This window comes from Telluria sp. AIW5 (assembly GCF_056680575.1).
This window is the reverse complement of the sequence record NZ_CM155289.1, coordinates 1,031,357-1,087,391: the sequence shown is the minus strand read 5'-3', so window position 1 is coordinate 1,087,391 and position 56,035 is coordinate 1,031,357. Positions and strand designations below refer to the sequence as shown.

Below are 56,035 nucleotides of genomic sequence, written 5' to 3'. Positions count from 1 at the left end.
CCCCGCGCCGTCCCAAGACATTACCGAAAGCCCTCGCGGTCGATGCCGCCGTCCAGCTGCTGGAAGCAAACCGCCACGGCCACCCGGAGCCTGCGGAACTGTGCAACCGCGCCATGTTCGAGCTGCTGTATTCGAGCGGACTGCGGGTGTCGGAACTCACCGGGCTCGACCTGGCCTACACGCATGGCGATGGCGCCACCTCGCTCGGCTGGTTCGATGCGGCGGCCGGCGAAGTCGTGGTCACCGGCAAGGGTAACAAGATGCGCCGGGTGCCGGTCGGCGCTCCCGCGCGCGAAGCCCTGGCGGCCTGGCTGGCGGTGCGCCCGCCCGCTGCGGACGGGGGCGCCGCCCTGTTTCTCTCAAGCCGCGGCACACGCATCACCCCGCGCGTGGTCCAGCAGCGCTTGAAAACCCACGCGCTCCAGGCCGGTTCGCCGGTACACGTGCACCCGCACGTGCTGCGCCACTCCTTCGCCTCGCACCTGCTGCAATCCTCGGGCGACCTGCGCGCCGTGCAGGAGCTGCTCGGCCACGCCAGCATTACCTCGACCCAAGTGTATACCGCGCTCGACTTCCAGCATCTTGCCGCCGTATATGACCGAGCTCATCCGCGAGCGAAAGCGAAGTAGACAAGGGTTCGCCTGAGCTGGCGCAAACGCCGGTGCGGTTGATGGTGGCAGATTGCAAATTACGGCATAATCTTCGGCTTCTTCACGCCGCCGGAACTGCGAACAACCATGTCACCCATCCCGACCACCATCCTCACCGGCTTCCTCGGCGCCGGCAAGACCACCCTCCTCAATCGCATCCTGCGCGAGGAGCATGGCTTGCGCATCGCCGTCATCGAGAACGAATTCGGCGAAGAAAACATCGACAACGAAATCCTGGTGCAGGACAGCGGCGAGCAAATCGTCGAGATGAACAACGGCTGCATCTGCTGCACCATCCGCGGCGACCTGGTCGTCGCCCTCACTAGCCTGGCGCAAAAACGCGCCGCCGGCGAGATCAACTTTGACCGCGTCGTCATCGAAACGACCGGCCTGGCCAATCCCGGTCCGGTGGCCCAGACCTTCTTTGTCGACGAGGAAGTCGGCGCCTACTACATGCTCGACGCCGTCGTGACCGTGGTCGATGCGCGCCACGCGATGGACCAGCTCGACCGCCACGAGGAAGCCCAGCGGCAAGTCGGGTTTGCCGACAAGATTTTGCTGTCGAAGCTGGACCTGGTCGATGCCGACGCCCTCGAAACGCTCAAGATGCGTTTGAAGCGCATCAACCCGCGCGCCCCGATCTCGACCTCCGACTTCGGCCGTGCGCCGATCACCGAGGTGCTCGACCTGCGCGGTTTCAATTTGAACGACAAGCTCGAACTCGACCCGGACTTCCTGCGCGCCGAGGAGCATGAGCACGGGCACCACGACCACGTGCACACCGAGGCCTGCAGCCACGACCACCACCATGCACATCACAGCGACGACATCGCCGCCTTCGTGTTCAAGAGCGAGCGGCCGTTCGACCCGGAACGGCTCGACCAGTTCCTCGGCAGCATGGTGCAAGTTTTCGGCCCGAGCATGCTGCGCTATAAGGGCGTACTCTCCATGCAGGGCGCCGAGCGCAAGGTCGTTTTCCAGGGCGTCCATCAAATCATGGGCAGCGACCTGGGAGCGAAGTGGGAAGCGGATGAGCCCCGTGGCAGCAAAATGGTCTTTATTGGTAAAAATTTACCAAAAGACGTATTTATCCGCGGATTGGAACAATGTTTGGTATAAACTATCCCGGTTTAGCGGTACCCATCGCGCCCATGCAATGGATCCTCGAGAAACCGTAGCGAGCGGAAGGAGTTTTGGTTGAGAAGCGCAGCTGTACAAGAGTACAGCGAGCATCGCAGATCAAAAATCCGACGCGCAGTAGGTTTATCGAGGGTCCTGGGGGGTATCGTCGAGTGACCGCTGTCCTGCCGGGCAGCGAAGACGGCGGATCGTACGGGCCGTCATGGCAGCAGCGAGGGCGCGCACCCTTGAGTTCAGGGTGCTACGGCTGAGCTAGCTGATAAAATGAAAACCTCTGTCGTATCGAAGGTAAGTGAAGTCATGACTAAAACAACGAAACCGAATGCCGCTCAGGCCGAAGCCCGACTCTTGACGGAAGAAGAAATTCGGGCGATGGGCGAAGAGGACTACATGAACCCGGCCCAGCTCGCGTTCTTCAAGGACCGCCTGCAACAGCTCGAGAAGGAACTGCTGAAAAACGCGGGCGAGACCACCGAGCACCTGCGCGAAACGGTCCTGGTTCCCGATCCGGCCGACCGCGCGACCATCGAGGAAGAACATGCCCTCGAACTGCGTACCCGCGACCGCGAGCGCAAGCTGCTGAAAAAAGTGCAGCAGTCGCTGGCTTCCATCGACGGCGGCGACTATGGCTGGTGCGAAGAAACCGGCGAGCCGATCGGCATCCCGCGCCTGATCGCACGCCCGACCGCGACCCTGTCGCTGGAAGCACAGCAGCGACGCGAACTGAAGCAAAAGCTGTACGGCGACTGATTTTCCGGTCCACGTCTCCCCGAAAAAGCATGCGCCCGTCGCATGCTTTTCTCTTTTTTACGTCCTGGTCGCTCCTTTTCGTGCGATCAAAAACTTTCTCATAAGATACACTAGCGCACGCCCGCACAGGCTTTGCGCGGGCGCATGTGTGCGCGGGACGGCGTGACCACCTCCATGCTACCGTCATGGATGAGCGCTGCAAACGACGCTGCGCCGGATGATGAACAGGATGACGTGGGTATATTTTCCTTCTTGAAGAAAAAACCCGAGCCGGCCGCACCGCCGGCAGCGCCGCCACGCCCCGAGGAGTCGCGCCTGTCCGTTGACGCCGACCGCGAGCGCCAGCGCGAAATCGCGCGCGCCACCGCCGCCAAGATCGACGCCATCGAACTGGCCATGACGACCGACTTCTTCGACGATGCCGAAGCCCGCTGGGGTAGCACGCGGCGCGCCCCGGCCGCTGCCGCCGCCGTGCAGGGCGCCCCTGGCGAGACCGAACTCGTCACCCAGTCCGACCAGCCCGACGCCGCCGCCGCTCCCGCCGCCGCGCCCGTGGTCGAGGAAAGCGCCATCCTGTATGCGAATGGCCAGGGTGCGCTCGCCGAGCAGATGCTGCGCGACAGCCTGCCCCACCTGGGGCGCAGCGAGCGCCAGCCCTGGTGGATGCTGTTCGACCTGTACCAGGCCGAAGGGCGCGAACAGGCGTTCGACAGCATCGCGATCGACTACGCCAGCCATTTCGAAACCTCGCCGCCCGCCTACAGCAACCGGTTGCCGGCGGCCACTCCGCAGCACAGCTTCGCCGGGGTGGCGCCGGCCGCGCGTTTTACGGGCACCCTCGGGAACGAGGCGGGTGTGCGCCTGCAGGGCCTGCTGTCCAGTAGCGGTTCCCCGGTGCGCATCGATTTCGCCGGCGTCACGCATGCCACGCCCGAAGGCTGTGCCGGCGTACTGGCCGCCTTGCAGGGCTTGCGCGGGGCGCGGCGCGAGCTCGTGCTGGCCGGCGCCGACGCTTTGCTGGCGGTGCTGCGGCCGATGCTGGCGATCGGCGAGCGCGGCAGCGGGGAAGCGCCCTGGCTGTTATTGCTCGAATTGTTGCAGCTGTTAGAGCGCGAAAAAGATTTCGAAGAAACCGCGATGGATTATTGCGTCACCTTCGAAGTCTCCCCGCCCTCGTTCGAAGCCCTGCCTGCACCGCACGGCGGCGCGCCGCCGGCCGCAAGCGCCCATATCGCGGCGGAGCAGCGCTTCGTGCTGCCGGCTGTCGTCGACGGCGACATCGGCAATCTGCTGGCGGCAATAGAGTCGTATGCGGCCATGGAAACGGCCGGGCCGGTCGTGCTCGACTGCACGAGGCTGGTGCGGATCGGTTTCGGCGCCGCGGCGAATCTGCACGCCACCTTGCGCCGGCTGGCGCAGGGGGAACGCCGCATCGAGCTGCGCGAGCTGAACCACCTGGTGGCGGCATTGCTGCGCCTGTTGAACTACGGCGACTGTGCGCGCCTGTACGCACACCCATACTGAGACCGCGAAGCACGCATCTCATCCTGTCTTGCAATTTTGTGCAACACCCCCAACTGCGGAGGGCTAGTTAATCATGAGGCAGATATGGAACAATTTCACGGCACCACCATTGTGAGCGTACGTCGCGGCGAGAAAGTCGCATTGGGCGGCGACGGCCAGGTCACGCTGGGCAACGTCGTCATGAAGGGCTCGGCACGCAAGGTGCGGAAACTCTACCAGGGCAAGGTCCTGTGCGGCTTTGCCGGCGCCACCGCCGATGCGTTTACGCTGCTCGACCGCTTCGAGGCGAAACTCGAGAAACACCAGGGCAACCTGCTGCGCTCCTCGGTCGAACTGGCCAAGGACTGGCGCACCGACCGCATGCTGCGCAAGCTCGAGGCAATGCTGCTGGTGGCCGACAAGGAAACGACCCTGATCATCACGGGTAATGGCGACGTGCTCGAGCCCGAAGACGGCATCGGGGCGATCGGTTCCGGCGGCATCTACGCCCAGTCCGCAGCGAAAGCGCTGCAGGAAAATACCGATTTGCCGCCGGGCGAAGTAGTAAAAAAGGCACTGACCATCGCCGGCGAGCTGTGCATCTACACTAATCTGTCCCACATCATCGAAACGCTGGACTGACCGGCGCGCATACCATGAACATGACTCCCCTTGAAATCGTCTCGGAACTGGACAAGCACGTCGTCGGCCAGGGCAAGGCCAAGCGCGCCGTTGCCATCGCCCTGCGCAACCGCTGGCGCCGCCAGCAGGTGCAGGAACCGCTGCGCCACGAGATCACCCCGAAAAACATCCTCATGATCGGCCCGACCGGCGTCGGCAAGACCGAAATCGCGCGCCGCCTGGCCAAGCTCGCGGACGCGCCCTTCATCAAGATCGAAGCGACCAAGTTCACCGAAGTCGGCTATGTCGGGCGCGACGTCGACACCATCATCCGCGACCTGATCGACATCGGCGTGAAACAGACCCGCGCGACCGAAATGAAAAAGGTGCGCCAGCACGCCGAGGACGCGGCCGAAGACCGCATCATCGATATCCTGGTGCCGCCGGCGCGCGACTTCGGCTTCAATGTCAGCGCCGCGGCCGAGGCCAAGGAAGGCGACAGCACGCGCCAGACCTTCCGGAAACGCCTGCGTGAGGGTTCGCTGGACGACCGCGAAGTCGAGATCGAAGTGGCCGACGCCGCCCCGCAGATGGAAATCATGGCCCCGCCCGGCATGGAAGAAATGACGGAGCAGATCAAGACCATGTTCGCCGGCGTCGGCGGCACGCGCAAGAAGGCGCGCAAGATGAAGATCAAGGACGCGATGAAGGTGCTGGCCGAGGAAGAAGCGGCGCGCCTGATCAACGAAGACGAGATGAAGCAGAAGGCGATCCACAACGTCGAGAACAACGGCATCGTCTTCCTCGATGAGATCGACAAGATCGCGACGCGCTCCGAGCACGGCGGCGCTGACGTTTCACGCGCGGGCGTGCAGCGCGACCTGCTGCCGCTGGTCGAAGGCACGACGGTCAATACCAAGTACGGCATGATCAAGACCGACCACATCCTGTTCATCGCCTCGGGTGCGTTTCACCTGGCTAAACCGTCGGACCTGATTCCCGAGCTGCAGGGCCGCTTCCCGATCCGCGTCGAGCTGGAATCGCTCTCGATCGACGATTTCAAACGCATTCTGACCAGCACCGATGCCTGCCTGACGACCCAGTACGAGGCGCTGCTGGGCACCGAAGGCGTGACGCTGACCTTCTCCGAGGATGGTATCCACCGCCTGGCCGAGATCGCGTTTGCCGTCAACGAGCGTACCGAAAACATCGGCGCGCGGCGCCTGTACACGGTGATGGAAAAGCTGCTCGAGGAAATCTCGTTCCACGCCAGCGACACGCAGGACAAGCAGATCACGATTGACGCCGCCTATGTCAACGAACGGCTCGACGTGCTGTCGGCCAACGAAGACCTGTCGCGCTACGTGCTCTAAGGTGGTTGAGGGAGGAGAAAACGATGGCGAACAAGGCACTGGCAACGCGGCAAAAAATGATGTTGCGTGTCGCACCGGTCCAGCAACCGAGTAAACCACGCAATCCGGTCGCAGCCCTGGCCAAGGTGCGCTCGGCCGGCGCACACGCCAAGCCGCTGTCGACCGAGCGCCAGGCGGCCAAGCGCCAGCTGAAAAAGGCGCCGCTGGTTCCCGAAGACGATTGAAAAGCCGGGGCATGCTCCCAACAAGAGCATGCCCCGCTTGTCCTCCATTTGGCACCTGTCCCGGCAGGCGGGGGCCGCTGCTGCCGTGCCTGCCGGGACAGGTTGCTGGCAGCGGCGCAGGGGTCTGTTACGGCTGTTTCCCTCCTTCACACTTCATGCTGTAGTACGCCATCTGGCCCTGGGCGCGGACCGTGCGGGACAGCGCGGCCGCCTCGCTTGCAGCGGCCTTGACCGCGGCAAAGGCGCCGGCGGCATTCACGAGGCCGGCCAGGGTTTGCTCCGCCTCCGGTGTGCCCGCCAGCGCCAGGCCGAAGGTCGCGGACACAGCCAGTTCGGCCGCCAGGTCCTCGAGGCTGGGCGCGGCAACGCCCGCTACCGCCGCCTCGGCCGCGGCAATGGTCGCGCGTGCCACGACCATGGTTTTCGCCATGTCCATGTCGGTCGCGATGCTGGTCAGGAAGTCCAGGGCAGGCTTGCTTCCGGACTTGTTGACCAGGTCGCCGAGGTGGATCAGGACCGCGTTCTTCGCATTGAACACCGCGCGGCTGGCGCGTGCGCTGTGGACGAAGTCGATCATTGGCTTGACGGCGATCTCGCTGCCGATGAAGCCGAGCGTGGTCACGATCTCCGGCAGGAACTCGTCATGCTTCTCGGGCTCGTTGACCAGCCATTCCAGCAGCCGCTTGGCGTCCTCCTCGGTGTATTGCGATGCAGCCAGGTAGGGAATCCCCGCGATCCAGTGCTGGGAAACGAAATCCCGCACATCCTTCGGTGGCTGGACCACTGCGCCCAGGGAGCAGCTGGATGCCATCACGGCGCCGCTGACGGCGACCGGGCCGGCCAGGTAACTCGCCGACTCGGCGCCGTTGACTACGTTGTGATCCACGCCGACGCTCGGGAACATGACGGCCCGGGGGTCGTCCGTACGGTGGCCGAGGCCCGTATTGTGGCCATACTCGTGTACCCAGATCGGCCCTTCCTGGTTGGCAGTGAAGCGCACGGCCGCCAGGTTGACCGTCGGGCTCCCGACCGGGGCGCAGCCGATGATCGACCCGCCGGGGCCACCGCACCACCGGATGGCCTGGACAATCTTGACCCCTGAACCGGCATTGAGCAGTGCGGTCAGGTCGGCCTCGGTCTGGATGACCCCGGGTATCGCCGCCGGCAACACCTGAACCCGCCCATTGCGTACAAACCGGACCGGGGTCGCGACGTCCGCAGGAGAGTCGTCGCCCTGGAGAATGGTTCCCATGTCGTTCAGGATGCGATCGGCATCCGCGTCGGTCAGGGCCACGGTACTGTGGCGCCACACGGTGACCTGCACCGTCCTGATCGTTACGGGCGGATTGACCACCAGGTAATCGACATACAGCGGGATATCCGTATTCCACTCGATGTTCACCCAGATATCGACGCCCCCGGCGCGCGGGGCGACATTGTGCAGGGTGTAGCGTGCGCTGCCGATGAACTTGCCGGCGTCCACGTCGGGCGCACTCCCCTCGCCGATCGCCACGAACACGCGCGAGCGCGGGTTGACGTCGCCCCAGTTGAGCAGGAGCTTCCACTGGCCACGCCTGGCGCCCCAGTTGTGGCGGTAGGTAAAGCCGGTCCCGCTCAGCACGGGCTGTTGCGCGGCCTCGCCGAACGGCTGCACTTCCCCTTGCACGGCCTCTTGCGAGAGCTCCGCAAAGGGGGCAAAGTAGGCCGGAGGGGCGACGGTCTCTCCCCCCTGCCTGGCTCCGGACGTGGGCATCGTTTCAGGTGTTTGAATCTGATTATTTGACACGACCATCTCCTTTTTTTACGCGCTGTACGCCAGTGGTTAACCAGCCCGAGATGCAACCAGCCCGAGATGCAACCAGCCCGCGATGCAATCAACCCGGGACAGATCAGTTCGCCAAGACCGAACCTGTACGAATCTAATTGAACTTTTTTGACCCTGAGCTCGTTTTAATCAAGTCAAGGTGGAAGGGGAAATTGACAGGATGTTGAAGTTGCTCATTACCTACAGAAAACAAAGGGGGTGGGAAATTTCCGATTCCGGCTTCGATGGGATTCCTACCTTTCATCCTCCGGCCTGCTTCCTCATCTATCCGATAGGCATCTTGCCGCCTTGTTCATTCGCCTGTACATTGATCGCCACCCACTGCCGAGTTACAGGAATCCCATGAGCTCACCCGAGCTGATCGTCGACGTGCTGCGCGCCGAACTGCGCGCGGCCAATCTCACCTATAAAACTTTGGCCGAACGCATCGACATGAGCGAGTCGAGCGTGAAGCGCATGTTCGGCCAGAAAGACATGCCGCTGTCGCGCCTGGCGCAGATCTGCCAGGCGACCGGCATCGCTTTCGAGGATGTGCTGCGCCGCGCGGCGGATAGCCGGCCCCAGCCCGATGCCCTGACCCTGCCCCAGGAAACCTCGCTCGTTGCCAAGCCGCGCCTGCTACTGGTGGCAATCTGCTGCCTCGGCTACTGGACCATGGAGCAGATCGTCGAGACCTACCGCCTGACGGATGCGGAGTGCATCGGCTGCCTGGCCGAACTCGACCGCCTGGGCCTGATCGAACTGCGACCGCTGAACCGCTACACGCTGCGCGTCTCGAACGCCTTCCACTGGCTGCCGGACGGACCGGTGCAGCATTATTTCCGCGAACAGATCGTGCCGGACTATTTTGCAGGGCGCTTCGACGGCCCCGGCGAGACGCTGATGTGTTTGCCGGCGCGGCTATCGCCTGCCAGCGCCGCCGAGCTGGCGCAGAAAATCCACCAGTTGGCCGGGGAATTGACGCGGCTGCACCGGCATGACCGGCGCTTGCCGGCGGAGGAGCGGGAGGGGATGACCTTGCTGGTCGGTTTCAGGTCGTGGGAGTTTGCGGCGTTTACGGCATTGCGGCGGTGAAGAGCTGGCGGCCTGGAACGTAAGTCCCCAGGCAGGTCAGTGCATACGCAAGTTGAACGCGTGGGCGGCGCATGCCTTGCGTCGATGCCGAGTGACCGGTGGAGCCGACCGCCCTAGCGCGCGACCGGTTGGTCGCCGCGGACCGGGCTGCCGACCGAGCGGGTCGGCGGCGGCATTTGCGGTTGATTCGGAGGCGGGGCGATGTCGGCGGGCGGGCCTTCCGGCGGCGGTTCCTGGCCTTGCGGTACGACCGGGTTGACTTCGCCCTGCGGTGGCGCGCCGGGCGCCGTCTCCGGCCCGGCCGGCGGCACGCCGCCGGGCGGGGCGATTGTCGGGCGCCCCATCTGCGGCGGCTCGGCCATGGGCGGCGCGGCGGCGCCGGACAGCGCGATGGCCGGCTTGGTGTCGGCAGCGAGGTCGACGCGTTTCATGACGCCCCCCTCGGACAGCATGATGTAACGCGCATGCACTTCGCTGATGCTGACACCCGGCGTCAGCTCGTGTCCGACCTTCAGGGCTTTCGGCGGCTGGCCCTCGGCGACGATGATCGCGACACTGTCGCGCCCGGCGGCGACGATGCCGGTCAGCTGGTAATTGGCGGCGACGTTCGCGACCGCCTGGCCGCCGAACAGCGTGGCGGCGGCGTCGGGCGACGGCTCGGGCAGGCTCGCCACCGGCGCCGCGGCGATCGGCCGCTGTTGCGGCTTGTACAGCTGCAAGCCCCAGTAGGTGGCCGAGACCGCCAGGAAGATCAGGGCAAGCAGGGTGAAAAGGACAGGCAGACGCTTCATCGGTTTCCTTGTTAGTGCACCAGCTGGTTGATCTCAATGATCGGCATCAAGACCGCCAGCACGATCAGGAGCACCACCAGGCCCATGGCCAGGATCAGCACCGGCTCGAGCAGGCCGGCAATGGTCAGCGTGCGGCGCTCGAGGTCGGCCTGCTGCGAATTGGCTGCCCGCTCCAGCATCGCCGGCAACTCGCCCGTGATCTCGCCGGCACGGATCATGTGCACCAGCATCGGCGGAAAGTGTTTTTGCACGGACAGCGCGCGCGCCAGGCTGATGCCTTCGCGCACGCTGGCGGTGGCCTGTTCGACCAGGTCGCGCATGGCCACGTTCGACAGCGTGTCGCGGCTGGTGTCGAGCGCGCGCAGGATCGGCACGCCCGAACCGGTGGTAATGGCCAGCGTGCTGGCAAAGCGCGCCGTGTTCAGGCTGCGCTCGAACTTACCGTACACGGGCGCGGTCAGGAGCCAGGTATGCCAGCGCAGTTTCAAGGCCGGATTTTGCAGCGCCCGGCGCCAGGCGAACCAGGCGGCGACCAGCGCCACCCCGAGCACGATGCCCCAGGCGCGCATGAAATTCGACACGCCCAGCATCATCACCGTGAGCAGCGGCAGCTTTTGCTTGGTGTTGGCAAACACCGACACGATCTGCGGCACCACATAGGTCAGCAGGAAAATGACGATGGCGAAGGCGACGACGGTGACGATGGCCGGGTACGTAAACGCCAGGCGCACCTTTTGCACCAGCGCGTTGCGGCGCTCGATATAGTCCGCTAAACGCGACAGCACGCGCGCCAGTTGGCCGATCTGTTCTCCCGACGACACCAGCCCGCGGAAAATCGGGTCGAAATCGCGCGGGTGGTGGGACAGCGCATCGGAAAACGCAATGCCGCCGATGACTTCCGAACGGATCGAGGCGATCAGGTCACGCAGGTAGGGTTTTTCGGCCTGCTCGAGCAGGGCAGTAAATGCCTGTTCGAGCGGCAGCCCCGCTTCCAGCAGGCTGGCGAGCTGACGCGTGAAGAGGGCGAGTTCCACCGTCGACAGGCGCTCGCCGAAGCCGCGCGACCGCGTGACGCCGCTGGCGTCGACCTGGGCCGTGATCGCTTCGACGCTCAGTGGCGTGAGGCCCTGCACGCGCAGGTCGGCGCGCGCCGCACGCGGACTGTCGGCATTGACCACGCCTTTTCTCGTGGCGCCGCCCGCATCGACGGCTTCGTAACGAAATGCCGGCACTTAGTTGATCCTCATTCGCTAGTCTTTCGTTACGCGGAGCAACTCGGCTTGCGTCGTGGTGCCGTCACGCAGCCAGCGCTCGCCGTCTTCGCGCATCGTGCGCATGCCGCTTTTCTGGGCCGCCACGCGGATCTCCGCTTCCGACGCCTGGTTGTGGATCTGGGCGCGGATTCCCTCGGTCGTTTCCAGCAATTCGTAGACGCCGACCCGGCCTTGGTAGCCGGTATGGCCGCAGCGCTCGCAGCCGACCGCATGCCAGTGCACGCCGTCGCTCTTCTTGCAGTGCGCGCAGAGCTTGCGCACCAGGCGCTGGGCCATGACGCCCAGCAAAGAAGACGATAACAGGAAGGGTTCGATCCCCATGTCGAGCAAACGCGTGACGGCCGCGGCGGCGTCGTTGGTGTGCAGCGTTGCCAGCACCAGGTGGCCGGTGAGCGAGGCCTGCACGGCGATCTGCGCCGTTTCCAGATCGCGGATCTCGCCGATCATGATCACGTCCGGATCCTGGCGCAGGATCGCGCGCAGGGCTTTCGCGAAGGTCATGTCGATGCGGGCATTGACCTGGGTCTGGCCGACGCCGTTCAGGTCGTACTCGATCGGGTCTTCCACCGTCATGATGTTGGTGGTCGAGGCGTTCAGGCGAGACAAGGCGGCGTACAGGGTCGTCGTTTTACCGGAACCGGTCGGGCCCGTAACCAACACGATGCCGTGCGGCTGGTTGATCAATTTGTCGAACTGCGGCAGCAGGTCCGGGCTCATGCCCAGGTGCGACAGGTCGAGCCGCCCGGCTTCCTTGTCAAGCAGACGCAGCACGGCGCGCTCGCCGTGGCCGGTCGGTAATGTAGAGACACGCACGTCGACCGGCTTGCCGCCCACGCGCAGCGTGATGCGGCCATCCTGCGGCAGGCGTTTTTCGGCGATGTCGAGCTGCGACATGATCTTGATACGCGAGATCAGCGAGGCGTGGATGCCCTTCCTTGGACGCACGATGTCGCGCAGGGCGCCATCGATGCGAAAACGTACGACCGATGTCTGCTCGAAAGGTTCGATGTGGATGTCGGAGGCGCCTTCGCGCAGCGATTGCGTAAGCAGCGCGTTGATCATGCGGATCACGGGTGCGTCGTCGGACGATTCAAGCAGGTCTTCGATCGCCGGCACGTCCTGCAGCAGGCGCGTGAGGTCGAGGTCGGCATCGAATTCGTCGGCGACCTGGTTGGCGTCGCCGCCGGCCGACGCATAGGCCGCTGCGATCGCATCGTCGAGCTCGCCACGCTCGAGGCGGCGCAGCAGGATGCGTCCGAAGCGGCGCGACACCTCGGCAATGGCGGCCGGCGGCGTATTGCTGGACACCAGCACTTCGACACTCTGGCCGGAATCGTCGCCGGTGCGCGCCAGGACCCCGTGGTCGCGGGCAAAGGCGTAAGGCAACAGGTTAGTCATGATCGGTTCACTTCTGATTCGGCGGCGTCACCGGGCGGAATTCGGGCACGGGCGCCTGATTCGGTGGGGTCGATGCCGGTGGGTTCGTGCCAGGGCCGGTGGCCGCGCCCGGACGGGCTGTCGGCGGAGCCGGCGGTGGCAGGGTTGCCATCGTACCGCCGGCCGGCGGCTGGCCATTGGTCAGCGGCGGCAATTCGTAGGCGCCCAGGTTGCGCATCAGGAGGGTATCGTCTTGCGGACGCGTGGTCGCGCCCAACGCACGCATGTATTCGTAGCGGTCGAGCGAGATGCTGTTGTTCTGCTCCTTGCTGCGCACCACGACCGGGCGCAGGAAGACCATCAGGTTGTTCTTGGTACGGGTGCGGCTGCGGTACTTGAACAGGTTGCCGAGGATCGGGATGTCGCCCAGGCCGCGCACTTTTTCTTCGCCATGGTCTTCGTTATCCGAAATCAGGCCGCCCAGCACGATGATCTGGCCGTCGTCGGCCAGCACATTGCTTTCGATCGCGCGCACCGTGGTCACGATGCCTTCCGGCCGGATCACCGAGGTGTCGATACCCGAATTCTCGTGGTAGATCGACAGCTTGATCACGCCGCCTTCCGAAATCTGCGGACGCACCTTCATCAACAGGCCGATGTCCTTGCGGTCCACCGTCTGGAAGGGGTTGTTCGCGCCGCTGCTGCCGGTCGTGAACGAACCCGTGATGATTGGAATGTTCTGTCCCACCTTGATCGTCGCCAGCTCGTTATCGAGCGTGATCATGTTCGGTGTCGACAAGATGTTGGCAGAACCCTCGTTTTCAAGTGCGCTGGCGACCGCCCCCAGGCCGAGCTGGCCGTTGATCTGCTTGAAGACGCCGAGCGTAAAGCCCGGCAGCGATGGCGCCGATGTCGCCGAACCGAGGCCGGCACTCGCTGCCGCCGCCAGGTTGATGATGTTGTTCGCCTTGCCGCTGTTGAAGGACTGGATGCCGCCGACGCGGTACTTGCTGGTGTCGCTGCCCGACAGGCCCAGCCACTGCACGCCGAATTCCGACGCCTTGTTCGAATTCATTTCCACCACCAGGGCTTCGATATACACCTGGGCGCGGCGCACGTCGAGCTGGTCGATGACGCCGCGCAGGTTGCGGTAGACCGCATCCGGCGCCGTGATGATCAGGCTGTTGGTGGAGGCATCGGCCTGGATGAAGCCGGAACCCTGGCCGCCGCCGGCGCCGCCGGTCGTGGCCTGGCTTTGCTGGCCGAAGGTGCCGCCGGTGCCGCCCGCGCCGATGCTGCCCTGCTGGCCCTGCTGGCCGCCGAGGCCGCCCGCGCCGCCCGCGCCCTGGGCGCCGGCCTGGATCGAGCCGCCCGACGTGCCCTGCTGCGTCACCGCCACCGCCGAGGCGTCCTGCGACACGACCGCGCGCAGGGTTTGCGCCACTTTGCTGGCGTCGGCGTTCTTCAGGTAGACGACGTGGATATTGCCCCTTTCGGTGGTCGCCTGGTCGAGCTTGGCGATCAGCGACTTGGCCAGGTTGGCGCGCGCCTGCGACGGCGCACGGACCACAACCGAGTTGGTGCGCGAATCGGCGAGGATGGTGACCCGGCCGGAGTCGCCGCCGGCGCTTGGCTCCATCAGGCGCGACACGAGCTGGGCGATATCGCTGGCGATGCCGTTGCGGATCGGCACCACGTCGAGGTCGGCCGCCACCGGCGCGTCGAGCGCGGCGATGATGCGCGACAGGCGGCGCAGGTTGTCGGCGTAGTCGGTAATGACCAGGCTGTTGTTGCCCGGGTTCGCCATGATCGAATTGTTCGGCGAGATCAGCGGCCGCAGCACGGCCGTGAGGTTGGCGGCCGATTCATACGACAGGTGGAAAATCTGGGTGGCGATCTGGTCGCCCTGCACGCGGCTGCCGCGCTTGCCCACCTGGGTTGGCGAAGATTGCAGCTTGGCTTCCGCTTCCGGCACCACCTTGGCGTAGCCTTCGCCGGTGGTGACCACGGCAAAGCCCTGCAGGCGCAGGGCGGACGTGAGCAAACCGAAAGCCTGGCTCTTGGTCAGGGACTTTTCCGACACCAGGGTCAGCGTGCCTTTCACGCGCGGGTCGATGATGAACGTCATTCCCGTGTAGTGGCCGACGGCCTTGATCACCGACTCGATATCGGCGTTCACGAAACTGAGGGCGGCGGAATTTTCCTGGCCCTGGCCTTGCGCAAAGGCCGGCGCCGGCGGCAAGGCGGCAGCGGCCGCGCAGCACAAGGCGACGCCTGCGGCAATGCGGCGCAGAATCGGGCGCACTGCAGGGAATTCGGGGGTGCTACGGAAGGATTTTTTCATTATCTGAACTCTAACGCGATTATGTTTTTACCGTTCACCATGCGGCGCTGGCCGAGGAGATTGAGCATATTGCCCAAGGTTTCCTCGTAGCCATCGGCGGCCGACGCCTGTCCCGAAAAGCGCAGGCGTCCATTCTGCAATGTTCCATTTCCCGACAACAGCAAGGCGCCACGCACCGTGCGCAACACCAGGTCGGCTTGCTGGCCGCGCCAGTCCATCACCATCTCGTAGCTGCCCAGCGGCTTGACTGGCGCCATGCGCGAACCCATGTCGCTCATCGACAGCGTCGTGCGTCCCGTCACCGCCACGCTGTTCGGCTGGCGCACCAGGTCGAGCCGGTTCCACGACAGCCGGATCACGCCCGAGGGCACCAGCGTGTTGAGCGGTGCACCGAGCCCGGCCAGCCCTTCCGCCGGCAACAGCAATTGTCCTTCGCTTACCTGCCACTGCGACCAGCTGCCCGCGACGTGCACCGGCCGGGCCAGCGCCTGCGGATTTTCCAGCTGCATGTCCACATGCCCGACCAGTACCAGCGGCGACATGCGCCAGGAAAAGCGCCCCGGCAACAGCGGTGTCACCGCCCCGCCTTCGCCCGGCGACCCGCCCACAAAAGCTGAACCGCTCCAGAGCGTACCCTGCGCATCCCCGAGAGTCAAACGACCGCCTGTCTGGCGTTCCACCATCGTGCCGAGCCAACTGGCCGGCAGGAAGGCGAACACGGTCAGCGCGGTCGCCAGGGCGACCACGACCAGCCAACCGAGCCCGCGCCTCATCGGGCGGCGGTCCCGGTATCCTGGCGCAGCGTCAGGTTGGCATCGACCTGTCCTGCCGGGTCCTGGGCGCTGAAGCTGCCTTCCTGGACGGCGATGCGGTTCTCGCGGCGCTGGGCGTCGAGCCAGGACACCAGGTTGGCGAACGAGACGCCGGTCACCTGCAAGCGCGCATATTCGCCCGTCAGCGTGAGCGAACCGGGCGTGATGCCGCGGGCGCTCAGGCTGGCCACCAGGCTCTCGCGCGTCATCGGCGTCACCGGCACCGGCGCCTGGCCGGCCAGCGCGCGCGCCTGGTCGGCCATGCTCGCGAGCTGGGCGGCCTGCTGGCGCAGCTCGGGCAGCGAACGCTGCAGCCGTGCGCGGCCCTCGACCGCCGGCGCGATCAGGCCCGTGTACACGAGCGCGAGCAGGACGACGCCGAAACCGGCGGCCAGATAGCGGCGTTCCTGCTCGCTGCGTGCGATCCAGTAGCCGGCAGCGCGTTCGCGCGCCCGGCCGTAGGTAGTGACCAGACTCATGGCTTGGCTCCCGTGCTGCGCACCAGCCAGTTATCCGGTGCGGCTGCTTCCAGTGAAAGACTGCGCGCGGACAAGGCCGTCTGCAGCTGGCGCAAGGAGGCGGGGTCGACCGTCTCCGGTTTGACCCGCACCCGCAGCGCGCGTTCCTTATATTCGATTGAGGTAATGCCGGGTGGGCGCGCCAATTCCCGGCTTGCGTCGCCGAGCGCGCCGGCCAGGTAGATGAATTCGTCGGCGCCGATCTGGCCGCTGCCGGCCTGGGCGCGGGCAATGCCCTGGCGCATCTGCGCGACCGGATCGACCATCGGCAGGTTCGGATACACCGAGCGGAAGGTTTGCGTCATCTGGGTGCGCACCGCTTGCGCCTCGCCGCGCAGGCGCAGCCATTCGATATTGATGCCGGCGAGATTCACGACCACGCCCAGTAAAGCCAGCGCGATCGCCACGCGCCAGCGGCGCCAGTCGGTCTGGCGCGCACCGGCGCTGCCCAGGCCCGGCACGAGGTCGAAGGCGGTGCTTTTTGCGCCTGCGATCCAGTGCGCCCAGTCGTCCGCTTCGAGCACCGTGCCGGGACCGGCTTCGGCCAGCAGCACGCCGTATTCGCCCAGCTGCTCGCGCGGTACGTACAAGGTCAATGGCGCGTCGCCCGCCAGCACGCGCGCCGTTTGCAGGGCGCTGGCCGGGTTGGCGTCGAGCGCGAGGCCGAGACCGCCAAACTGGCTTTGGCGCAGCAGCAATTCGGCACCGTTCAGGGCCGCGCTGACGCTGCCCGGCTGCAGGGGCAGGCACAATTGGGCCGGCAGGGCCGAGACCGCGCGCGCGCCCTGGGCCAGCAGGGTACGCACGAGCGGCTCGAGCCAGTCGCGCGCGACCACGGCGATCGGGCGCGTGCCATCCCCGCTGACCGGACCGGCTACCAGCACGCAATCGCCCGGATCGCCCAGGATGTGTTCTTCGACCAGGCCCGGCAGTGCGGCCTTCAGGCGCGCACCGGTCAGGGGCGGCATCTGCAGCGACAGCAGGTTGACGTCGGTGCCGGCCAGCAGCAGCACGACGCGGCGGCTGGCGGCGACGATATCGGTGAGATTGCGCAGCGCGCCCTCCCCCTGCTGCTCGATGGTGCCGCCGTCGCTGACGGCGGCAAAACGGCATGGCGCGCCTTCGCCTTCTGCGCGCGCCGGATGCCGGATATAAAGTGTAGTCAAACCGTCTCGCTTTCTTTTAGTTTTGACGAACCCAAACGACTTTGACGCCGCCGCCTATCGGATTGGCGCTACGCTGGATCAGCGCCTGCGCGTTTAGTGCCGCGCGGTCGAGGCGGATCCGGCTGTTCACGAGGAACCAATCGCTTTTGACGCTGACCGACTCGGCCACCGGCGTGTGCCCGGTGATATCGGTCTGGAAGTTGCCGATGTCGGCCCACGGTACGTTGCGCCGGCGTGCCAACAAAGCGTTCGCTTCCGACAGCGAAAAATTCGGGATGACTGCCGCCAGCACTTCGGCCGACGCCGTGTTGACGTTGATCGGCGTGCGTTCCGGCAGCACGATGACGTACGGACGCAGCTTTTCCAGCATTTCCGGCGTCATCCCGCGCACCGCCAATAAATCCTCGACTTCGAGGAATTTCATTGGCGTACCCAGCCCGGTGCGCGACACGGGAATCGTCGCGGTCTGCTCGACAACGGGCGTGCCGTCGCTGCCGGGTTCATCGGCTGCACCCGCCCCAATGGCCCCCGCCGCGGCGCCCGCGTCCGGATTGCCGGCATCGGCCGGATCACGTTCCTGGCCGCCCACTTCCTGGCCCGTGACCGGGTCGACCGTACCGGCCGGCACGATCACCGGCTGGCTGCCCGCGATCAGGTTGGCGGCGGTTTTCGCCAGCGCCGGATTGATCTGCAGGTTCGTCAGCAGGCGCTGGAAAATCGCCAGGTTGGCCGCGTCGATCTCCGTGCGGCTTCCGGTCGTGCTCGCCAGATTGCGCAGATTGTAACGCGCGGTGGCGTCCGTGATGCCGCCGGAAAGACTCGCATCGAAGACTTCGCCTTCGACCCGCTCCCGCTCAATGTACTGGTCGAGCCGTGTTTCCGCCAGCGGCGTGGCCCATACGTGCGTCAATGCGGTGTAGCGCGGATGGTCGTAGGCGTCCTGGCGCAGCACCAGCGTCGACCAGTCGAGCGCGCCGCGCAGGATCCAGCGCGTCTGCAGGTGCAGCCGCTGGTTTTCCATCGAGCGCACCTGCACCTGCTGCTGCCAGAACAGGCTGGCAACGATGGAAATGGCCAGCGTGGTGAGCAGCAAGGCGGTGATGACGGCGACGCCGCGCTGGCGCCGGGGGCTGCGGAAGCGCTGCACGATGCGGCCCATCAGGTGCTCCCCAGCAGGAAGTACTTGGTCAGCGGTTGTGGGAAATTGCGCGCCGCCAGCACGACCTGGAGGCCGGTGATCCCGTTCGGCACGACGCCGCCCTGGGCCGTCGCCTGCGGCTGCTTTTGCCAGGCATTGTTCTGCCACACGAGCACGCCCATCGACTGGACCCCGCCCTGCAGCGTCACCGGCGGCGTCGGGTCGGTATCGCTGAGCGAGGCCTTCCACAGCGCATCGAGCTCGACCAGGTCGCGGGTCGTGTTCGATTCGCGCCGTATCAGCTGGCCATTGACGAGGCGGTAGGCGATCACTTGCAGGCGCGCCGGCTCGTTTTCGTTGAATACGGTGCGCACCAGGGTCAGGCGGTTGTCGGCCTGTTCGAGGAAGGGACGGCGCCCGAGCAGGGTGGCGTCGGCCGCGTGTTCGCAATCGCTTTGCATCTGGGCAAACGCCAGCTGCATGCCGCGCGTCATTTCCATCTGGTCGGTCAGGGCCACGCGGGCGCGCACGATGCCGTCCAGGCCGCGCCAGCCGAGCACGGCGACCATGGCGAGAATGCCGATCGCGACCAATAATTCGACCAGGGTGAAGCCGCGTGCCGTCTTCATGAGGTCGGCCTCAAAACGAGTTGGACCAGCTTCAGGATACGCCGGTTCGGATTGTCCATGTCGACCACGGACACCTCGACGCGGCGCAGCTGCGGATTCGGGCTGACCAGCACTTCTTCCTGGCACATCAGGCGCAAATCTCCCTGGCCGCAGGCATAGCTGCGTTTGCCGACTTCGGGAAATTCCTTGCCGAGACGAATCTGGATGAGGCGGTTTTCGGCCGACCAGGTGGCCATCATCGAGGCGCGCAGGCTGGCGCCGTTCGAGGCCAGGCTGCCGATCGCGCGCAGGCCGGCGCCGAGCGCGGTGCCGACGATGACCAGGGCCACCAGCACTTCGAGCAGGGTAAAACCGGATGCTTGCTGGCGACGGGTCACTGCGGCTCCCCCGGTTCGACCACCGTGAAATGGCCGACGCCATCGGCGCGCACGCCGACACTGATATTGCCGCTGGCCAGCGTCAGCACGAAAGGCTTGTCGACCGGCTCGCGCCCGAAGGTCACGCGCATGGTCTCGCCGTTGCCGATGCCGGCCGCGGGCGGGTCGAGCAGCAGGCGCACGGGGGCATTCCGGAATGGCCGCTCGCGCAATAAATCGTCCTCGGTGACGGGCACCCAGCCGGTATCGTTGCGCACCAGGAAGCGGTAGCGCTCGGGCGTGGCTTCGAAGGCGACTTGGCGGTTGCGCACGATGGCTTCGTCGCGCGCCAGCTGCAGCAGCAAGGTCAGGCGCTTCGCTTCGTTCTCGAGATCCTGGCGCGGGCTGGGAATCGCGTTAAGCGAGACCATCCCGAGCGTGATGCCGATGATGACCATGACGACCAGAATTTCCACCAGGGTGAAGCCGGCGGCCCTGCGAGCGTGTGAAAAAATCCTCTTTCTTTCAACCACTCGGCGCGATGGCACGACGCCAGCCATGACCGGCCTTACTGCTGCCAGGAGCCGACGTCGGCGTCTTCGCCCTCGCCGTTAGGCTGGCCATCGGCGCCCAAGGAGAAGATGTCGACTTCGCCGTGCAAGCCCGGCGACAGGTACTGGTAGGAATTACCCCAAGGATCCTTCGGCAGTCGCTCGACATAGCCGCCTTCCTTCCAGCCATTCGCCGCGGGGCCCGAGGTCGGTTTCGTCGTCAGGGCTTGCAGGCCCTGCTCGGTGGTCGGGTAGCGCTGGTTGTCCAGTTTGTACATTTTCAGGGCTTGCATCAGGGTGGCGATGTCCGTCTTCGCCGCGACCACGCGCGACTCGCCGGTACGGCCCAGCAGTTTCGGCACGACCAGCGCGCCGAGGATGCCGATGATGACCACGACAACCATGATTTCAACGAGGGTGAAGCCGCGTGCGAGACGCTGGCCAACTGCGCGGTGCGAAACGATCTGCATAGTCAATCTTGGAAAGGTGGATCGGAACAAGCGAACAACGGACCTAGTATAAGGCCGAATGGAAGGAGCGGCCACTGGCGCCGGTGCGCCATTGTATTGCAGAGCAAACTGCGCTGCATTGTCAGCCGTGCGCGGGGCGCTCGCGGCAAACCGGACAGGCCGGATTGCGTGCCGCGCGGATTTCCGTCCACTCCATGGCGCGCCCGTCGAGCAGCAGCAGGCGCCCCGCGAGCGAGGTGCCGACGCCCAGGATCAGTTTCAGTGCCTCGGCCGCCTGCACCGCCCCGACGATGCCGACCAGCGGCGCAAAGACGCCCATCGTGCTGCAGGCAACATCTTCGAAGCCACTGTCTTCGGGAAAGACGCAGGCATAGCATGGGCAGTCGGCGCGCCGCATGTCGAACACGGACAATTGCCCGTCGAAACGAATCGCCGCACCGGCCACCAGCGGCACGCCGGCCGCGACGCAGGCGCGATTGACCGCATGGCGGGTGGCGAAATTGTCGCTGCAGTCGAGCACGACCGTTGCGGCCTGCACCAGCGCGCGCAGGCGCTCGCCGTCGGCGCGCTCGCACAGGGCCGTCACGTTCACATCGGGATTGATCGCCTGCAAGGCCACGCGGCCGGACTCGACTTTTGGCAGGCCGATGCGCTCGGTCGTGTGCATCACCTGGCGCTGCAGGTTGGTCAGGTCGACCGCGTCGTCGTCGACCAGGGTGAGGTGGCCGACGCCGCTGGCGGCCAGGTACATCGCCGCAGGCGAGCCGAGGCCACCGGCGCCGATGACGAGCACCTGCGATGCAAGCAGGCGCGCCTGGCCTTCGATGCCGATCTCGTCGAGCAGAATGTGGCGCGAGTAGCGCAGGAGCTGGGTGTCGTTCATGGAATAGACGAGGATGTCGACGTAGGTGGACGGCTCCACCCCGAACGTGGTGTGCATGCCTCACATGCGCCGTCCACGCGTTCAGCCCGTGCAAATGTCGACGCGAGGTTTCAAACGATGGCTGAACGCGTGGACGGCGCCACAGCCGCAGGCCATCTCGCACCTGGGTAGAGCCGTCCACCCTATTTTTTCAGCTCCGGCGGTTTCGTTTCGGTCCCCGGCAATTGCTTCGACTCCGCCGAGATCACTTCGACCGCTTCCTGCCTGGCGACTTTGACCGGCAAGCCCTTGAAATGGTTCAGCGCCTGGGTCAATTGAAAATCGTCCTTGCCGCCCAGTTCGAGCGGCTTGCGGTTTTTCAGCAGGGCCAGTGCGCGTTGCTTCTGTTCGGCGCTGTCGCGCGCATCCTTGGCGGCGGCGCCCGGCTTTTCGTTCTCGCCCGCCAGGTGGCGTTGCAGATCGACTTCGCGCACGCGCAGCGCGTTCAGGCCGTCTCCTTCGGCCGTTTCCTCGACCGCCGTATCCGGCACAATGCCGTTGGCCTGGATCGACCGGCCTTTCGGCGTGTAATAGCGCGCCGTGGTCAGTTTGATGGCGGTGTCGGCCGACAGGGGACGCAGCGTCTGTACCGAGCCTTTACCAAAGGTCTGGCTGCCCATCACGATGGCGCGCTTGTAGTCCTGCAGGGCACCGGCGACAATTTCCGAAGCCGATGCCGAGCCGCCATTGACCAGCACCACCATCGGCACGGTTTTCAGTGCAGCCGGCAGTTTCGCCAGGGGGTCGGCGCCGCGCGGCGCATAGAATTCGCGGCGGCCATAGTAACTCTGGTTCGAGTCGGCCAATTGGCCCTTGGTCGAGACGATCAGCTCTTCCTTCGGCAGGAAGGCGGTCGAGACGCCGATCGCGCCCGGCAGCAAGCCGCCCGGATCGTTGCGCAGGTCGAGGACCAGGCCCTTGATGTTCGGGTTGGCGGTGTACAGCGCCGCCGTCTTGGTCGCCAGTTCGTCGAGCGTGGCTTCCTGGAACTGGCTGATGCGCACCCACGCGTAATCGGGTTCGACCATTTTCGCCTTGACGCTCAGTACGCGGATTTCCTCGCGCGTGACCGGCACTACCCAGGGGCGATCGTCGCCGCGGCGGGCAATCGTCAGCGTTACTTTGCTGCCGGGCTTGCCGCGCATTTTCTTGATGGCGTCGTCGATCGACAGGCCCTTCACCGGCACATTGTCGATGCGGGTGATCAGGTCTCCGGCCTTGATGCCGGCGCGGTAGGCGGGCGAATCCTCGATCGGCGAGACGATTTTCACGTAGCCGTCTTCGGCGGCCACTTCGATGCCGACACCGACGAATTTGCCCTGCACGCTTTCGCGCATCTCGCGGTAGGCTTTCTGGTCGAGGTAGACCGAATGGGGGTCGAGCGAGGCGACCATGCCGCCGATTGCCTCGGACAACAGTTTCTTGTCCTCGACCGGCACCACGTAATCGCTTTTGATCAGGCCGAAGACATCCGCCAACTGGCGCAGTTCGTCCAGCGGCAGCGGGCTGCCTTCGCCCTTCTGCGCCCAGGCCGAGACCTGCACCGTCAGCGCCACGCCGGCCACGACACCGAGGCCGACCAGGCCCATGCTTTTCACTTTGTTGCCCATCGCTGCCCCTAGAATTTGACCCAGCTTGCCGGATCGAAGGCTTTACCCAGATGCCTGAGCTCAAAGTATAGCCCCGATTCCTCGTTACCACCGGTGTTGCCCGCGCTCGCAATCGGCTCGCCCGCGCGCACTGCATCGCCCAGGCGTTTTAGCAAGGTCTGGTTGTTGGCGTAGATCGATAAATAGTCTCCGCCGTGGTCGATGATGATCAGATTACCGAAGCCGCGCATCCAGCCCGAGTGCACCACGCGACCGACCGCGACCGAGCGTACCTCGGTGCCTTCCGGCGCCTTGATGAACATCCCTTTCCAGCTAGGACCATCGCCGCCGCGCTTGGCGCCGAAGCGCGCCGCGATCGTGCCGCTGACCGGCGAACTCAGGCGGCCCTTCATGGCGGCAAAGGCGCCGGCCGGGGCGGCGGGCGCGAGCGAGATATCCGGCGTGCGCTCGACCGGTTTCGTTTCCTGCGCCACCTTCGGCTCCTCCGGCTCCGGCGGCAAGGGTTTCGGCGCCGGTTTGCCGGCTTTCGCCGCTTCGCGCGCCAGGCGCTCGCGCTCGGCTTTCGCGGCCGCGCGTGCCAGCGCGCGGGCTTTCGCTGCGGCCTCGGCTTCCGCTTTCGCTTTCGCCCGCGCCGCCGCCAGGGCTTCCTGGCGGCGGCGCTCGGCCTCGGCCTGCTCGCGGATCAATTTCGTCAGCTGGTCGACCAGGCCGCTCATGCGCTGCTCGTCGCGTTGCAGGCTGTCCGCCTGCTTGCGCTGCACCACCAGTTTGCTCGACAGTTCGCCGAGCAAGGCGGCCCGTCTCGCCTTTTCCTTTTCCAGCACGGCTTTCTGGTCGCGCTGCTCTTCTGCAATTTCCTCGAGTTCGACTTTGGCGTTCTCGACCTTCTCGCGGTTTTGCTCGACCTGCGCCAGGTTCGCGTTCAGCGCAGCAAGTAACTTCGCCTGCGCCTGCGACACATAGGCCATCATTTGCAGATCGCGGTTGATGCGGTTCGGGTTATCTCCCGACAACAGCAGTTTGATGCGGTCTTCATTGCCTGCCACATAGTGCTCACGCAGCAGCGTCGACAATTGTTTCTTTTGACTAACAATTGTTTGTGCCAAGCGTTGCTGCTCGCTGGCGAGGTCTTGCAGGCGCACATTGGTTTCCAGGGTCTCCTGGTTGAGGTCGCGCAGTGCGCGATTCGCGTCCGAGATCGCCTCTTCCGACTCGGCCAGCGTATCGGCGACGTCGTCCTTTGCGCTCTCGGTACGGCTGATTTCTTTTTTCAGGGCCGTGAGCTTTTGCTGGATACCGGCGCGCTGGGCCTCCGCCGCCGCCTTCTGGCGGCTGCGCTCGGTGGGCTTGGCGGCCGCAACAAGCCCCGCCGCGGACAGGGCCAGCAAGCCGCACAGCAATGCGCTGGCGGCCGACTTCTTGATAGGGAAACGCAAGACTTACTTCGCCTTCCCTTGGTTCGCCACGGCCGCGGTCGCCGCGGCGATCGCTTCCTGGTCGCCCAGGTAGTAATGGCGGATCGGCTTCAGGTCGGCGTCGAGTTCGTACACCAGCGGCTGGCCATTCGGGATGTTCAGGCCGACGATATCGGTATCGCTGATGTTGTCCAGCATCTTGATCAGGGCGCGCAGGCTGTTGCCGTGGGCCGAAATCAGGATCTGCTTGCCGGCGCGGATCGCCGGGGCGATTTCCTCGTCCCAGACCGGCATCACGCGCGCCACGGTGTCCTTCAGGCATTCGGTCAGTGGAATTTGCTGCTTCGGCAAGCCGGCATAGCGCGGGTCGTTGAAGGAGGCGCGGTCGTCGGTTTCTTCGAGCGCCGGCGGCGGCGTGTCGTAGCTGCGGCGCCACACCAGCACCTGCGCGTCGCCGTACTTGGCGGCCGTTTCTCCCTTGTCCAGGCCCTGCAGGGCGCCATAGTGACGCTCGTTCAGGCGCCAGTCGTTCTTGATCGGCAGGTACATCTGGTCCATCTCGTCGAGCGCCAGCCACAGCGTGCGGATCGCGCGCTTCAGGACCGAGGTGTAGGCCAGGTCGAATGCAAAGCCGGCTTCGCGCAGCACGCGGCCCGCGGTTTTCGCTTCGTTGATGCCCTTCTCGGTCAGGTCGACGTCGACCCAGCCAGTAAAACGGTTGGCCAGGTTCCAGGTGGATTCGCCATGGCGCATGAATACGATTTTGTACATAAGCTCTTCTTTGCTATCTATTAGAAAACTTGCGAAGGCCCTCGCGGCAGTCGATCGAGGTCCAAAAAATATTCCTGTCCGGCTTCTATTTTATAATGGCCGGATTGCGTTCAACCATTGGAAGCCTTGTGAAATTCATCCTCGATAATATCTTCATCGTCGCGATTGCCGTTGTTTCTGGTGGCGCGCTGCTCTGGCCAGCCCTCACGCCGAAGGGCCGCCGCGCCACCGCGCTGCAAGTGACCCAGTTCATCAACCGCGGCAAGACCACGATTCTGGACGTGCGCAGCGCCGACGAATTTGCCGCCGGCCACGTGCGCGACGCGAAAAACATTCCGCTGGCAGACTTGGGCAATCGCATCGGCGAGCTGGAAAAGTCGAAAAGCCGTACCCTGGTCGTCGTCTGCCAGACCGGCGCCCGCTCCGACAAGGCCGTCCGCCAACTGAAAGCAGCCGGCTTCGAGGACGCGCTCAGCCTGGAAGGCGGCATGACGGCCTGGACGGCTGCCGGCCTGCCGACAGCCAAATAAGCAAGTAAATCAAGCCAGGAAGGAAGAACCATGAGTGCTCACGTTGTCCTCTATCACACCGCCAGCTGCCCATATTGCGTCCGCGCCGAGCGCCTGCTCGAAGCGAAGGGCGTGACCGAAATCGAGCGCATCCGCGTCGACCTCGACCCTGAACAGCGCCAGATCATGATGCAAAAGACCGGCCGCCGCACGGTGCCGCAAATCTATGTCGGCGAAACCCATGTCGGCGGCTTCGACGACCTGTACGCACTCGACCAGGCGGGGCGCCTGGATCCGCTGCTCAAGGGGGAGTAAGCAGGGCGGCAAGGAGTGCTGTGGCTGCATCAGGCGCTGCACCCTGGGCACGGATGCCCAGGCTACGCACAAGTGCCCAGGCTACAAATTGGGGCGGGGCGTGAAAAGGCGCCCCGCGGGAGTATTGTATCCAAATTGATTTTGATACAATTGCCGTTGCGTTTGACTCCAAGCCCATCGGGGACGGCGCCTTGCCGTTCCTTTTACTTCACAACGAAAGCGTTCCATGTCTGACGAAAACCTGCAACCAGTCTTCCAAATCCAACGCGTCTACCTGAAAGACATGTCGCTGGAACAACCAAACTCCCCAGCAATCTTCCTCGAGCAGGAAGCCCCGACCATCGAGGTCTCGCTGGATGTTGGCGCTGAAGCAATCGCCGAAGGCATCTATGAGTCGACCGTCACCATCACCGTGACCGCCAAGGTCAAGGACAAGGTCGCTTTCCTGGTCGAAGGCAAGCAAGGCGGCATCTTCGAGGCACGCAACATCCCTGCCGACCAGATGGACCCACTGCTGGGCATCGGCTGCCCCAACATCGTCTACCCTTACCTGCGCGCGAACATCGCCGACGTGATCACCCGTGCCGGCTTCCCGCCAGTGCACCTGGCCGAGATCAACTTCGAAGTGTTCTACCAGCAGCGCCGCCAGGCGATGGCTGAAGCCGCTGCAGCTGCGCCGGCGAACTAAGTTTGACGGATTGTTCGGCCGTTCCGGCATGCTGCCGGGCCGGCTGGAATTCCGTGATGGGCATCCTTGCCGCGCTTTTTTTCATAGAAGAGCACGGTGTGGATGCCCTTTCTGCCATTTTGGCGTCTGGTTTTGCCGAGCCCGCTGCCCTGCCATGATCCTTTCCCGCCTGTCTGCCACCGTGCTGCTGATGCTGGCCTGCGCGCACGCCTGTGCCGCCGACTTCCGCTCGGTCGGCGCGCCGTCCGTCGTGCTGTATGACGCACCCTCGGTCAAGGGCGGCAAGCGTTACATCGCGCCGCACGGCATGCCGGTCGAGATCCTTGCGCGCTATGGCGACTGGGTCAAGGTACGCGACGTCGATGGCGAATTCGCCTGGACTGAATCGAAAGGTTTGTCGGCACGGCGCAATGTCGTGGTGAGGGCGGTCCTGGCGAAAGTACGCGCCGCACCCGACGACAACGCGGCCATCCTGATGACGGCGGAAAAGGGCGTGCTGCTCGAATTGGTCGATCCGCAAGCCGGCGACTGGATCCGCGTGCGCCACCAGGACGGCATCGCCGGCTTCGTGCGCGCGTTGGACGTCTGGGGCATCTGAATCTAACCATGCAAGAAACGAAAAAAATGAACAAGATCACTGTTCTCGGCGCGGGTGCGTGGGGTACCGCCGTCGCCATCGCGGTGGCCGCGCGTCACGACGTGCTGCTGTGGGGCCGCAATGCCGCACAGATGGCCGCCACTGCGGCCGCACGCGAGAACACGACTTATTTACCCGGGCAGCCCTTGCCCGACGGCCTGCGCGTGACCGCCGATTTCGAGGCGGCACTGTCTCACGTGCTCGATGCCGGCGCCGATGAAGCGCCGCTCCTGATCGCGGCCTGTCCGGTGGCCGGGCTACGGCCACTGCTCGAGCAGTTGAAAGGCCGGGCCATTCCGAACGTCGTCTGGCTCTGCAAAGGGTTTGAGTACGGCACCGGCCTGCTGCCGCACCAGGTGGTGCGCGAAGTGCTGGGCGACGCGGTGCCCGGTGCGGCGCTGTCGGGCCCGTCGTTCGCGCAGGAAGTCGCGCGCGGCCTGCCTTGCGCGCTGGCGGTAGCCTCGACCTCGGCGCAATTGCGCGACAGCGTCGTCGCTACCGTCCACGGCGGCAACCTGCGCGTGTATGCCTGCGATGACGTCGTCGGCGTGGAAGTGGGCGGTGCGGTGAAAAACGTGCTGGCGATCGCGACCGGCACCGCGGACGGCCTCGGGCTCGGCCTGAATGCACGCGCCGCCTTGATCACGCGCGGGCTGGCCGAAATCACCCGCCTCGGTATGGCGCTCGGCGGCCAGGCCAGCACCTTCATGGGGCTGACCGGGATGGGCGATCTGATCCTGACCTGCACCGGGGATTTGTCACGCAACCGCCGCGTCGGCCTGGCGCTGGCGCAAGGCAAGCCCCTGGAGACGATCGTCGCGGAACTGGGTCACGTGGCCGAGGGCGTGCCGTGCTCGAAAGCGGTACGCGACCTGGCGGCCAAGCTCGGTGTCGACATGCCGATCACGAACGCGGTGGCGGCGGTGCTGTTCGACGGGTATGACGCGGCGGAGATGGCGAAGCAGTTGCTGGCGCGCGATCCGAGGAATGAGCTGGCGTAAAGAATCGGTGGGTGGGATAACCCACCCCGGCATCGAATTACCCGCCTTGCCCTCTTGCCGCGTTCGTCGGCCCGCCGGTCCGCACCGGCCCCAGCAAAATCGTCATGAGCACCACCGCATCCTGGTTGGCGCGGATCCCGTGCGGCTCGCCGCCAGCCAGGAACAGCATCTCGTTCGGACGCAGCACGACGCTGCGGCCGTGCGCGTCGATGGCGATTTCCCCTTCCAGGCACAGCAGGGTCACTTCACCCTCGACCCGGTGTTCCGGCATCGGCTTGTCCTTCGGGACGATCAGCCGGATGAGTTCCATGTGCTCGGTCTTCGCCAGCGCGATCGACGTGAAATTGGCGATGTCGTCTTCGCCGCGTTGCAAGGCGATCCGTTCGCCCGATGCTGCGTGTTGCAAGGCCATGTCGCCTCCTTTATTTATTCATCTTCATTGGTGTGCGGCACCCCGCGCAGCCAGGTCACCAGCGCAAAGGCATCCTCGAATCCACGCGCCAGCCGCGGCACCAGCTCGTCCGGATCGTTCACCTTGAGCGGCAGTTCCGTCCACACGAAAAAGCTTTTCAGCTTGATGTGTTCGATATGCGGGTGCGCCGGGTCGAAGCCTTTTGGCGGGCGCTGCAGTTTGTCTTCGTCGAGCAGGTCGCCATAGGTCGCGCGCAGGTGTTTATTCTTTAACATTTTTGCGAAACCTGTCGCATCGTTGACCACGTGCTGGCGGATTGCTTTCAGGCGCGCGGCTGGCGGCAGGTATTCGCCGGCGCCGATGCCCAGCGTCCCGTTGCCGTCGATCTGGAAATAATAGGTCGAGCCGCCGCCTTCGCTCGGCCGGCGCTTGTTGTTCGGCGTGATGCCGGCCGAGAAGCGGGTTTTATAGGGTGTCTTGTCGTTCGAAAAGCGGATGTCGCGGTTGATGCGGAACATTGCCTTCTTTGGATCGACACCGGCGATCAGGCGGTCGAAGGTCGACAGCTCGCGGATCAGTTCGGTGACGACCGCCAGAAACTCTTCGCGCAGGATGTCGTAGCGCGGTTTGTTCATGATGAACCAGGGACGGGTGTTGTTTTCGCTTAGCTCGCTAAGAAATTGCGTCAAGTCACGCAGATGCATGGAAAGTCCGGAAATAAAGTTACGGGGAGGGGCGTGGACGCTTGCCGACGGTGACGTCGACGGTCGACTCGCGGTTGCGGCGCATGAGTTTCAGTTTGGCCCTGGCGCCTGGCGCCAGCTGGGCGATCAGGTTCAGCATGTCGCCGGTATTCTTGACGCTCTTGCCTTCGACGGCGAGCAGGATGTCGCCGGGACGCACGCCGGCGCGGTCGGCCGGGCCGTTGCGCACGACGCCGGCGATGATGGCGCCGCTGCTGCGCCCGAGTCCAAAACTGTCGGCCAGCTCCGGCGTGATGTCCTGCGATTCGATGCCGATCCAGCCGCGCACCACTTGCCCATGCGCGATGATCGACTCGAGCACGGTGCGCGCAGTCGACACCGGAATGGCGAAGCCGATGCCGATCGAGCCGCCGGTCTGCGAATAAATTGCCGAATTAATGCCGAGCAGGTTGCCGTGCACATCGACCAGGGCGCCGCCCGAGTTGCCGAAGTTGATCGCGGCATCGGTCTGGATGAAATTTTCGAAGTGGTTGATGTGCAGGTTGTTCCGCCCCACGGCCGAGATAATGCCCATGGTCACGGTCTGGCCAACACCGAAGGGGTTGCCGATCGCCAGCACCACGTCGCCGACCCGGGCCTCATCCGGCTGGCCCAGCACCATCACCGGCAGGTTGCGCTCGCCGATGCGGATCACGGCCAGGTCCGTTTCCGGATCGGTGCCGACGACGCGCGCCGCCGCTTTACGACCATCGGCCAGGCCGACCTCGATCTGGTCGGCGCCCTCCACGACGTGGAAGTTGGTCAAAATATAGCCTTCGCCGCTGACGATCACGCCCGAACCCAGGCTCGACATCTGCTCCTCGGGTGGCATGCGGTCCCCGAAAAAGCGCCGGAAGAACGGGTCCTTCAAAATCGGATGGGCTTCGCGCGAGGCTTTGCTGGTAAGGATATTGACCACCGCGGGCATCGCGCGTCCGGCGGCGTCGCGGTAGCTGGCGGTCGGCGGGCTCGACTGCGCTTGCAACACGGGCACCTGGCGCGCACCGGCGCCGACCGGCACTTGCACCGACATTCTTCCGAGCCAGTCCGGGCGCAGGGCCGCGACGACGAAATACAGGGCGAGTGCGACCGTCACCACCTGGGCGAACAGCAGCCACAGCCGGCGCAGGGGCGAGGCGGGGCGGATGGTGACGATGTCGTCTTTCACTGTTTAAGGAGTGCGGCGCAGGGAGTCACGGATTTCACGCAGCAGCAGGACGTCTTCCGGCGTGGCCGGCGCAGCGGCCGCCTCGCTCGGGACGATGCGTTCGCGCATGCGGTTCATCAGGCGCACCATCTGGAAAATGATGAAGGCGAGGATGAGGAAGTTCAGCAGGATCGTCAGGAAATTGCCGTAAGCGATCACGGCACCGGCTTTTTTTGCTTCCGCCAGTGCGAGGGTGGTTCCCTGGTTATTCAGGGGTATATAGTAATTCGCAAAATCTAGGCCGCCGAACAATTTACCAATGGGCGGCATGATGACATCCTGGACCAGGGAATCGACGATGCGCCCAAAGGCACCGCCAATAATGACCCCGACCGCAAGGTCGACGACGTTGCCGCGCATCGCGAATTGCCTGAACTCATTCATCATCGACATCGTTTTCTCCACCGGGTTATCGAATTAGCCAAAGGGGATGATACCGCAAGCGCTTTTCATCGGTGCGCACCACGTTGACAGGCCCGGCGCCGCTTTTTTGCCAGGAACGCATGCCGCTGCCGTGACCGGGCACCCAGGGGCTTGAGTCCGCTCGTCACCTCTGCACGCCCCGTCCGGCGCGCCTGATTGCCCCTTTCGAGACACCCGGCGCCAAGCCCAAAGGGACGCGCATTCCACTGCCGCTGCACACTCAATATTTTTTCTCCAATAAAGATTGCCATTCACATATAATTTTGTGTTGCTGCAAGCTCTTAATTGATTCTCAAGTTTCGTAATTTCACGGAGTGGGGTTGGTATGAGTAATGAAAAGCAGGTCGATTCAGGCCGGCGCGGTTTGCTCGTTGCGACATGCGCGGCGGGCGGCGTCGTCGGTGTGGCCACGGCAGGTGCACTGGTCAGTACCTTCCAACCGTCCGAGCGGGCCAAGGCTGCCGGCGCTCCGGTCGAAGTGGATATCTCGGACGTCAAGCCCGGTGAAATGAAAGTCGTCGAATGGCGCGGCAAGCCGGTCTGGATCCTGCGCCGCACCCCGGAAATGATGGCCAGTATTCCCAAGAACAACGCCCTCGTCGCCGACCCGAACTCGGAAAAGATCTACCAGATCGACATGCCGGCCTACGCGAAAAACGAATTCCGTTCGCGTCCCGAGCACAAGGAAGTGCTGGTCACTGTCGGCATCTGCTCCCACCTGGGCTGCTCGCCCTCCTCCCGTTTTGCCGAAGGCGCGCAGCCGAACCTGCCGGACGACTGGCATGGCGGCTTCCTGTGCCCTTGCCACGGCTCGACCTTCGACCTGTCGGCACGCGTATTTAAAAACAAGCCGGCGCCGGCGAACATGGACATCCCGCCGTACATGTACCTGTCCGATAACAAGATCGTGATCGGCAAAGACGAGAAAGGCGAGGCATAACATGGGCGCCGCATTCAAGGAAACAAAACTGCCGGCCAACGCGCCGGCCGGCCACAAGGCACTGGCCTGGGTCGACGACCGCTTCCCGCTGTCGAAACTCTGGAACGACCAATGGGGCAAGTACTACGCCCCGAAAAACTTCAATATCTGGTACCTGTTCGGCTCGCTGGCGATGCTGATCCTGGTGCTGCAGATCGTGACCGGCATCTTCCTGACGATGCACTACAAGCCGGACGCCAACCTGGCCTTCGGTTCGGTCGAATACATCATGCGCGACGTACCCTGGGGCTGGCTGGTGCGCTACATGCACTCGACCGGCGCCTCGGCCTTCTTCATCGTCGTCTACCTCCATATGACCCGCGGCCTGCTCTACGGTTCCTACCGCAAGCCGCGCGAATTGATCTGGATCTTCGGTTTTGCGATCTTCCTGTGCCTGATGGCCGAAGCCTTCTTCGGCTACCTGCTGCCATGGGGGCAAATGTCGTACTGGGGCGCGCAGGTGATCGTCAACCTGTTCGGTGCGATTCCCGTGATCGGCCCGGACCTGTCGCTGTGGATCCGCGGCGATTACGTGGTGTCGGATGCGACCCTGAACCGCTTCTTCGCCTTCCACGTCATCGCCCTGCCGCTGGTGCTGCTGGGCCTGGTGGCGGCGCACCTGATCGCGCTGCACGAAGTCGGCTCGAACAATCCGGACGGCATCGAGGTCAAGGACCACATCGGTCCCGACGGTCATCCGCTGGACGCGATTCCGTCGCATCCCTACTACTCGACGAAAGACCTGTTCGGCGTGTCGATGTTCCTGCTGATTTTCTCGGCAGTCGTCTTCTTTGCCCCGGAAATGGGTGGCTACTTCCTCGAGTACAACAATTTCATTCCGGCCGATTCGATGAAGACGCCGCCGCATATCGCGCCGACCTGGTATTTCACGCCCTTCTATTCGGTGCTGCGCGCAACTACGGCCGATTTCATCTATGTGCTGATGGCGGCCGTCGTCCTGTATGTCGTGTTCATCTGGATCAAGTCGCGCCTGTCGTACAAAGCGAAGATCGCGACCGCCGTGATTGCACTGGTGCTGCTGGTCGGCATGCTGACGCTGGAAGCGAAATTCTGGGGCGTGGTGCTGTTCGGCTCCTCGGTCGTGATCATCGGCCTGCTGCCATGGCTGGACCACTCGCCGGTGCGCTCGATCCGCTACCGTCCTAACTGGCACATGTGGCTGTACGTGCTGTTCGGCATCGCCTTCGTCGCACTGGGCTACCTCGGCACCCAGGCGCCGACGCCGGCCTACACGCTCATTTCGCAGGTGTGCACCTTGTTGTACTTCAGCTTCTTCCTCCTGATGCCGTGGTGGAGCGCCGCCGGCCGGTTCAAGCCGGTGCCGACGCGCGTGACCTTCCACCCGCATTGATCGCAGGACTCAGCCAAGGACAACCATGAACTTCACGAAGAAACTGATTGCGGTCCTGGCCCTGGCGCCGGGACTGGTATTCGCCAACGAAGGCGGCTTCCCGCTCGACCGCGCACCGGAACGCAGCGACATGGCGTCGCTGCAAAACGGCGCCAAGCTGTTCGTCAACTATTGCCTGAATTGCCATTCGGCCTCGGCCATGCGCTACAATCGCCTGCGCGATCTGGGGCTCTCCGAGGAGCAGATCAAGAACAACCTGTTGTTCTCTGCCGACAAAGTAGGCGAACTGATGAAGACGGCAATGCGCCCGGAAGATGCGAAGGCGTGGTTCGGCGCGGTGCCGCCAGATTTGTCGGTGATCGCGCGCGCAAAATCGTCGGCGGCGGGCAGCGGCGCCGACTATCTGTACACCTATTTGCGCACCTTCTACAAGGACGACGGCCGTCCGACAGGATGGAATAACATGGTGGTGCCGAACGTGGCGATGCCGCATGTGATGTGGCAGCTGCAGGGCGTACGTACCCCGAAGATGGTCGAAGAGACCGATCCTCACGACGAGAGCAAGAAGATCCACAAGTTCGCCGGTTGGGAGCAGGTGGCGCCGGGATCGATGTCGGCCACCGACTTCGACACCGCGACGGCCGACCTGGTTTCCTACCTCAGCTGGATGGCTGAGCCAGCGCAAGGAACGCGCAAGAAACTTGGTGTTATCGTGCTGATTTTCCTGTCACTATTTGCTTTCCTGGCCTGGCGACTCAACGCGTCTTACTGGAAAGATCTGAAGTAATTCGTTTTCATTGCCCGCTTGGCTATAATACGGGCACATTTTTTCGGGGTGAGTCGCTCGGCGCTCGGCCCTTTGTTTCTTAAGGAACGCCAACCATGATGGTTCTCTACTCTGGCACCACGTGCCCGTTCTCCCAACGCTGCCGCCTCGTCCTGTTCGAAAAGGGCATGGATTTCGAAGTGCGCGACGTCGACCTGTTCAACAAACCGGAAGATATTTCGACGATGAATCCGTACGGCCAGGTCCCGATCCTGGTCGAGCGTGAATTGATTCTGTACGAATCGAACATCATCAACGAGTACATCGACGAGCGTTTCCCGCACCCGCAGCTGATGCCGGCCGACCCGCTGATGCGTGCCCGTGCCCGCCTGATGCTGTTCAACTTCGAGAAGGAACTGTTCGTCCACGTGCACGTGCTGGAAAGCGACCGCAACAAAACGAACGAGAAGGCCCACGACAAGGCGCGCGCAGAGATCCGCGACCGCCTGACGACGCTGGCGCCGCTGTTCCTGAAGAACAAGTACATGCTGGGCGACGAGTTCTCGATGCTCGACGTGGCGATCGCACCACTGCTGTGGCGCCTCGACCACTATGGCATCGAACTGTCGAAGACCGCGGCGCCGCTGATGAAGTACGCCGAGCGCATCTTCTCGCGCCCTGCCTATATCGAAGCGCTGACGCCGTCGGAAAAGGTCATGCGCCGTTAAGGCGAGCCTGTCGTCCGCGTGGCGGGCGACATCTCGTACCGGCTTTTTCGATGCCAGTTCTGCGACGTCGTTTGACAAATCGCAGTAAGCTGGCACCTTGCATCGGTACGTTCCACACGCGGTTGCCGGCGCGCCGACACCGTCGCTTCCCGTGTGGCTGCGGTGGCGCATCCGTTCGCCGCCCCATTGACGGATCATTGTTTATTTCATCTGCACATGCCTGACATCTCCACCAAGCCCTATTTGCTGCGCGCCCTGTATGAATGGTGCACCGACAGCGGTTTCACGCCCTATCTTGCAGTCAAGGTCGATGCGGCCACGACAGTTCCAATGGAATACGTCAAAAAGGGCGAGATCATCCTGAACATCAGCTACGGCGCCACCTCGGGGCTGAAGATGGACAACGACGCGATCCACTTCCGGGCCCGTTTCGCCGGCGTCTCGCGTGAAATCTACGTTCCTGTGCAAAACGTGCTGGCGATCTACGCCAACGAAAACGGCCAGGGCATGGCCTTCGACGTCAGCGCCACCGCTGCCGAGATGGCGGCAACCGAGGAAGAACCAGGCCCGAGCGCGCCGACCCTGTCGGCCGTGCCTGGCATCGCCAGCGAAGCCCCGACGGCGCAGGTGTCGCATTCGCCTGACGACGATAACGAGCCCCCGAAAAAAGGCGGCCGCCCGACGCTGACCCGGATTAAATAGCGTTATAATTCCTGCCGTACAGATTACGCCGGCTTAGCTCATTTGGTAGAGCAGTTGATTTGTAATCATCAGGTGGCCAGTTCGAAACCGGCAGCCGGCACCAGACAGCAGCAAAAATAAAATGCCTTACGTGCAATGCGCGTAGGGCATTTTGTTTTTCAAGCCTCGCAGTCGATGGGGCCGCCCCTTCAGCTGTGTACTCGCATCCGCTCCAGCACGGCCACGGGCCAATCCTGGCCGCGACCTTTGACGCAAGCCTCGGCGTGGCGGGCTGGGCAAGGTGGGCTGGCGTCAAGCCTGGCCGGCTATTTCAGGACGGTGTTGTTGCGCACTTCCCTGACACCCTTGACCTGACGCGCGAGCTGCACGGCCTTCTGGGCGCTCTCGCGCGATTCGACGAAGCCGCTCAGCTGCACCGTACCTTTGAAGGTTTCCACCTTCACTTCGGTGGCCTTGACGGTGGGGTCGGCGGCAAACGCTGCCTTGACCTTGCTGGTGATGACGGTGTCGTCAAGGTATTCCCCCGTGCCTTCGCGCGTACTGGTCGACGCGCAGCCGACCAGCAAGAACACCATGAAGGCGGCAAACATCGAGATGAAACGCTGTGCAATGTTCATGGCAACGCTCCCGTGAGATGAAGAAGATCATCCCATTTTCGGGCGGACGGACCGCCAGCGTTTGATGCGGAACAAAGGTACCGGGCTAGCGGGCGCTCAAGGTGCCTTGGTGGGCAGGTCGGCCGCGGCAAGAGCCTGGTAACGCTGTGACGCCGGACGCAGCACGAGTCGTCCGCGCGCCAGGTCCTGGCCGAGGATCAGGCGCATGTCGGTCGGCTTGCAATTGTCGACCTCGACGACCTGGACCGAATCGAACTGGCCCCGCTTGCCGCTCAGGCGCTCCGCCAGCCGTTCGGCCTCGGCGCGGAAGTCCGCGTGGTGTTCGATGCGGGTACGGCGTACCTGGAAACCTTTCTCATTGCTCAGCCGCGTTACCTGCAAGCCATCGCCCACTATCTGGCGCGACAGCGAGCGCGCCATGCCGGTGACTCCGTTACCATTGCGAATTTCCAACAGGACGAAGTCGAGCCGGGTGCGGGGCGCCAGCGGGACCGGTCCGGGTGCCGGTGACTGTGGCGGCAATGGCGCGGCCCGCGCCAGCGCCCGGGGAGCCGGCAGGCGCAACAGCTCGAGTGTGCCGTCGGCAGCCGTACGCACTTCTGTCGCGGCCCAGCCGCCATCCGTCCGCGCGGGACGCGTGACCGCCGCTTCGATCGCAGCCACCGCCGTGCCGCCGGCAGCTGTGTAATCGCCGCGAAAATCGTGTTTGCGCAGCGTTTCGGCCTGGCGGAACATCAGGGCGGCGCGCTCGTCCTGGCCGAGCCGGCGCAGGCTTTCGCCCAGATTGTTCCAGGCGCGATGGTCGAGCGGATCGAGCACGCAGGCTTTCTCGAGGGCGGCCACCGCGTTTTGAAGGTCGCCGCCCAGCAGGTAGGCATAGCCGAGGTTGGCGAACAGGTAGGCGCCGTCCGGTCCGCTGCCCGGTGCCAGCTCGTCGGTGAGGGCACGCCAGATAGGAATGGCTTGGGCGAAGTCGCCCTGACGCGCAAACGCCGCCGCCCGCGCATTGCGCGCGCGCGCATGATGCGGTGTGGCGGCCAGCACTGTGCGGTAGGCGGCAATGGCGTCGTCGTAGCGGCCGGCCAGGTGATACTGGCGCCCCTGCTCGTAGGCGCGGTCGGCATCCGCGGGCGGCGCGGCGCCTGGCTGGCGCGCGACGTCGGCGCAGGCGAACAGCAGCGCACTGGCGCACAATACCGAGATCTGCTTGAGCATTCGGTGGGTATGCATGGGGATTCTCCTCGCTTCAATGGATACCGTTGACGGAGCCAAACGTGCGGCTCAGCTGTATTGCTGCCGGCCCCAACAGGACCATCAGAAGCGTCGGAAAAATGCAGAAGATGAGCGGAAACAGCAGCTTCAGGCCGATCTTGGCGGCGCATTCCTCGGCCAGCATGCGCCGCTTCGTGCGCAGGTTATCCGAATACACGCGCAACGAATCGCCGACGCTGGTGCCGAACCGCTCGGACTGGATCAGCATGGCAACCAGGGTATCGACGTCGCTCACGCCACTGCGCAGGGCGAAGTTGCGCAATGCCCGTTCCTTGCTGAAGCCGGCACGCATTTCCATCAGGACCAGTTGCAGTTCCTGTGCCAGCGTCACGCTTTTGATATGAATCTCGCCCGCGACTTTCACGAATGCCCGCTCCAGGCTCAGTCCCGCCTCGACGCAGACGGTGAGCAGGTCTAGCGCGTCGGGCAAGGTCTCGAAAATCTCGCGCTGGCGGCGGCGTGCGATCTGGCTCAGGGTGACGTTTGGCAGGTAGTAGCCGATTGATGCGGTTAGCAGCAGCAGGACCAGAAGTTTGATGCCCGACAGGACGATCACGGCCGTGGCGACCAGCACGCCGATCAGGGCCGGTGCGAACAGCGCCAACGCGGTTTTCGCTGCGAAGAACAAGGTCGGCGCAAAGGGGTTGCGCCAACCTGCGTTCATGAAGCGGGTGCGCAATGCCGATTTTTCCCACCCCTCTTCCGGAATGGATAGCTTGGTCAGCGGCTGGGTGACCTTGGCGACCCGCTCGACCCAGCCGTCCGGCTCGAGCTGGGTGGTATCGGACTTGCCGATGAAACGGCGCAGGCGGGTGCGCAGCGCCTGCGGTGCGAACAGTATCATCGCCAGCCACGCCAGTACGCAGACGATGCCGAAGACGATCAACAGGAACGATAATTGTGCGGCATTCATGGCAACTCCTTAAATACGGATCCGGATGAGCTTGCGCAGCCAGACGACACCGAACAGGATCATGCCGGCCGCGTACCACAGCAGGCGCACGCCGCTCGGATCGGTCCACAACAGGCTGACGTAGTCCGGGGTGAGCAGCGCGAGCATCAGCGTGACGGCAATTGGCAGCAGGCCGAGAATCCAGGCCGACATGCGGCCCTCGGCCGACAGGACGCGCACCTGGGCCACCAGCTTCAATCGGCTACGGATGATGATGCTGATGTTGCCGAGAATTTCAGCCAGGTTGCCGCCGGATTCGCGCTGGATCAGCACGGCGATGATCAGGTAGCGCAGGTCGGTGAGCGGAATACGGGCCGCCATGTTGTGCAGGGCTTCGCTCATCGGCACGCCGTAGTTGATTTCCTCGCGCGCGATGCGAAACTCGCTGCTCAGCGGCTCGGGCAGTTCATTGCCGACGATTTGCAGCACATTCGTAAACGAGTGGCCGGCACGCAAGGCACGTGCGATGAAATCTGCGGCATCGGGCAACTGGTGCTCGATACGGCCAAGGCGTCGCGAGCGCGCGCGACGGACCAGGAAATATGGCACGGCAAGCGCAGGCAGCATCAACAGCAGGCGCACTGCGAATGGCAGCGGCAAGCGCGTACTGACCAGCAAGGCCAGCAGGAAGGCCGCGAGGGAACAGCCGAGGAAGCGGTCAACCGTCAACGCGCTGCCGGCCTGCACCAGCAAGACATCGAGCCGATGCAGCGGCGCGATCTGGTGCAGCAGGCGATCGAAACCGCCATGATTGCTGAACCGGCGCTGCTTGAGAATCGAGATGCGCTCGCCGGAACGACCCGCCCCGCCGGACATGACCTGCAGCCGGCGAGCGATGCGCTGGGCTGCCTTGCCATAGGTATTCGACCACCATAAATAGACACCCTCGATCAGGAGGATCACGGCGGCGAACAGGAAAACGGTGAAGCTGTAGAAAAGCAGATCCATGGCGCGGCTCCACTGCAGGCATGGCCTGCGGGTTCATTGGAAAATACGATCGGGGTCGAAGGTGTCGTCGGGGAGTTCGACGCCGTACATCTTGAGGCGGTCGGCAAAGCGCGGACGTACGCCGGTGGCAGAAAACTGTCCGAGTACTTTGCCGTCGCGATCGACACCCGTTTGCTCGAAGTGGAAGATCTCCTGCATCGAAATGATGTCCCCTTCCATGCCCGTGATTTCCTGAATGCTGACCAGCTTGCGGCCGCCGTCGATCAGGCGCGAGGCCTGCACCACCACCGTCACCGCCGAGCAGATCTGCTGGCGGATCGCACGCGGCGTCAGGTTCACGCCGGCCATGCCGACCATGTTCTCGAGGCGCGACAGCGCGTCGCGCGGCGTGTTCGAGTGAATCGTCGCCAGCGACCCTTCATGGCCCGTATTCATCGCCTGCAGCATGTCGAGCGCCTCGGGCCCGCGTACCTCACCGAGGATGATGCGGTCCGGTCGCATGCGCAGTGCATTCTTGACCAGCGCGCGTTGCGAAACTTCGCCCTTGCCTTCGATATTCGCAGGACGCGTCTCGAGACGAACCACGTGTGGCTGGCGCAGCTGCAGTTCGGCTGCATCCTCGATCGTGACGATGCGCTCGTTGGCGGGGATAAAACCTGACAGCAGATTGAGCAGCGTGGTCTTGCCGCTGCCGGTACCGCCCGAGATCAGGATATTGATCTTGGCGATACCGAGGCCCTGCAGCACCTTGACCATCGGTGGGGTCACGCTTTTGTACTCGATCAGGTTCTGCACCGTCAGGGGCGTGGCGCCGAAGCGCCGGATCGACAGGATGGGCCCGTCGATCGCCAGCGGCGGGATGATCGCGTTCACGCGCGAACCATCCGGCAGGCGGGCATCCACCATCGGGCTCGATTCATCGACACGGCGGCCAACGCGCGAGACGATCTTCTCGATGATCTTCATCAGGTGCGCGTTGTCGTGGAAGGTGATGTCGGTCATTTCGAGCTTGCCGCGCCGTTCGACGTACACCCGGCTGGCCGTGTTGACGAGAATATCAGAGACGGTCGGGTCGTTCAGCAGCGGCTCGAGGGGGCCGAAGCCGAGCATTTCGTGCTGGATGTCGAGCACGAGGTTGTGGCGCTCGTGCTGGTTCAGAACGATGCGCTCCTCCTCGATGATGCGCTGGATCAGCAGCGCCAGCTCGTGCTTGAACTGCTCGGCGGTCAGGCGCTTCAGGCGCTCCAGGTCGATCCGGTCGAGGATCATCTGGTGCATCATCTTTTTCAGTTCCTGATAGGCCCCGTTGCCGGCTTCCAGCGGCAGGATGCCGGTCTTGCGGTCATCGTCTGAGACGGAAAGGCGTTCGCGCAACGACATGGGCTTCTCCTTTAGTATTCGGGTTCGCCGCGGCCAAACAAGCGGTCGAGCAAGCCACGGTTTTCGGGGGCGCGCCGTGCGGTGACGAGTTCCACCAGGTCGGCCAGGCTGCGTGCCGCCCCGCTCGCGCGCGACAGCTCGAGAACCGGCACACCCTGGTTGACCGAATCGGTGACGGCAATATAATCGTTCGGCACGGTATGCACGACTTCGCAGCCAAGCGCCGTGTGCAGGTCGGGCAGGCGCAGGCGGCCGCCCTTTTCGTAGCGGTTGACGATCAGGCGGATCGTCTCGAGCGGGTAGCCGAGCGAGCGGAAGATGTCGAGCAGGCGGCGGGCGTCGCGGATGTCGGGCAGCGCCAGTTGCAGCACCGGGTAGATGGTGTCGGTGCTGTCGAGCGCGCGCAGCGAGACGGCATCGATCTGGCGGCCGACATCGAGCACGATGTAGTCGTAATGCTGGCGCGCCACGCGCAAGATGACGTCGATATGTTCGGGCTTGGCCGCCTTCGCCTGGGACGGGTCGTCCGCCGCAGCCAACACGCCGAAGCCGCGCGTGACGTGCACCAGACACGAGTCGAGGAAGGGACCGTCGATGCGTGCAATCTGCTCGCACACGTCGGACAGCGTCATGGTCGGTTTCTGGTCCGAGACATACAGGGCCGCGTCGCCGAACTGGCCGTGCAGGTCGATCAGCAGCACCTTCTTTTCGGCCAGCGTGGCCAGTGCGTAGCCGAAGTTGGTCGAAATAAAAGTCGCTCCGCTTCCGCCTTTGCAGGCGATGAAAGCAAGTACCTTCCCTTCGCGCAGCTGGGCGACGCCGGCGGCGGTCGAGATGCGGTCCATCGCTTCGTGAAAGGCGCGGTGCACCAGCGGTATCTGCAGCACTTCACGCACGCCGGCGCGCATCGCGCGAATCAGGAATTCCGGCTGATGCTGGCTGGTGAGCAGCATGAACTGCGCTTCGGGATACTGGCGCGCCATTCGTTCAAGCAGATCGGCATCGTCCGGCGCGCCATCGCCGGCATCGACGATGACCAGGCCCGGCGCCTCGCCCAATGGCCGGTCGAGCGCCTCGCGCATCGACACACGGCTGTTGGCCACGTTCAGCGGCGGCACGCGTGCCGCGCCCTGGGAGGCGAGCTCGGCAAACAGCAGGCTGTCGCGGCTGATTAGAAGGGCTTTCATGGCGATCCTCGTGAGGCACTGGAGCTGGAAACGATGGAGGAACTGCAGCCGGGCGCCGACCGGGCTTACTTCCCGTTGCCGAGTGTATTGAGCAAGGGTGCGTTCGCGGCGCCGTCGGGCTGGGCGAACGAATGCTGGTAGCGCTCGTGCGCGGCGCGCGCTGCAGCGCCGTCGATTCCGGTGGCAGGGTTGGTATTGGCCGCGCCGCGTGGATCGATCGTCTGCGCCGCAAGATTGGCACGTACTGCCGCGCCAAAATTCTGTTCAAAACGCGGCGTGCTCGAGCAGCCTTGCAACAGCAGCACTGCCACGATTCCTGCGGTTGTCCTGGTCATCATTGCCGCCTCCTATTTGAGTTCGAATCCGTCGACGCTCTGGCCAGTACGCGCGGCCGGTTCGGGCAGCGTGCCTGCACTCTCGAGCCGGCCGCCGAGCATCAGGGCGGCGCGCGACGGTGCATCGACGCCATCGGTGGGCAGCTTGTAGCCGGTGGCCGTCAGCGGTTTGACCAGACGCGCCGTGATCACGAAAACGAGTTCGCTGCGATCCTGTTGAAAGTCGGTACTGCGAAACAGCGCGCCAAGCACAGGAACTTCGCCCAGCACCGGCAGCCCCTTGAGACCCGTCACCAAATTGTTCTTGAGCAGGCCGCCAATGGCAAAGCTCTGGCCGTCATACAGCTGCACCGTCGTGCTGGCGCGGCGCGTCGTCACGACCGGCAGGATCGCACCGGCGGACATGCCGGTTGCGCTGATGCCGATCCCTTCGCGCGACAGCTCCGAGACCTCGGGCGCGACGCGCAGGTTGATCCGGCCGCCGGCAAGCACCGTGGGGGTGAAGCGCAAGCCGACGCCGAATTCCTTTTCCTCCAGCGTGACGCGATTGTTTTCCTGCGCCACCGGGATGTAGAACTTGCCGCCTGCCAGGAAGCTGCCTTCCTGGCCGCTGATGGCCATCACATTTGGCTCGGCCAGCACACGTACCAGGCTGTCCTGCGTCTGGGCGGCTGCACCGAAGCCGTTGCCATTCTCGCGCTGGGCAGCCAGTCCTCCTTTCATGGTACCGCTCAGGAAGTTCGCTCCCAGTATGGCGGCCCACCTGCCGTGTCCGAAGGTCCAGTTGGTGCCGCCCTCGAGCCGTTCGAGCAGGCTCTTCGACACCTCGGCCACCTTCACTTCGAGCTGCACTTGCTGGGGCGCCGCTACGCTCAACAGATTAACAACGCGCGGGCCGGCGCTGCTGCCGGCGGACGCGCCGGCGGCGTTCGGCGCCAGTTCCTTCGGCACCGCCCCAAGCGGGCGCAGCGGACGGCGCACATACGCAGCCGCCAGCTCGGCGGCACGGGCGACTGCCGACGCGTCGGCGACGGTACCGGTCAGCACCAGCGAATCGGCGGCGGCCAGCACCCGGATCTCCTTCTCCTCTGGCATGACGGCAGCGAGCGTCGCCTGCAGCGCACTCGGGTCCATCGATACCGTGATATCGAGCACGCTGCACAGGCCGCTGCGGCCTTGCACGATCATGTTGGTGGTGCCGACGTCGACGCCGGCGATGTACATCGTGTCCGGCGCCACCAGCATCGCCTGCACGATCTCCGGGTTGCCGACACTGCGGGTCTGGACCGCTTCCGGCAGCCGCATCAGGGTCGATTTACCCATCTGCAGCGCGACCTGGGCCGGGCGCGCCGCCTCGCCACTGCAGCGCGGTCCCGCTCCGGTACGCTCGCCGGCCCCCGCCGCGGCCTCGGCTTGAGGGCCCTGACGCGCTGCGTGCGCCGCTGCGGCCAGCGCCAAGGCCGCGCCGCCAAGCGCGCACTGGCGCAACAAGGACCGCAAGCCGCGGCGCGGATGAATCGAGTAACCGGACGGTTGTGAACTGGTGTTCATGATTTCACCTGGCACAGTAAGGGGATCAGAGGCACTCTTGCGAGGAATGCAGGCCGTTGATGACGGTGACGCAATTGCGCCGAACCGGCGGTGTGGCGACGCGGTGCACGACAGCCTTCTCGGGACGGCGCGGCGCGGCGACTGGCTTCGGCGCTGCCGGCTTCACGACAGGCGCCGCGACCGGCAGCAAGGTCAGCTTGGTGGCACCCTCGGTCTGGGCCGATTGCGGATCGACCTGGTTGCGCAGCGCCAGCGACAGCGTGCCGACACTGCGCGCCAGGTCGAGTTTTTCGGCCTGTTCCGGCGTGACCTCGAGCGTGACGGCATTCACCACACGCGGCTTGGTCTCATCGCGATTGACTTCCTGTGCCACCGCCAGCACCAGGATGCGCTCGAGGACGATCTTCGAAATGCTTTGTTCGCGCGCATTCGCCTCCGGACCCGGGTCCTTTGCGGTGCTGACGATGATGTCGACATAATTGCCCGGCAGCGTGAAGCCGGCAACGCCGATGACGTCGTTGACGCGCACGGTGATCGCGCGCTTGCCTTCGGTGATCAGGGCGGACAGGCCGCCGAGCGTGCCGGCCGGCGCCAGCTTCGCTTCGCTGACCGGCTCGCCGCCGAGCACGCTGCTCTTGAGCACTCGACCTGCCAGCTTCGCCGGATCGGTAAAGGCGCCCCTGGGCATGCTGTCGGCGGGCCACTCGGCCAGCTTGACCATCTCGGGCGTCAGACGCTGGCCGAGGTTGATGTCGCCTGCCGCCACCACGATACGCCCGGCGCTGCTGGCTGGCTGCAGCAGCAGCCAGCGCGAAGCGAGGATCACGGCGGTCAGGCCGAACAGGACGGCAGTGGCCATCACGACAAGGGCGCGCTTGTTTTTCATGGTTCGATTCCTGCGACTTGGCACGAGGCCGGGGCGCTGCCGCTGGTGCACATGCTGCTCCACGCCTGCTCCAGGGCAGCGATCGTCAGGCGGGGTTCGGAGCCGGCGAAGCCGGCAAAATCGAGCACACGAGCGAGCAGTTCGTGCGGGTAACAAGCCAGCAGCGGCGTACCGCTGGCCCGGTGCAGGCGCGTGACCAGATGATCGATCACCGCCTCGTCGCAATCGAAGCCGTGCAGCCGGCTGGTACGGCGCAGCAGGGCGCGGTAGGCCGGCTCGGTCAGCGGCCCGAGGCCGACGCGATACGCGATACGGCGCAAGAACGCGGCATCGAACACGCTGGCTGGCGCGAGGTTAGTGACGAGCACGAGCATCGCGTCGAATGGCATGGCCTCGCCATGTCCGCCGGCCACAAGGCGCGCGGGAGCGCCGTCGAGCATGCCGAGCCAGGTCGCAAGCAGCTCGGCCGCGGGCGCGCGCGCCCCTCCGAGATCGTCGATCACGAGGATGCCGTTGTTGGCCTGCATCTGCAGCGGGGCGTGATGGATACCGCTACCGGAGTCGGCGTGCAGCGTGAGCATGGACGCCTCGAGTTCTGCGCCGACATGCACCAGCGGGCGCTGGCAAATCGCCCAGCGCGCATCGCAACTGCGCCGGTCTTCCTGCTGGCGCCCCAGCGGCAGCGGGGCCGGATGACGCAGCGGATCATGAAACGGGACGATGTGATCCCCAATGACGATCGCGTACGGCACCGCAACCGCGCCCGGCAGCAAGCGCGCCAGCTTGCGTGCAAGCGTCGTCTTGCCGGAGCCGGTCGGGCCATGCAGCAGCAGCGGACGCTGCGCATGGAGGGCGGCGCCGAGCAGTTGCCGCAAGGCCGGATCAAGTCCGTCATCAGCCAGCTGCGCCGCCAACTCCCCCGGCGTCGGGTGGCGAACCGGCGACGAGGGCAGCGTTCCCTGCCGGTCAGGCTGGTGCAGCGCTGGACGGCGCAAGGACTGGCGCTCGACCATCGCGCGGTAGGCATCGAGCGTGACCGGCGCCGGGCCGATATAGCGACACTCCGTGAGACACGCGAGCGCGGCGCGCTGGCCGATCGGGGTCAACTGATACTGGACGTCGATGTCGGAGTCGCCCGACCAGGCTACTTCAACCTGCTGATCAATCGTCATGGCGGCCAATATTTCACGCAGAACGCTGACCGACAAACGAAGTTTTCCGGCCAACAGCGGCAAGGGCGCGCGGCCCGTGGTATGCAAGGTTTTCAGCACGAGAGCAGACACCAGGCGCGGATCGAGCCCGGTATCGCTGACAGTGCGGGGTTGACGCGGCAGGATCGCCACAACTCCCAGTTCACCCGGCGGCATGACAGCCGCAGCGGGTGGCGTACCGAAAACCGTGCCCGACGCTGTAAGGGACAGCGTTTCACTCATGGGATTTCTCCTAGCATTCACAAGGGCACATTCCCTCGGAACATTGAATTCATTCTAGCGACCAAGTCCTTCAGGCCATTGAGGCGCAGCAAGCGGTTACCGTCACGGAAGATGACGTTGTGCCAATAACCAGAGCGTGGTCAAGGCAATGGCAAATCCGTAAGGCATCGATCCGACGCTGGGCCGTTTCAGCGACGTTTGTCGAGCTGGTGGTCCGGTCCGTAACAGCATGGGAAGCAGCAGGCTGCGCAGGTTGGCATACGCATCCGACCAGCGACTCGTAAACAAAATCATGACCAATGCCATCGCCCCACCGACACACCAGGTCAGGATGCAGGCATGGGCTGTTTCGGCAGGACCAAGGAACAGGCCAACGGTCGCCATCAGCTTGACGTCGCCCGCTGCCATGCCGCGCACCATATAGAGGGGCAGGAACAGGACGAAGCCGATGAGCGCGCCGCCGAGGGCAGTGCCGATACCGCTGGCTGGAGCGGTGTCGCACAGGTGCAAGCCAAGTGCGGCGCACCAGGCGAGCAGAAGGAAGAGATTCGGGATTTTGCGTATCGCCAGGTCGGTCATGGCGGCGCTGACAACGAGAATGATCAACAATAAGTCGAGCCAGGTCGGGATGGGCATGATCAGTCTCCATAATAAAAAAAGCCCTCCAGACCGAAATCTGGAGGGCAAACCGCACTAATTACGCAACGGCAGCGGCCAGACGCGTTACCACATTTTCAAACGTGGCGCTGATCCCTTCGCCGAGATGCTTCGCAGCCAGAGCCACGCCGACGCCGACCAGTGCAGCAATCAGACCGTACTCGATGGCAGTAACGCCGTCTTCGTCAGCGATGAAAGCTTGCACAGCGGTAAAGATCGTTTTCATGAAAAACTCCATATGGTGGTTTATAAGAAAAACCCTGCAGTGGTAGGAAACTTCCCTGACTCTGCAAACTGCGCTTTGTCGTTTCCGCTGCAGTGAGTTCACTATAAAAGATGATGCCGTACGGCAAGTTGACCATTAGCAAGCTTTCCCATGGGAATTAATTTCCTATGGAAAACTTTGATCAAGATCGTGTCTGGCGATGTCCGTGGCCATTCTCGCCAAAAAAAGCAGCTCGAATATTGCTCGGATAACAAAAAAGGATTATCCTGTTTCGCTTGCTCTTCGGAAATTTTGGCGTTTCGCCAGCCCTGGAGAGGCAGTGGTGGGTTGATTACATTTCTGAGAATGACATGGATTCCCTTCTGAAACACATGGTGGACATGACCGGCCACCGCGACCACGCGATGCTCGATATCTCCGTGGTGGCGGCAGTCCAGGAACTGGCCGCCGCCGTACAGACGCGGGTGTTGTCGATCTCCACATTCGGCGCGTGTGACCTGGTGCGTGTCCGGGCCTCGATCAGCGCCGGCGGTGCTGCCCGTATCGAGGACCTGCATGATGGCGGCGCGCCCGGCGAACCCCTGGCTGCCTATCCTGAACTGGCAGCCTGCCTGGCACGCCATGAGAGCAGCGCCGAAGCCTGCGGCCCCGGTTGCACCCGTACCCTGTGGCTGCCGATCTGGGTCGGTGACACGGCGACGACCTGCCTTGAAATCGTGCGCGAATCTCCCTTCCCCGCCGCAACCATTCATACGATCGCCGGCGTCGTCGGCGTCTACCGCAACTTCCAGAACCTGCTCGACTACAGCGAACGCGATTCGCTGACCGGCCTCCTCAACCGCAAAACCTTCGAAGACCAGCTCGCACGCATGCTGCAATGCCCGGCCGAGCCGGAGCTGCCGCTAGCGGGCCAGCTCGAGCGGCGCTGCAGTCATGGCGAAAAAAAGGGATGGCTGGCCGTGGTCGATGTCGACCATTTCAAGATGGTGAACGATACCTTCGGTCACCTGTACGGCGACGAAGTGCTGATCCTGATCGCGAACCAGTTGCAGGCATCGTTCCGTGCGCAGGACAGGGTGTTTCGCTTCGGCGGCGAGGAGTTCGTGGTCTTGCTGCGCTCGACGACGCTGGAGCATGCGCGCCGCATCATCGACCGCTTCCGCAGCAATGTGGAGGCTTACCAGTTTCCGCAGGTGGGCCAGGTGACCGTGAGTGTCGGCTTCGTCAGCATCAGCCCTTACGATTCGCCCGTGGTCACGCTCGGCCATGCCGACCAGGCGCTGTACTATGCCAAGACCCACGGCCGCAACCAGGCTTGTCATTACAACGAGCTGGTCGAGCGCGGGCTGTTACAGACGGTGACGTCGAACGACACCGCCGAATTTTTCTAGGGACCCAGCAGGAACCTGTCCGGATCCACGCGCCACTTGTCGGGCGACTCGTGACGCACGATCTTGTCGCCGCCGCCAAACCCCAGCCCCCGCGACAGGTCGAGCAATTCCGGACGAATATAGGTCTGGCTCTTGGTGTTGAAGAACACGTTCACCTTAGGCGTGAGCAGGTTGCTCTCATGCGGTTCGACCACCACCCCCAGGCGCCCCGATTCCAGCATCACCATCGTGCCGACCGGATAGATGCCGACGCAACGCATGAATTCCTGCGCCAGCCGCGGATTGAAGTGGAATTTGCTCCACTCATAGATCTTGCGCAGCGCGTCGGCCGCCGACATGCCCTTGTGGTAGCTGCGGTCTGATGTGATGGCGTCGTAGACGTCGACGATCGCGGCCATCTGCGCCAGCTCGCTGATCTCGCTTTCGTTCTGCATTTCCGGGTAGCCGCTGCCGTCGCGCCGCTCATGGTGATGCAAGGTGATATCGAGCGGGATCGGGCCGATTTCCGGCGTCTGGCGCAGCAGGTCGTAACCATCGCGCGGATGCTTCTTGATGATCGCGAATTCCTCGTCGGTCAGGCGGCCAGGCTTGTTCAGGATGCTGTCCGGTACCAGCGCCTTGCCGGTGTCGTGCAGCAAGCCGCCGATACCGGCCTGGTAAATCGTTTCCTCGTCCATGCCGCGCGAGCGGCAGAACGCCACCAGCAGCGTGCACACGCTGACCGAATGCAGGAAAGTGTAATCGTCCTTGGTCTTGATGCGCATCAGGCTGAGCAAGGCGCCCGAATTGCGCAGGATCGATTCCGTGATATTGGTCACGACCGGCGAAACGTTTTCCATCTCGACCGCCTTGCCCAGGCGCGCATCCTGCATCACCGTTCGTACCAGGTTGACCGCCTGGCGCCGCACGCCGACGGCACGCTGCATTTCGTCGCCCAGCGACGTGCGCACCGGTTTCGCCGGCTTGCTGGCGATGGCCGTCACTTCGGCTTCGGTGGTCGCCTGCGCTTCGGCCAGGGTCGGCGCGGCGTCGACGTCCAGTCCCTTGGAGCAGTCGATGACGACGTTGCGGATGCCGGCACGGGTAATCTTGCGGATCTCCTCGTCGCTGCTCAGGACAAACCTGGCCCACACGAAGGGGTGTTCCATCCAGCCGCAGTCGAGGTCGTGAATGGCCATGCCCAGGCGCAGCTGGGAGGAATCGATTTTCTTGAGCATGCTACGGTCCGGCGATATGTTAATCTCCGCCACCGCGGCGGTACTGCCCAGTATATCAAGCAAGTTTCCGTACATGAACTTTTCGTCATTCATGTGTTGCAACTAGGCACAGATTAGTTCTTCATGCAATTACGACAACTCCGTTATTTCGTCGCCATCGTTGACCACGGCTCGCTTTCGCGCGCCGCCCTGGTCTTGCATGTGGCGCAGCCGGCGCTGACCCAGCAGTTGCGCCAGCTCGAGGAAGAGCTGGGTGCGCAACTGCTGCATCGCTCGGCCCATGGCGTCCTCAGTACCGATGCCGGAAAAATCTTTTACGAGCATGCCCACGCCATCCTGAAACAGGTCGCCGATGCGCGCTCGGCCGTCACCCAGTCGACCACGCGTCCTTCCGGCAGCGTCACGCTCGGCCTGCCGCACAGCATCTCCGGGGCGCTGGCCCTGCCCCTGCTCACCGCGGCACGCGCCACCTATCCGGAAATCACGCTGCAGCTGACTGAAGAAATTTCGGGCAACCTGATCGAGCAGCTGAAATCGGGACGCCTGAATCTCGCCGTGCTCTTCAATGATGGCCAGCTCGGCGGCTTTGAAGCGACGCCCCTGGTCGACGAAGACCTGATGTACATCTGCCGTGCCGATTCCGTTTCAAAGCCGCAGGGAGCAGCGATCACGCTCGGCGCGGCGCTCGCGACGACCCTGATCCTGCCCGCCCAGCAGCATGGCGTGCGTCCCCTGATCGAGCAGGCGGCTTCCAGTGCGGGCCTGACGCTGACCAAACTCATCGAGATCAATTCGATTGCGATCCTGAAATCGGCCCTGCTGGCCGACATGGGCGCGACCTTGCTTCCGCTGGCGCCGCTGCGCGCCGAGATCGACAGCGGCTTGCTGAGCGCGATTCCGATCGAAAACCCGGCAATCTGCCGCAGCGTCACGCTATGCGCCTCCCGCAATATTCCGCTGACCAATGCCGCCGCCGCGATCAGCCGCCTCGTGCGCCAGGTGACCGAAATGCTATGCGCAAATGGCAGCTGGCCCGGCGCGCGGCTTCGCGAATAACTGCCATCATTTTTTCTTATACCCCCATCCGCATTTTCTATTTCCCCTGCTAGCGGGAAGCTCATACACTCCACGCGCCCGTCGCCTACCGCGACACCGCCCCGCTGTTGAACCGCGCCTATCCGGCGCGGCAGGACGCCGGGACCTCTCGACTACCCATGGAGTCCGTCATGCCCGATACCGTCGCGCCACAAGCCGCGCAGGATGTTGTACCTAGCCGCCTGAACACCGTCACCCTCGACGACAAATACACTGCGAAATCGGGCAACATCTTCCTGTCGGGTATCCAGGCCCTGGTGCGCCTGCCGATGATGCAGCGCGAGCGCGACGCCGCCGCCGGCCTGAACACCGCCGGTTTTGTTTCCGGCTACCGCGGTTCGCCGCTGGGCGGCCTCGACGAGACGCTGTGGAAAGCGAAAAGCCATCTCGAAGCGAGCCACGTGCAGTTCGTACCCGGCGTCAACGAAGACCTGGCGGCCACCGCCGTCTGGGGCACGCAAACGGTGGACCTGATCGGCCCGACAAAATACGACGGCGTGTTCGCCATGTGGTACGGCAAGGGCCCGGGCGTCGACCGCTGCGGCGACGTCTTTAAACACATGAACCATGCAGGCACCGCGCAAAACGGCGGCGTGCTGCTCGTCGCCGGCGACGACCACGGCGCCTACTCGTCCACCCTGCCGCACCAGTCCGACCACATTTTCTCGGCCTGCATGATCCCGGTCCTGTACCCGTGCAACGTGCAGGAATACCTGGACCTGGGCGTGCACGGCTGGGCCATGTCGCGCTTCTCCGGCTGCGCCGTCGCCTTCAAGGCGCTGGCCGACACGGTCGAATCGAGCGCCTCGGTCGACGCCAACCCGCACCGCGTGCAGGTGAAACTGCCGCAGGATTTCGCCATGCCCGAAGGCGGCCTGAATACGAAGCTGTCGTCGGTCCCGCTCGGCCAGCAGGCGCGTAATCAGGAAGCCCTGATGCAGGACTACAAGATCTACGCAGCGCTGGCCTATGCCCGCGAAAACAAACTCAATCACACGACGATCGACAGCCCGAACGCGAAGCTCGGCATCATCGCCTCCGGCAAATCCTATCTCGACGTACTGGAGGCGCTGGAAGAACTGGGCATCGACGAAGCGATGGCGGCCAAGGTCGGCCTGCGCCTGTTCAAGGTCGCGATGATCTGGCCGCTCGAGCCGGAAGGCGTGCGCGAATTCGCGCAGGGCCTCGACGAAATCCTGGTGGTCGAAGAAAAGCGCCAGGTCGTCGAATACCAATTAAAGGAACAGCTGTATAACTGGCGCGACGACGTGCGTCCTCACATCATCGGCAAGTTCGACGACAAGGGAGAATGGGTTGCACCGCGCGGCGACTGGCTGCTGCCGCCGAAAGCCGATTTCTCGGTCGCGCAGGTCGCACGCGTGATCGCCGGCCGCATCGCACGCCTGGTGCACGACGACGCCACCCGGGACCTGATCAAGGCGCGCCTGGCCTTCCTCGACGCCAAGGACGCCGTGCTGCAGAAAGCAATCACCACGCCCTTCCGGCCCGCCTTCTACTGCTCCGGCTGCCCGCACAACACCTCGACCAAGGTACCGGACGGTTCCTTCGCGCTGGCCGGCATCGGCTGCCACGTGATGGCGACCTCGATCTACCCGGAGATGAACAAGCTGACCACCCACATGGGCGGCGAAGGCGCGCCGTGGATCGGCCAGGCCGCGTTCTCGAAAGTGCCGCACGTGTTCCAGAACCTGGGCGACGGCACCTATTTTCATTCCGGTTATCTGGCCGTGCGCGCTGCGGTGTCGGCCAAGGTGAACATCACCTACAAGATCCTGTACAACGACGCGGTCGCGATGACCGGCGGCCAGCCGGTCGACGGCCAGACCTCGGTGCCGATGATCGCCCAGCAGATGGCCGCCGAGGGCGTCAAACGCATTGCGCTCGTCACCGAAGACCTGTCGCGCTACGCGGATCGCTCCTCGCTTCCTTCACTCGTCACCCTGCACGACCGCAAGGAGATGGACGACATCCAGCGCGAACTGCGCGAGCTGCCAGGGGTCACCGTCATCATCTACGACCAGACCTGCGCCGCCGAAAAGCGCCGCCGCCGTAAAAAAGGCGAGTTCCCGGACCTGCCGAAGCGCATGGTCATCAACGAAGCCGTCTGCGAAGGCTGCGGCGACTGCGGCATCCAGTCGAACTGCGTGTCGATCCTGCCGAAAGAGACGGATTTTGGCCGCAAGCGCACCATCGACCAGTCGTCCTGCAACAAGGATTATTCGTGCACCAAGGGCTTCTGCCCGAGCTTTGTCACCGTCGAAGGCGGCACGCTCAAGAAGAGCAAAGCCGGCGTATCGAAAGATGCCGGTGACGATGGCTGGGGCGCCCTGCCCGAGCCGATGTTGCCGTCCATCGAGCACCCGTACAACATCCTGATCAATGGCATCGGCGGCACCGGCGTGATCACCGTCGGCGCGCTGATGGGCATGGCCGCGCACCTGGAAGCGAAAGGCGCTTCGGTGCTGGACATGACCGGCATGAGCCAGAAGAACGGCTCCGTCACCTCGCACGTCAAGATCGCCGCTACGCCCGAGCGCCTGCGCGCCCAGCGCATCGCCACCGGCGAAGCGGACCTGGTACTCGGTTGCGACATGCTGACCACCGGCGCCGCCGATGCAATTTCAAAAATGCGTCCGGGCCGCACGCTGGCCATCGTCAACCTGCACGAGCAGCCGACCGGCACCTTCGCCCAGAACGCCGACTGGCAGTTCCCGGCCGAGGACGTGCGCGGCCTGATCCTGGAAGCCGTGGGCGGCACGGGCGGCGCCGATTTCGTCGATGCGACCAAGCTGGCGACCGCGCTGATGGGCGACTCGATCGCGACTAACCTGTTCCTGATGGGTTACGCCTGGCAGAAGGGCCGCATTCCGCTCACCGAGGCGTCATTGATGCGCGCCATCGAACTCAATGGCGTCGCCGTGGCCTCGAACAAGAAGAGTTTTCTTTGGGGCCGCCGCGCCGCGGTCGATGTCAAGCGCGTCGACAAGGTCGCGACGCCGACCCAGGCCGTGCTGGTGCAGATGCCGCAAAGCCTGGAGACCATCGTCAAGAAGCGCGTCGAAGCGCTGACCGCGTATCAGGACGCGGCCTACGCCGGCGTGTATGCCGAACTGGTCGAGCGCGTGCGGGCAGCCGAAACCGCCGCCGGCCTGGGGAATAAACTGTCGCTGGCAGTCGCGAGGTACTACTTCAAGCTGATGGCCTACAAGGACGAGTACGAAGTCGCGCGCCTGTACACCGACGGCCGCTTCCTGGAACAGGTGAAATCCCAGTTCGAAGGCGATTTCAAATTCAAATTCAACCTGGCGCCGCCGCTGTTCGCGAAGAAGGATGCCAAGGGCCAGCTCGTGAAGAAGGAATTCGGACCGTGGATGTTGAAAGCCTTTACAGTGCTCGCCAGGCTGAAAGGCCTGCGCGGCGGCGCCTTCGACGTGTTCGGCCACACCGCCGAGCGCAAGATGGAGCGTGCGCTGATTGTCGAGTATCGGCAGATGATCGAGTCCCTGCTTCCTTCCCTGAACAGTGGCTCGTATGCCACGGCTGTCGAACTGGCGAATTTGCCGGAACAGATCCGCGGCTTCGGCCATGTGAAGGAAAAGGCGGTCGAGAACTTCCGTGCGCGCAAGGCTGAGCTACTTTCCGGCAACGTCAAGAAACGCGCCGCGTAATTGCTGACGGTGTACCGCGTGGAGTCAGGACTCCACCCTACGAACACTCGGGTCTCGTAGGGTGGACTCCTGAGTCCACGCGGTACGCCAGTTAATCATCCTGCCATCCCGAACTTGACGTTAACGTTAACGTCATATACCGTACAAATCGAACCTGTCCGCCGTCCGACTCCAGAAGGAATTCCATGAACGACATCACCACCGCCGCCAAGCTCGAGCTGCAAGAGCCGCCGAAGCTGGCCAACAAGGTCCGCTTCGTCACCGCCGCATCGCTGTTCGACGGCCACGATGCCTCGATTAACATCATGCGCCGCATCCTGCAGTCGAACGGCGTCGAAGTCATCCACCTCGGCCACAACCGCTCGGTCGACGACGTCGTCACCGCGGCGCTGGCCGAAGACGTGCAAGGCATCGCCATCTCCAGCTACCAGGGCGGCCACGTCGAGTATTTCAAGTACATGATCGACCTGCTGCGCCAGCGCGGCGGCGCCCACATCAAAGTCTTCGGCGGCGGCGGCGGCGTAATCGTCCCTTCCGAAATCGAAGAGCTGCACGCTTACGGCGTCACCCGCATCTTCAGTCCCGAAGACGGCCAGCGCATGGGCCTGGTCGGCATGATCCGCTCGATGATCCAGGCCTGCGACATCGACCTGACTCCCTATGCCCCGACCGCCATCGACGTGCTGCAAAACGGCGACATCGCCGCGCGCCACCGTCCGCTGGCCCAGCTGATCACCGCGCTGGAAAACGGCAAAGTCGATCCCGAGCTGCGCAAGCAGATCGTCGACGCGGCCGACACGATGAAGGTGCCGGCGCTCGGAATCACCGGCACCGGCGGCGCGGGTAAATCCTCGCTGACCGATGAACTGATCCGCCGCATCCGCCTCGACCAGAACGACCGCATCAACATCGCCGTCATCTCGATCGATCCGTCGCGCCGCAAGTCGGGCGGCGCCCTGCTGGGCGACCGCATCCGCATGAACGCGATCAATCCGTGGAACGGCGTCAGCCGCGTCTTCATGCGCTCGCTCGCCACGCGCGAAGCCGGTTCCGAAATCTCGCACGCACTGCCGGACGTGATCGCCGCCTGTAAAGTCGCCGGCTTCGACCTCGTGATTGTCGAGACCTCGGGCATCGGCCAGGGCGATGCGGCCATCGTGCCGCACGTCGACGCCTCGATGTACGTGATGACGCCGGAGTTCGGCGCGGCCTCGCAACTGGAAAAAATCGACATGCTCGATTTCGCCGATTTCATCGCCATCAACAAGTTCGACCGCAAGGGCGCACAGGACGCGCTGCGCGACGTGGCGAAACAGTACCAGCGCAACCGCGAATTGTGGTCGCAGAGCCCCGACCAGATGCCGGTCTTCGGCACGCAAGCCTCGCGCTTCAACGACGACGGCGTCACCGCGC

General features: G+C 64.1%; 56 protein-coding genes and 1 tRNA gene (2 of these 57 cut by a window edge). 23 read left to right on the top strand and 34 right to left on the bottom strand.

The genetic code is table 11. The annotated features are described in order from the left end of the window. The 7 genes from xerC to AC1MEM_RS04820 all read left to right on the top strand — a co-directional run. Positions 1-629, top strand: the 3' portion of a protein-coding gene (xerC, locus tag AC1MEM_RS04850; protein WP_499475688.1) for a tyrosine recombinase XerC. The gene continues 301 nt to the left of window position 1, outside the view; only the last 629 of its 930 coding nucleotides appear in the window; its start codon lies off the left edge, out of view; it ends in the stop codon at positions 627-629. Positions 630-737: 108 nt separating this feature from the next. After that, complete coding sequence (locus tag AC1MEM_RS04845) at positions 738-1,769, top strand: CobW family GTP-binding protein (RefSeq protein ID WP_499475686.1); 1,032 nt, start codon at positions 738-740, stop codon at positions 1,767-1,769. Between the two features lie 321 nt (positions 1,770-2,090). Next, positions 2,091-2,540 carry an RNA polymerase-binding protein DksA gene (dksA, locus tag AC1MEM_RS04840; protein ID WP_499475685.1) on the top strand — a complete coding sequence of 150 codons (450 nt, stop codon included), beginning with the start codon at positions 2,091-2,093 and terminating at the stop codon, positions 2,538-2,540. A 252-nt stretch (positions 2,541-2,792) separates the two neighbouring features. Next, on the top strand, positions 2,793-4,064 hold the full coding sequence (locus AC1MEM_RS04835; protein WP_499475684.1) for an STAS domain-containing protein: 1,272 nt from the start codon (positions 2,793-2,795) through the stop codon (positions 4,062-4,064). Positions 4,065-4,148: 84 nt separating this feature from the next. Then, complete coding sequence (gene hslV / locus AC1MEM_RS04830) at positions 4,149-4,685, top strand: ATP-dependent protease subunit HslV (protein ID WP_499475683.1); 537 nt, start codon at positions 4,149-4,151, stop codon at positions 4,683-4,685. A gap of 14 nt (positions 4,686-4,699) precedes the next feature. Then, positions 4,700-6,037 (top strand): ATP-dependent protease ATPase subunit HslU, encoded by a 1,338-nt coding sequence (gene hslU / locus AC1MEM_RS04825; RefSeq protein WP_499475681.1) that lies wholly within the window; start codon positions 4,700-4,702, stop codon positions 6,035-6,037. A gap of 23 nt (positions 6,038-6,060) precedes the next feature. Continuing rightward, on the top strand, positions 6,061-6,261 hold the full coding sequence (locus tag AC1MEM_RS04820) for a hypothetical protein (protein ID WP_499475680.1): 201 nt from the start codon (positions 6,061-6,063) through the stop codon (positions 6,259-6,261). Between the two features lie 127 nt (positions 6,262-6,388). Here AC1MEM_RS04820 and AC1MEM_RS04815 read toward each other — a convergent pair whose 3' ends face one another. After that, positions 6,389-8,014, bottom strand: coding sequence for a hypothetical protein (locus AC1MEM_RS04815; protein WP_499475679.1), 1,626 nt, complete (start codon positions 8,012-8,014; stop codon positions 6,389-6,391). Between the two features lie 414 nt (positions 8,015-8,428). Here AC1MEM_RS04815 and AC1MEM_RS04810 point away from each other — a divergent pair, with 414 nt between their 5' ends. Further along, the gene (locus tag AC1MEM_RS04810; protein WP_499475677.1) at positions 8,429-9,160 is read left to right on the top strand and encodes a helix-turn-helix domain-containing protein; all 732 of its coding nucleotides are present in this window, start codon (positions 8,429-8,431) and stop codon (positions 9,158-9,160) included. 113 nt (positions 9,161-9,273) lie between these two features. On the opposite strand, the gene AC1MEM_RS04805 is transcribed toward AC1MEM_RS04810, so the two are convergent. From AC1MEM_RS04805 to gpmA, 16 genes are all read right to left on the bottom strand, one after another. Beyond that, the gene (locus AC1MEM_RS04805; RefSeq protein WP_499475675.1) at positions 9,274-9,951 is read right to left on the bottom strand and encodes a type II secretion system protein N; all 678 of its coding nucleotides are present in this window, start codon (positions 9,949-9,951) and stop codon (positions 9,274-9,276) included. An 11-nt stretch (positions 9,952-9,962) separates the two neighbouring features. Further along, the gene (gspF, locus tag AC1MEM_RS04800; RefSeq protein ID WP_499475674.1) at positions 9,963-11,183 is read right to left on the bottom strand and encodes a type II secretion system inner membrane protein GspF; all 1,221 of its coding nucleotides are present in this window, start codon (positions 11,181-11,183) and stop codon (positions 9,963-9,965) included. A gap of 18 nt (positions 11,184-11,201) precedes the next feature. Beyond that, complete coding sequence (gspE, locus tag AC1MEM_RS04795) at positions 11,202-12,623, bottom strand: type II secretion system ATPase GspE (RefSeq protein ID WP_499475673.1); 1,422 nt, start codon at positions 12,621-12,623, stop codon at positions 11,202-11,204. Positions 12,624-12,630: 7 nt separating this feature from the next. Then, positions 12,631-14,946: a type II secretion system secretin GspD gene (gene gspD / locus AC1MEM_RS04790; protein WP_499475672.1), complete on the bottom strand. Its 2,316-nt coding sequence runs from the start codon at positions 14,944-14,946 to the stop codon at positions 12,631-12,633. Next, entirely contained in the window at positions 14,946-15,719 is a 774-nt protein-coding gene (gene gspN / locus AC1MEM_RS04785) for a type II secretion system protein N (protein WP_499475670.1), read from the bottom strand. The genes gspD and gspN overlap by 1 nt, the downstream gene beginning before the upstream one ends. Beyond that, a complete protein-coding gene (locus tag AC1MEM_RS04780) occupies positions 15,716-16,237 on the bottom strand; it encodes a type II secretion system protein M (RefSeq protein WP_499475669.1) in 522 nt (173 codons plus the stop codon). Before AC1MEM_RS04780 ends, gspN begins: the two co-directional genes overlap by 4 nt. Continuing rightward, positions 16,234-17,442: a type II secretion system protein GspL gene (gene gspL, locus AC1MEM_RS04775; protein WP_499475668.1), complete on the bottom strand. Its 1,209-nt coding sequence runs from the start codon at positions 17,440-17,442 to the stop codon at positions 16,234-16,236. Before gspL ends, AC1MEM_RS04780 begins: the two co-directional genes overlap by 4 nt. Positions 17,443-17,458: 16 nt before the next feature. Then, positions 17,459-18,601: a type II secretion system minor pseudopilin GspK gene (gene gspK / locus AC1MEM_RS04770; RefSeq protein WP_499475667.1), complete on the bottom strand. Its 1,143-nt coding sequence runs from the start codon at positions 18,599-18,601 to the stop codon at positions 17,459-17,461. Continuing rightward, positions 18,601-19,209: a PulJ/GspJ family protein gene (locus tag AC1MEM_RS04765; RefSeq protein WP_499475665.1), complete on the bottom strand. Its 609-nt coding sequence runs from the start codon at positions 19,207-19,209 to the stop codon at positions 18,601-18,603. Before AC1MEM_RS04765 ends, gspK begins: the two co-directional genes overlap by 1 nt. Then, a complete protein-coding gene (gene gspI / locus AC1MEM_RS04760) occupies positions 19,206-19,586 on the bottom strand; it encodes a type II secretion system minor pseudopilin GspI (RefSeq protein ID WP_499475664.1) in 381 nt (126 codons plus the stop codon). The genes AC1MEM_RS04765 and gspI overlap by 4 nt, the downstream gene beginning before the upstream one ends. After that, complete coding sequence (locus tag AC1MEM_RS04755; RefSeq protein WP_499475662.1) at positions 19,583-20,125, bottom strand: GspH/FimT family pseudopilin; 543 nt, start codon at positions 20,123-20,125, stop codon at positions 19,583-19,585. Before AC1MEM_RS04755 ends, gspI begins: the two co-directional genes overlap by 4 nt. An 8-nt stretch (positions 20,126-20,133) precedes the next feature. Continuing rightward, entirely contained in the window at positions 20,134-20,586 is a 453-nt protein-coding gene (gene gspG / locus AC1MEM_RS04750) for a type II secretion system major pseudopilin GspG (protein ID WP_499475660.1), read from the bottom strand. 121 nt (positions 20,587-20,707) lie between these two features. Continuing rightward, on the bottom strand, positions 20,708-21,469 hold the full coding sequence (locus AC1MEM_RS04745; RefSeq protein ID WP_499477566.1) for a HesA/MoeB/ThiF family protein: 762 nt from the start codon (positions 21,467-21,469) through the stop codon (positions 20,708-20,710). Positions 21,470-21,651: 182 nt separating this feature from the next. Further along, positions 21,652-23,118, bottom strand: a complete 1,467-nt coding sequence (locus AC1MEM_RS04740; protein ID WP_499475659.1) for a S41 family peptidase — start codon at positions 23,116-23,118, stop codon at positions 21,652-21,654. An 8-nt stretch (positions 23,119-23,126) separates the two neighbouring features. After that, on the bottom strand, positions 23,127-24,554 hold the full coding sequence (locus AC1MEM_RS04735; RefSeq protein ID WP_499475657.1) for a murein hydrolase activator EnvC family protein: 1,428 nt from the start codon (positions 24,552-24,554) through the stop codon (positions 23,127-23,129). Positions 24,555-24,557: 3 nt separating this feature from the next. Further along, complete coding sequence (gpmA, locus tag AC1MEM_RS04730) at positions 24,558-25,304, bottom strand: 2,3-diphosphoglycerate-dependent phosphoglycerate mutase (RefSeq protein WP_499475656.1); 747 nt, start codon at positions 25,302-25,304, stop codon at positions 24,558-24,560. Between the two features lie 128 nt (positions 25,305-25,432). Here gpmA and AC1MEM_RS04725 point away from each other — a divergent pair, with 128 nt between their 5' ends. The 5 genes from AC1MEM_RS04725 (at position 25,433) to AC1MEM_RS04705 (ending at position 28,454) form a co-directional block, all read left to right on the top strand. Next, positions 25,433-25,834 (top strand): rhodanese-like domain-containing protein, encoded by a 402-nt coding sequence (locus AC1MEM_RS04725; RefSeq protein ID WP_499475655.1) that lies wholly within the window; start codon positions 25,433-25,435, stop codon positions 25,832-25,834. Between the two features lie 30 nt (positions 25,835-25,864). Beyond that, a complete protein-coding gene (gene grxC / locus AC1MEM_RS04720) occupies positions 25,865-26,128 on the top strand; it encodes a glutaredoxin 3 (RefSeq protein WP_056342617.1) in 264 nt (87 codons plus the stop codon). 226 nt (positions 26,129-26,354) lie between these two features. Further along, positions 26,355-26,816 carry a protein-export chaperone SecB gene (gene secB, locus AC1MEM_RS04715; protein WP_193688000.1) on the top strand — a complete coding sequence of 154 codons (462 nt, stop codon included), beginning with the start codon at positions 26,355-26,357 and terminating at the stop codon, positions 26,814-26,816. Between the two features lie 154 nt (positions 26,817-26,970). After that, positions 26,971-27,414: an SH3 domain-containing protein gene (locus AC1MEM_RS04710; RefSeq protein ID WP_499475654.1), complete on the top strand. Its 444-nt coding sequence runs from the start codon at positions 26,971-26,973 to the stop codon at positions 27,412-27,414. Between the two features lie 26 nt (positions 27,415-27,440). Further along, positions 27,441-28,454: an NAD(P)H-dependent glycerol-3-phosphate dehydrogenase gene (locus AC1MEM_RS04705; protein ID WP_499475653.1), complete on the top strand. Its 1,014-nt coding sequence runs from the start codon at positions 27,441-27,443 to the stop codon at positions 28,452-28,454. A gap of 37 nt (positions 28,455-28,491) precedes the next feature. Here the strand turns inward: AC1MEM_RS04705 and AC1MEM_RS04700 are convergent, their stop codons facing one another. Genes AC1MEM_RS04700 through mscL form a run of 4 tightly spaced genes read right to left on the bottom strand, consistent with a single transcriptional unit; the run spans position 28,492 to position 31,209 of the window. Further along, positions 28,492-28,866 carry a cupin domain-containing protein gene (locus tag AC1MEM_RS04700; protein WP_499475652.1) on the bottom strand — a complete coding sequence of 125 codons (375 nt, stop codon included), beginning with the start codon at positions 28,864-28,866 and terminating at the stop codon, positions 28,492-28,494. Positions 28,867-28,880: 14 nt separating this feature from the next. Next, positions 28,881-29,570, bottom strand: a complete 690-nt coding sequence (locus AC1MEM_RS04695; protein WP_499475650.1) for a DUF2461 domain-containing protein — start codon at positions 29,568-29,570, stop codon at positions 28,881-28,883. A 19-nt stretch (positions 29,571-29,589) separates the two neighbouring features. Beyond that, the gene (locus AC1MEM_RS04690; protein ID WP_499477565.1) at positions 29,590-30,738 is read right to left on the bottom strand and encodes a trypsin-like peptidase domain-containing protein; all 1,149 of its coding nucleotides are present in this window, start codon (positions 30,736-30,738) and stop codon (positions 29,590-29,592) included. A 42-nt stretch (positions 30,739-30,780) separates the two neighbouring features. After that, the gene (gene mscL / locus AC1MEM_RS04685; protein WP_499475648.1) at positions 30,781-31,209 is read right to left on the bottom strand and encodes a large conductance mechanosensitive channel protein MscL; all 429 of its coding nucleotides are present in this window, start codon (positions 31,207-31,209) and stop codon (positions 30,781-30,783) included. 355 nt (positions 31,210-31,564) lie between these two features. Between mscL and petA the strand changes: the two genes are divergently transcribed. The 6 genes from petA to AC1MEM_RS04655 all read left to right on the top strand — a co-directional run bounded on the left by petA (position 31,565) and on the right by AC1MEM_RS04655 (position 35,889). Beyond that, positions 31,565-32,179 (top strand): ubiquinol-cytochrome c reductase iron-sulfur subunit, encoded by a 615-nt coding sequence (petA, locus tag AC1MEM_RS04680; protein WP_499475647.1) that lies wholly within the window; start codon positions 31,565-31,567, stop codon positions 32,177-32,179. Position 32,180: 1 nt separating this feature from the next. Next, positions 32,181-33,590 carry a cytochrome b gene (locus tag AC1MEM_RS04675; protein WP_499475646.1) on the top strand — a complete coding sequence of 470 codons (1,410 nt, stop codon included), beginning with the start codon at positions 32,181-32,183 and terminating at the stop codon, positions 33,588-33,590. Between the two features lie 25 nt (positions 33,591-33,615). Further along, entirely contained in the window at positions 33,616-34,377 is a 762-nt protein-coding gene (locus tag AC1MEM_RS04670; protein WP_499475645.1) for a cytochrome c1, read from the top strand. A 95-nt stretch (positions 34,378-34,472) separates the two neighbouring features. Beyond that, on the top strand, positions 34,473-35,084 hold the full coding sequence (locus tag AC1MEM_RS04665) for a glutathione S-transferase N-terminal domain-containing protein (RefSeq protein WP_056342583.1): 612 nt from the start codon (positions 34,473-34,475) through the stop codon (positions 35,082-35,084). Positions 35,085-35,300: 216 nt separating this feature from the next. Beyond that, positions 35,301-35,786 carry a ClpXP protease specificity-enhancing factor gene (locus tag AC1MEM_RS04660; RefSeq protein ID WP_499475644.1) on the top strand — a complete coding sequence of 162 codons (486 nt, stop codon included), beginning with the start codon at positions 35,301-35,303 and terminating at the stop codon, positions 35,784-35,786. Positions 35,787-35,813: 27 nt separating this feature from the next. Beyond that, a tRNA-Thr gene (locus AC1MEM_RS04655) sits at positions 35,814-35,889 on the top strand. A 202-nt stretch (positions 35,890-36,091) separates the two neighbouring features. Here AC1MEM_RS04655 and AC1MEM_RS04650 read toward each other — a convergent pair. From AC1MEM_RS04650 to AC1MEM_RS04595, 12 genes are all read right to left on the bottom strand, one after another. Next, positions 36,092-36,403 (bottom strand): BON domain-containing protein, encoded by a 312-nt coding sequence (locus tag AC1MEM_RS04650; RefSeq protein ID WP_499475642.1) that lies wholly within the window; start codon positions 36,401-36,403, stop codon positions 36,092-36,094. A 96-nt stretch (positions 36,404-36,499) separates the two neighbouring features. Beyond that, on the bottom strand, positions 36,500-37,633 hold the full coding sequence (locus AC1MEM_RS04645) for a LytR C-terminal domain-containing protein (protein ID WP_499475641.1): 1,134 nt from the start codon (positions 37,631-37,633) through the stop codon (positions 36,500-36,502). A gap of 16 nt (positions 37,634-37,649) precedes the next feature. After that, positions 37,650-38,588: a type II secretion system F family protein gene (locus tag AC1MEM_RS04640; RefSeq protein ID WP_499475639.1), complete on the bottom strand. Its 939-nt coding sequence runs from the start codon at positions 38,586-38,588 to the stop codon at positions 37,650-37,652. Positions 38,589-38,597: 9 nt separating this feature from the next. After that, a complete protein-coding gene (locus AC1MEM_RS04635) occupies positions 38,598-39,575 on the bottom strand; it encodes a type II secretion system F family protein (RefSeq protein WP_499475638.1) in 978 nt (325 codons plus the stop codon). A gap of 33 nt (positions 39,576-39,608) precedes the next feature. After that, positions 39,609-40,955 carry a TadA family conjugal transfer-associated ATPase gene (locus AC1MEM_RS04630; RefSeq protein ID WP_499475636.1) on the bottom strand — a complete coding sequence of 449 codons (1,347 nt, stop codon included), beginning with the start codon at positions 40,953-40,955 and terminating at the stop codon, positions 39,609-39,611. Positions 40,956-40,966: 11 nt separating this feature from the next. After that, entirely contained in the window at positions 40,967-42,142 is a 1,176-nt protein-coding gene (locus AC1MEM_RS04625; RefSeq protein WP_499475635.1) for a CpaE/TadZ family protein, read from the bottom strand. A 65-nt stretch (positions 42,143-42,207) separates the two neighbouring features. Further along, positions 42,208-42,480, bottom strand: a complete 273-nt coding sequence (locus tag AC1MEM_RS04620; protein ID WP_499475634.1) for a hypothetical protein — start codon at positions 42,478-42,480, stop codon at positions 42,208-42,210. Between the two features lie 9 nt (positions 42,481-42,489). Beyond that, on the bottom strand, positions 42,490-44,028 hold the full coding sequence (locus AC1MEM_RS04615) for a type II and III secretion system protein family protein (RefSeq protein WP_499475633.1): 1,539 nt from the start codon (positions 44,026-44,028) through the stop codon (positions 42,490-42,492). Positions 44,029-44,053: 25 nt separating this feature from the next. Then, positions 44,054-44,914 carry a Flp pilus assembly protein CpaB gene (cpaB, locus tag AC1MEM_RS04610; protein WP_499475631.1) on the bottom strand — a complete coding sequence of 287 codons (861 nt, stop codon included), beginning with the start codon at positions 44,912-44,914 and terminating at the stop codon, positions 44,054-44,056. Further along, positions 44,911-46,347, bottom strand: a complete 1,437-nt coding sequence (locus tag AC1MEM_RS04605; protein WP_499475629.1) for a DUF8689 domain-containing protein — start codon at positions 46,345-46,347, stop codon at positions 44,911-44,913. Before AC1MEM_RS04605 ends, cpaB begins: the two co-directional genes overlap by 4 nt. A gap of 102 nt (positions 46,348-46,449) precedes the next feature. Beyond that, entirely contained in the window at positions 46,450-46,983 is a 534-nt protein-coding gene (locus AC1MEM_RS04600; protein ID WP_499475628.1) for an A24 family peptidase, read from the bottom strand. Positions 46,984-47,044: 61 nt separating this feature from the next. Next, positions 47,045-47,230: a Flp family type IVb pilin gene (locus AC1MEM_RS04595; RefSeq protein WP_499475627.1), complete on the bottom strand. Its 186-nt coding sequence runs from the start codon at positions 47,228-47,230 to the stop codon at positions 47,045-47,047. Positions 47,231-47,580: 350 nt separating this feature from the next. Between AC1MEM_RS04595 and AC1MEM_RS04590 the strand changes: the two genes are divergently transcribed. Further along, positions 47,581-48,621 carry a GGDEF domain-containing protein gene (locus tag AC1MEM_RS04590; protein ID WP_499475626.1) on the top strand — a complete coding sequence of 347 codons (1,041 nt, stop codon included), beginning with the start codon at positions 47,581-47,583 and terminating at the stop codon, positions 48,619-48,621. Here the strand turns inward: AC1MEM_RS04590 and AC1MEM_RS04585 are convergent. Continuing rightward, the gene (locus tag AC1MEM_RS04585) at positions 48,618-49,838 is read right to left on the bottom strand and encodes an HD-GYP domain-containing protein (protein WP_499475625.1); all 1,221 of its coding nucleotides are present in this window, start codon (positions 49,836-49,838) and stop codon (positions 48,618-48,620) included. The genes AC1MEM_RS04590 and AC1MEM_RS04585 overlap by 4 nt on opposite strands. Positions 49,839-49,961: 123 nt before the next feature. Here AC1MEM_RS04585 and AC1MEM_RS04580 point away from each other — a divergent pair, with 123 nt between their 5' ends. The 3 genes from AC1MEM_RS04580 to icmF form a co-directional block, all read left to right on the top strand. Then, positions 49,962-50,894: a LysR substrate-binding domain-containing protein gene (locus AC1MEM_RS04580; protein ID WP_499475624.1), complete on the top strand. Its 933-nt coding sequence runs from the start codon at positions 49,962-49,964 to the stop codon at positions 50,892-50,894. A 170-nt stretch (positions 50,895-51,064) separates the two neighbouring features. Continuing rightward, a complete protein-coding gene (locus AC1MEM_RS04575) occupies positions 51,065-54,622 on the top strand; it encodes an indolepyruvate ferredoxin oxidoreductase family protein (RefSeq protein ID WP_499475623.1) in 3,558 nt (1,185 codons plus the stop codon). A 185-nt stretch (positions 54,623-54,807) separates the two neighbouring features. Beyond that, positions 54,808-56,035, top strand: the start of a protein-coding gene (icmF, locus tag AC1MEM_RS04570; RefSeq protein ID WP_499475622.1) for a fused isobutyryl-CoA mutase/GTPase IcmF. 2,060 nt of this gene lie beyond the right edge of the window; only the first 1,228 of its 3,288 coding nucleotides appear in the window; it begins with the start codon at positions 54,808-54,810; the stop codon falls past the right edge of the window.

Bases quoted from the DNA above. Each gene is read 5' to 3' on its own strand.
- AC1MEM_RS04665 (WP_056342583.1), top strand. From the start codon at position 34,473: ATGATGGTTCTCTACTCTGGCACCACGTGCCCGTTCTCCCAACGCTGC.
- AC1MEM_RS04740 (WP_499475659.1), bottom strand. From the start codon at position 23,118: ATGGGCAACAAAGTGAAAAGCATGGGCCTGGTCGGCCTCGGTGTCGTG.
- AC1MEM_RS04710 (WP_499475654.1), top strand. From the start codon at position 26,971: ATGATCCTTTCCCGCCTGTCTGCCACCGTGCTGCTGATGCTGGCCTGC.
- AC1MEM_RS04670 (WP_499475645.1), top strand. From the start codon at position 33,616: ATGAACTTCACGAAGAAACTGATTGCGGTCCTGGCCCTGGCGCCGGGA.
- hslU (WP_499475681.1), top strand. From the start codon at position 4,700: ATGAACATGACTCCCCTTGAAATCGTCTCGGAACTGGACAAGCACGTC.
- AC1MEM_RS04630 (WP_499475636.1), bottom strand. From the start codon at position 40,955: ATGTCGTTGCGCGAACGCCTTTCCGTCTCAGACGATGACCGCAAGACC.
- AC1MEM_RS04805 (WP_499475675.1), bottom strand. From the start codon at position 9,951: ATGAAGCGTCTGCCTGTCCTTTTCACCCTGCTTGCCCTGATCTTCCTG.
- AC1MEM_RS04675 (WP_499475646.1), top strand. From the start codon at position 32,181: ATGGGCGCCGCATTCAAGGAAACAAAACTGCCGGCCAACGCGCCGGCC.
- dksA (WP_499475685.1), top strand. From the start codon at position 2,091: ATGACTAAAACAACGAAACCGAATGCCGCTCAGGCCGAAGCCCGACTC.
- AC1MEM_RS04705 (WP_499475653.1), top strand. From the start codon at position 27,441: ATGAACAAGATCACTGTTCTCGGCGCGGGTGCGTGGGGTACCGCCGTC.
- AC1MEM_RS04815 (WP_499475679.1), bottom strand. From the start codon at position 8,014: ATGCCCACGTCCGGAGCCAGGCAGGGGGGAGAGACCGTCGCCCCTCCG.
- AC1MEM_RS04580 (WP_499475624.1), top strand. From the start codon at position 49,962: ATGCAATTACGACAACTCCGTTATTTCGTCGCCATCGTTGACCACGGC.
- AC1MEM_RS04650 (WP_499475642.1), bottom strand. From the start codon at position 36,403: ATGAACATTGCACAGCGTTTCATCTCGATGTTTGCCGCCTTCATGGTG.
- AC1MEM_RS04765 (WP_499475665.1), bottom strand. From the start codon at position 19,209: ATGAAGACGGCACGCGGCTTCACCCTGGTCGAATTATTGGTCGCGATC.
- AC1MEM_RS04575 (WP_499475623.1), top strand. From the start codon at position 51,065: ATGCCCGATACCGTCGCGCCACAAGCCGCGCAGGATGTTGTACCTAGC.
- AC1MEM_RS04700 (WP_499475652.1), bottom strand. From the start codon at position 28,866: ATGGCCTTGCAACACGCAGCATCGGGCGAACGGATCGCCTTGCAACGC.
- AC1MEM_RS04605 (WP_499475629.1), bottom strand. From the start codon at position 46,347: ATGAGTGAAACGCTGTCCCTTACAGCGTCGGGCACGGTTTTCGGTACG.
- AC1MEM_RS04695 (WP_499475650.1), bottom strand. From the start codon at position 29,570: ATGCATCTGCGTGACTTGACGCAATTTCTTAGCGAGCTAAGCGAAAAC.
- AC1MEM_RS04640 (WP_499475639.1), bottom strand. From the start codon at position 38,588: ATGAATGCCGCACAATTATCGTTCCTGTTGATCGTCTTCGGCATCGTC.
- AC1MEM_RS04620 (WP_499475634.1), bottom strand. From the start codon at position 42,480: ATGATGACCAGGACAACCGCAGGAATCGTGGCAGTGCTGCTGTTGCAA.
- gspD (WP_499475672.1), bottom strand. From the start codon at position 14,946: ATGAAAAAATCCTTCCGTAGCACCCCCGAATTCCCTGCAGTGCGCCCG.
- gspN (WP_499475670.1), bottom strand. From the start codon at position 15,719: ATGAGGCGCGGGCTCGGTTGGCTGGTCGTGGTCGCCCTGGCGACCGCG.
- gspK (WP_499475667.1), bottom strand. From the start codon at position 18,601: ATGGGCCGCATCGTGCAGCGCTTCCGCAGCCCCCGGCGCCAGCGCGGC.
- AC1MEM_RS04595 (WP_499475627.1), bottom strand. From the start codon at position 47,230: ATGAAAACGATCTTTACCGCTGTGCAAGCTTTCATCGCTGACGAAGAC.
- AC1MEM_RS04635 (WP_499475638.1), bottom strand. From the start codon at position 39,575: ATGGATCTGCTTTTCTACAGCTTCACCGTTTTCCTGTTCGCCGCCGTG.
- AC1MEM_RS04625 (WP_499475635.1), bottom strand. From the start codon at position 42,142: ATGAAAGCCCTTCTAATCAGCCGCGACAGCCTGCTGTTTGCCGAGCTC.
- AC1MEM_RS04590 (WP_499475626.1), top strand. From the start codon at position 47,581: ATGGATTCCCTTCTGAAACACATGGTGGACATGACCGGCCACCGCGAC.
- AC1MEM_RS04845 (WP_499475686.1), top strand. From the start codon at position 738: ATGTCACCCATCCCGACCACCATCCTCACCGGCTTCCTCGGCGCCGGC.
- AC1MEM_RS04820 (WP_499475680.1), top strand. From the start codon at position 6,061: ATGGCGAACAAGGCACTGGCAACGCGGCAAAAAATGATGTTGCGTGTC.
- gspE (WP_499475673.1), bottom strand. From the start codon at position 12,623: ATGACTAACCTGTTGCCTTACGCCTTTGCCCGCGACCACGGGGTCCTG.
- AC1MEM_RS04810 (WP_499475677.1), top strand. From the start codon at position 8,429: ATGAGCTCACCCGAGCTGATCGTCGACGTGCTGCGCGCCGAACTGCGC.
- AC1MEM_RS04780 (WP_499475669.1), bottom strand. From the start codon at position 16,237: ATGAGTCTGGTCACTACCTACGGCCGGGCGCGCGAACGCGCTGCCGGC.
- AC1MEM_RS04660 (WP_499475644.1), top strand. From the start codon at position 35,301: ATGCCTGACATCTCCACCAAGCCCTATTTGCTGCGCGCCCTGTATGAA.
- petA (WP_499475647.1), top strand. From the start codon at position 31,565: ATGAGTAATGAAAAGCAGGTCGATTCAGGCCGGCGCGGTTTGCTCGTT.
- AC1MEM_RS04645 (WP_499475641.1), bottom strand. From the start codon at position 37,633: ATGCATACCCACCGAATGCTCAAGCAGATCTCGGTATTGTGCGCCAGT.
- AC1MEM_RS04600 (WP_499475628.1), bottom strand. From the start codon at position 46,983: ATGCCCATCCCGACCTGGCTCGACTTATTGTTGATCATTCTCGTTGTC.
- gpmA (WP_499475656.1), bottom strand. From the start codon at position 25,304: ATGTACAAAATCGTATTCATGCGCCATGGCGAATCCACCTGGAACCTG.
- mscL (WP_499475648.1), bottom strand. From the start codon at position 31,209: ATGTCGATGATGAATGAGTTCAGGCAATTCGCGATGCGCGGCAACGTC.
- hslV (WP_499475683.1), top strand. From the start codon at position 4,149: ATGGAACAATTTCACGGCACCACCATTGTGAGCGTACGTCGCGGCGAG.
- grxC (WP_056342617.1), top strand. From the start codon at position 25,865: ATGAGTGCTCACGTTGTCCTCTATCACACCGCCAGCTGCCCATATTGC.
- cpaB (WP_499475631.1), bottom strand. From the start codon at position 44,914: ATGAAAAACAAGCGCGCCCTTGTCGTGATGGCCACTGCCGTCCTGTTC.
- AC1MEM_RS04745 (WP_499477566.1), bottom strand. From the start codon at position 21,469: ATGAACGACACCCAGCTCCTGCGCTACTCGCGCCACATTCTGCTCGAC.
- AC1MEM_RS04585 (WP_499475625.1), bottom strand. From the start codon at position 49,838: ATGCTCAAGAAAATCGATTCCTCCCAGCTGCGCCTGGGCATGGCCATT.
- AC1MEM_RS04755 (WP_499475662.1), bottom strand. From the start codon at position 20,125: ATGGCTGGCGTCGTGCCATCGCGCCGAGTGGTTGAAAGAAAGAGGATT.
- AC1MEM_RS04615 (WP_499475633.1), bottom strand. From the start codon at position 44,028: ATGAACACCAGTTCACAACCGTCCGGTTACTCGATTCATCCGCGCCGC.
- gspG (WP_499475660.1), bottom strand. From the start codon at position 20,586: ATGCAGATCGTTTCGCACCGCGCAGTTGGCCAGCGTCTCGCACGCGGC.
- secB (WP_193688000.1), top strand. From the start codon at position 26,355: ATGTCTGACGAAAACCTGCAACCAGTCTTCCAAATCCAACGCGTCTAC.